The 55497-nt window shown below is 67.6% G+C and carries 59 protein-coding genes (1 of these 59 only partly in view); 33 read left to right on the forward strand and 26 right to left on the reverse strand.

The window, feature by feature from the left end; translation table 11 throughout:
* Positions 1 to 784 (forward strand): hypothetical protein (locus KIP79_RS34775; protein ID WP_214109221.1); only part of this gene is annotated, 784 nt, incomplete at its 5' end.
* Positions 785 to 839: 55 nt separating this feature from the next.
* On the opposite strand, the gene KIP79_RS34780 is transcribed toward KIP79_RS34775, so the two are convergent.
* Positions 840 to 1493 (reverse strand): hypothetical protein, encoded by a 654-nt coding sequence (locus tag KIP79_RS34780; RefSeq protein ID WP_214109222.1) that lies wholly within the window; start codon positions 1491 to 1493, stop codon positions 840 to 842.
* A 265-nt stretch (positions 1494 to 1758) separates the two neighbouring features.
* Between KIP79_RS34780 and KIP79_RS34785 the strand changes: the two genes are divergently transcribed.
* The 7 genes from KIP79_RS34785 (at position 1759) to KIP79_RS34815 (ending at position 10532) form a co-directional block, all read left to right on the forward strand.
* Positions 1759 to 2283 (forward strand): hypothetical protein, encoded by a 525-nt coding sequence (locus tag KIP79_RS34785; RefSeq protein WP_214109223.1) that lies wholly within the window; start codon positions 1759 to 1761, stop codon positions 2281 to 2283.
* Positions 2284 to 2343: 60 nt separating this feature from the next.
* Positions 2344 to 3036: a response regulator transcription factor gene (locus KIP79_RS34790; protein ID WP_214109224.1), complete on the forward strand. Its 693-nt coding sequence runs from the start codon at positions 2344 to 2346 to the stop codon at positions 3034 to 3036.
* Entirely contained in the window at positions 3033 to 4454 is a 1422-nt protein-coding gene (locus tag KIP79_RS34795; RefSeq protein WP_214109225.1) for a sensor histidine kinase, read from the forward strand. The genes KIP79_RS34790 and KIP79_RS34795 overlap by 4 nt, the downstream gene beginning before the upstream one ends.
* 118 nt (positions 4455 to 4572) lie before the next feature.
* Entirely contained in the window at positions 4573 to 6615 is a 2043-nt protein-coding gene (locus tag KIP79_RS34800) for a cellulose binding domain-containing protein (RefSeq protein ID WP_214109226.1), read from the forward strand.
* Between the two features lie 61 nt (positions 6616 to 6676).
* Positions 6677 to 9112 (forward strand): hypothetical protein, encoded by a 2436-nt coding sequence (locus tag KIP79_RS34805; protein ID WP_214109227.1) that lies wholly within the window; start codon positions 6677 to 6679, stop codon positions 9110 to 9112.
* A 56-nt stretch (positions 9113 to 9168) separates the two neighbouring features.
* Entirely contained in the window at positions 9169 to 9477 is a 309-nt protein-coding gene (locus KIP79_RS34810; RefSeq protein ID WP_214109228.1) for a hypothetical protein, read from the forward strand.
* Positions 9478 to 9566: 89 nt separating this feature from the next.
* Entirely contained in the window at positions 9567 to 10532 is a 966-nt protein-coding gene (locus KIP79_RS34815; protein ID WP_214109229.1) for a trypsin-like serine peptidase, read from the forward strand.
* Between the two features lie 60 nt (positions 10533 to 10592).
* On the opposite strand, the gene KIP79_RS34820 is transcribed toward KIP79_RS34815, so the two are convergent.
* The 4 genes from KIP79_RS34820 to KIP79_RS34835 all read right to left on the reverse strand — a co-directional run bounded on the left by KIP79_RS34820 (position 10593) and on the right by KIP79_RS34835 (position 12775).
* On the reverse strand, positions 10593 to 10808 hold the full coding sequence (locus KIP79_RS34820) for a hypothetical protein (protein WP_214109230.1): 216 nt from the start codon (positions 10806 to 10808) through the stop codon (positions 10593 to 10595).
* Between the two features lie 148 nt (positions 10809 to 10956).
* Positions 10957 to 11244, reverse strand: coding sequence for a PASTA domain-containing protein (locus tag KIP79_RS50240; RefSeq protein WP_372453736.1), 288 nt, complete (start codon positions 11242 to 11244; stop codon positions 10957 to 10959).
* Positions 11245 to 11294: 50 nt separating this feature from the next.
* Positions 11295 to 12107, reverse strand: coding sequence for an ABC transporter ATP-binding protein (locus KIP79_RS34830; RefSeq protein WP_214109232.1), 813 nt, complete (start codon positions 12105 to 12107; stop codon positions 11295 to 11297).
* Entirely contained in the window at positions 12104 to 12775 is a 672-nt protein-coding gene (locus KIP79_RS34835; protein ID WP_214109233.1) for a FadR/GntR family transcriptional regulator, read from the reverse strand. The genes KIP79_RS34830 and KIP79_RS34835 overlap by 4 nt, the downstream gene beginning before the upstream one ends.
* A gap of 106 nt (positions 12776 to 12881) precedes the next feature.
* On the opposite strand from KIP79_RS34835, the gene KIP79_RS34840 reads away from it, so the two are divergent.
* Positions 12882 to 13769: a phosphorothioated DNA-binding restriction endonuclease gene (locus KIP79_RS34840; RefSeq protein ID WP_214109234.1), complete on the forward strand. Its 888-nt coding sequence runs from the start codon at positions 12882 to 12884 to the stop codon at positions 13767 to 13769.
* Between the two features lie 11 nt (positions 13770 to 13780).
* On the opposite strand, the gene KIP79_RS34845 is transcribed toward KIP79_RS34840, so the two are convergent.
* A complete protein-coding gene (locus tag KIP79_RS34845) occupies positions 13781 to 14398 on the reverse strand; it encodes a class I SAM-dependent methyltransferase (RefSeq protein ID WP_214109235.1) in 618 nt (205 codons plus the stop codon).
* Positions 14399 to 14586: 188 nt separating this feature from the next.
* Here KIP79_RS34845 and KIP79_RS34850 point away from each other — a divergent pair, with 188 nt between their 5' ends.
* The 3 genes from KIP79_RS34850 (at position 14587) to KIP79_RS34860 (ending at position 17238) form a co-directional block, all read left to right on the forward strand.
* A complete protein-coding gene (locus tag KIP79_RS34850; RefSeq protein WP_214109236.1) occupies positions 14587 to 15342 on the forward strand; it encodes a hypothetical protein in 756 nt (251 codons plus the stop codon).
* A 206-nt stretch (positions 15343 to 15548) separates the two neighbouring features.
* Positions 15549 to 16133, forward strand: coding sequence for a hypothetical protein (locus KIP79_RS34855; protein WP_214109237.1), 585 nt, complete (start codon positions 15549 to 15551; stop codon positions 16131 to 16133).
* 538 nt (positions 16134 to 16671) lie between these two features.
* Positions 16672 to 17238 carry a DUF1707 SHOCT-like domain-containing protein gene (locus tag KIP79_RS34860; protein WP_308170047.1) on the forward strand — a complete coding sequence of 189 codons (567 nt, stop codon included), beginning with the start codon at positions 16672 to 16674 and terminating at the stop codon, positions 17236 to 17238.
* Between the two features lie 152 nt (positions 17239 to 17390).
* Here KIP79_RS34860 and KIP79_RS34865 read toward each other — a convergent pair whose 3' ends face one another.
* The 3 genes from KIP79_RS34865 to KIP79_RS34875 form a co-directional block, all read right to left on the reverse strand.
* Positions 17391 to 18290, reverse strand: a complete 900-nt coding sequence (locus KIP79_RS34865) for an aminoglycoside phosphotransferase family protein (RefSeq protein ID WP_250214339.1) — start codon at positions 18288 to 18290, stop codon at positions 17391 to 17393.
* Between the two features lie 255 nt (positions 18291 to 18545).
* Positions 18546 to 18866 (reverse strand): hypothetical protein, encoded by a 321-nt coding sequence (locus tag KIP79_RS34870; RefSeq protein WP_214109239.1) that lies wholly within the window; start codon positions 18864 to 18866, stop codon positions 18546 to 18548.
* 151 nt (positions 18867 to 19017) lie between these two features.
* Positions 19018 to 19284, reverse strand: a complete 267-nt coding sequence (locus tag KIP79_RS34875) for a hypothetical protein (protein ID WP_214109240.1) — start codon at positions 19282 to 19284, stop codon at positions 19018 to 19020.
* 431 nt (positions 19285 to 19715) lie between these two features.
* Between KIP79_RS34875 and KIP79_RS34880 the strand changes: the two genes are divergently transcribed.
* The 6 genes from KIP79_RS34880 (at position 19716) to KIP79_RS34905 (ending at position 23926) form a co-directional block, all read left to right on the forward strand.
* Positions 19716 to 20156 (forward strand): NUDIX hydrolase, encoded by a 441-nt coding sequence (locus KIP79_RS34880; protein WP_214109241.1) that lies wholly within the window; start codon positions 19716 to 19718, stop codon positions 20154 to 20156.
* Positions 20157 to 20451: 295 nt separating this feature from the next.
* The gene (locus tag KIP79_RS34885) at positions 20452 to 21504 is read left to right on the forward strand and encodes a hypothetical protein (RefSeq protein WP_214109242.1); all 1053 of its coding nucleotides are present in this window, start codon (positions 20452 to 20454) and stop codon (positions 21502 to 21504) included.
* Between the two features lie 561 nt (positions 21505 to 22065).
* On the forward strand, positions 22066 to 22581 hold the full coding sequence (locus KIP79_RS34890; protein WP_214109243.1) for a molybdopterin-binding protein: 516 nt from the start codon (positions 22066 to 22068) through the stop codon (positions 22579 to 22581).
* Positions 22578 to 22787, forward strand: a complete 210-nt coding sequence (locus tag KIP79_RS34895) for a TOBE domain-containing protein (RefSeq protein WP_214109244.1) — start codon at positions 22578 to 22580, stop codon at positions 22785 to 22787. The genes KIP79_RS34890 and KIP79_RS34895 overlap by 4 nt, the downstream gene beginning before the upstream one ends.
* Before the next feature lie 2 nt (positions 22788 to 22789).
* Positions 22790 to 23131, forward strand: a complete 342-nt coding sequence (locus KIP79_RS34900; protein WP_214109245.1) for a gamma-glutamylcyclotransferase family protein — start codon at positions 22790 to 22792, stop codon at positions 23129 to 23131.
* Between the two features lie 129 nt (positions 23132 to 23260).
* A complete protein-coding gene (locus KIP79_RS34905; protein WP_214109246.1) occupies positions 23261 to 23926 on the forward strand; it encodes a pyridoxine/pyridoxamine 5'-phosphate oxidase in 666 nt (221 codons plus the stop codon).
* 294 nt (positions 23927 to 24220) lie between these two features.
* Here the strand turns inward: KIP79_RS34905 and KIP79_RS34910 are convergent, their stop codons facing one another.
* The 7 genes from KIP79_RS34910 to KIP79_RS34940 form a co-directional block, all read right to left on the reverse strand.
* Complete coding sequence (locus KIP79_RS34910; RefSeq protein WP_214109247.1) at positions 24221 to 24532, reverse strand: hypothetical protein; 312 nt, start codon at positions 24530 to 24532, stop codon at positions 24221 to 24223.
* A 197-nt stretch (positions 24533 to 24729) separates the two neighbouring features.
* Complete coding sequence (locus KIP79_RS34915; protein ID WP_214109248.1) at positions 24730 to 26064, reverse strand: serine hydrolase domain-containing protein; 1335 nt, start codon at positions 26062 to 26064, stop codon at positions 24730 to 24732.
* 409 nt (positions 26065 to 26473) lie between these two features.
* On the reverse strand, positions 26474 to 27472 hold the full coding sequence (locus KIP79_RS34920; protein WP_308170048.1) for an ABC transporter ATP-binding protein: 999 nt from the start codon (positions 27470 to 27472) through the stop codon (positions 26474 to 26476).
* On the reverse strand, positions 27469 to 28461 hold the full coding sequence (locus KIP79_RS34925) for an ABC transporter ATP-binding protein (protein ID WP_214109250.1): 993 nt from the start codon (positions 28459 to 28461) through the stop codon (positions 27469 to 27471). The genes KIP79_RS34920 and KIP79_RS34925 overlap by 4 nt, the downstream gene beginning before the upstream one ends.
* Positions 28458 to 29336: an ABC transporter permease gene (locus KIP79_RS34930; RefSeq protein WP_214109251.1), complete on the reverse strand. Its 879-nt coding sequence runs from the start codon at positions 29334 to 29336 to the stop codon at positions 28458 to 28460. Before KIP79_RS34930 ends, KIP79_RS34925 begins: the two co-directional genes overlap by 4 nt.
* Positions 29333 to 30301, reverse strand: a complete 969-nt coding sequence (locus KIP79_RS34935) for an ABC transporter permease (RefSeq protein WP_214109252.1) — start codon at positions 30299 to 30301, stop codon at positions 29333 to 29335. The genes KIP79_RS34930 and KIP79_RS34935 overlap by 4 nt, the downstream gene beginning before the upstream one ends.
* 28 nt (positions 30302 to 30329) lie before the next feature.
* Positions 30330 to 30803: a hypothetical protein gene (locus tag KIP79_RS34940; protein WP_214109253.1), complete on the reverse strand. Its 474-nt coding sequence runs from the start codon at positions 30801 to 30803 to the stop codon at positions 30330 to 30332.
* 228 nt (positions 30804 to 31031) lie between these two features.
* On the opposite strand from KIP79_RS34940, the gene KIP79_RS49790 reads away from it, so the two are divergent.
* Positions 31032 to 31793 carry a TetR/AcrR family transcriptional regulator gene (locus KIP79_RS49790; RefSeq protein ID WP_214109254.1) on the forward strand — a complete coding sequence of 254 codons (762 nt, stop codon included), beginning with the start codon at positions 31032 to 31034 and terminating at the stop codon, positions 31791 to 31793.
* Here the strand turns inward: KIP79_RS49790 and KIP79_RS34950 are convergent.
* From KIP79_RS34950 to KIP79_RS34960, 3 genes are read right to left on the reverse strand one after another with little or no spacing between them, the layout of a single operon-like run.
* Positions 31768 to 32865: a M20 family metallopeptidase gene (locus KIP79_RS34950; protein WP_214109255.1), complete on the reverse strand. Its 1098-nt coding sequence runs from the start codon at positions 32863 to 32865 to the stop codon at positions 31768 to 31770. The two genes, KIP79_RS49790 and KIP79_RS34950, sit on opposite strands and share 26 nt — an antisense overlap.
* Positions 32865 to 33767, reverse strand: coding sequence for an alpha/beta fold hydrolase (locus tag KIP79_RS34955; protein ID WP_214109256.1), 903 nt, complete (start codon positions 33765 to 33767; stop codon positions 32865 to 32867). Before KIP79_RS34955 ends, KIP79_RS34950 begins: the two co-directional genes overlap by 1 nt.
* Positions 33764 to 34831 carry a tartrate dehydrogenase gene (locus KIP79_RS34960; RefSeq protein WP_214109257.1) on the reverse strand — a complete coding sequence of 356 codons (1068 nt, stop codon included), beginning with the start codon at positions 34829 to 34831 and terminating at the stop codon, positions 33764 to 33766. The genes KIP79_RS34955 and KIP79_RS34960 overlap by 4 nt, the downstream gene beginning before the upstream one ends.
* Positions 34832 to 35016: 185 nt before the next feature.
* Between KIP79_RS34960 and KIP79_RS34965 the strand changes: the two genes are divergently transcribed.
* A complete protein-coding gene (locus KIP79_RS34965) occupies positions 35017 to 35517 on the forward strand; it encodes a DUF2199 domain-containing protein (RefSeq protein WP_214109258.1) in 501 nt (166 codons plus the stop codon).
* Positions 35518 to 35928: 411 nt separating this feature from the next.
* Here the strand turns inward: KIP79_RS34965 and KIP79_RS34970 are convergent, their stop codons facing one another.
* Positions 35929 to 36261 carry a hypothetical protein gene (locus tag KIP79_RS34970; protein WP_214109259.1) on the reverse strand — a complete coding sequence of 111 codons (333 nt, stop codon included), beginning with the start codon at positions 36259 to 36261 and terminating at the stop codon, positions 35929 to 35931.
* 86 nt (positions 36262 to 36347) lie between these two features.
* Between KIP79_RS34970 and KIP79_RS34975 the strand changes: the two genes are divergently transcribed.
* Entirely contained in the window at positions 36348 to 36932 is a 585-nt protein-coding gene (locus tag KIP79_RS34975; protein WP_214109260.1) for a hypothetical protein, read from the forward strand.
* A 733-nt stretch (positions 36933 to 37665) separates the two neighbouring features.
* Positions 37666 to 38484: a hypothetical protein gene (locus KIP79_RS34980; RefSeq protein ID WP_214109261.1), complete on the forward strand. Its 819-nt coding sequence runs from the start codon at positions 37666 to 37668 to the stop codon at positions 38482 to 38484.
* A gap of 187 nt (positions 38485 to 38671) precedes the next feature.
* Here KIP79_RS34980 and KIP79_RS34985 read toward each other — a convergent pair whose 3' ends face one another.
* The 3 genes from KIP79_RS34985 to KIP79_RS34995 all read right to left on the reverse strand — a co-directional run bounded on the left by KIP79_RS34985 (position 38672) and on the right by KIP79_RS34995 (position 41457).
* Positions 38672 to 39469 (reverse strand): protein phosphatase 2C domain-containing protein, encoded by a 798-nt coding sequence (locus KIP79_RS34985; RefSeq protein WP_214109262.1) that lies wholly within the window; start codon positions 39467 to 39469, stop codon positions 38672 to 38674.
* Positions 39470 to 39841: 372 nt separating this feature from the next.
* Positions 39842 to 40972, reverse strand: coding sequence for a TolB-like translocation protein (locus KIP79_RS34990; RefSeq protein ID WP_214109263.1), 1131 nt, complete (start codon positions 40970 to 40972; stop codon positions 39842 to 39844).
* Positions 40972 to 41457 carry a SigE family RNA polymerase sigma factor gene (locus KIP79_RS34995; protein ID WP_214109264.1) on the reverse strand — a complete coding sequence of 162 codons (486 nt, stop codon included), beginning with the start codon at positions 41455 to 41457 and terminating at the stop codon, positions 40972 to 40974. Before KIP79_RS34995 ends, KIP79_RS34990 begins: the two co-directional genes overlap by 1 nt.
* A 220-nt stretch (positions 41458 to 41677) precedes the next feature.
* On the opposite strand from KIP79_RS34995, the gene KIP79_RS35000 reads away from it, so the two are divergent.
* The 3 genes from KIP79_RS35000 to KIP79_RS35010 all read left to right on the forward strand — a co-directional run bounded on the left by KIP79_RS35000 (position 41678) and on the right by KIP79_RS35010 (position 45096).
* Entirely contained in the window at positions 41678 to 42649 is a 972-nt protein-coding gene (locus tag KIP79_RS35000) for an SPFH domain-containing protein (protein ID WP_214109265.1), read from the forward strand.
* Positions 42650 to 42690: 41 nt separating this feature from the next.
* The gene (locus KIP79_RS35005) at positions 42691 to 43383 is read left to right on the forward strand and encodes a GntR family transcriptional regulator (protein WP_214109266.1); all 693 of its coding nucleotides are present in this window, start codon (positions 42691 to 42693) and stop codon (positions 43381 to 43383) included.
* 240 nt (positions 43384 to 43623) lie between these two features.
* A complete protein-coding gene (locus KIP79_RS35010; RefSeq protein WP_250214336.1) occupies positions 43624 to 45096 on the forward strand; it encodes an AAA family ATPase in 1473 nt (490 codons plus the stop codon).
* A gap of 126 nt (positions 45097 to 45222) precedes the next feature.
* Here KIP79_RS35010 and KIP79_RS35015 read toward each other — a convergent pair whose 3' ends face one another.
* Positions 45223 to 45651: a CPCC family cysteine-rich protein gene (locus KIP79_RS35015; protein WP_214109267.1), complete on the reverse strand. Its 429-nt coding sequence runs from the start codon at positions 45649 to 45651 to the stop codon at positions 45223 to 45225.
* Positions 45652 to 46050: 399 nt separating this feature from the next.
* Positions 46051 to 46593, reverse strand: coding sequence for a sigma-70 family RNA polymerase sigma factor (locus KIP79_RS35020; protein ID WP_308170049.1), 543 nt, complete (start codon positions 46591 to 46593; stop codon positions 46051 to 46053).
* A gap of 474 nt (positions 46594 to 47067) precedes the next feature.
* On the opposite strand from KIP79_RS35020, the gene KIP79_RS35025 reads away from it, so the two are divergent.
* The 7 genes from KIP79_RS35025 to KIP79_RS35055 all read left to right on the forward strand — a co-directional run bounded on the left by KIP79_RS35025 (position 47068) and on the right by KIP79_RS35055 (position 54013).
* Positions 47068 to 48348, forward strand: coding sequence for an ammonium transporter (locus KIP79_RS35025; protein WP_214109268.1), 1281 nt, complete (start codon positions 47068 to 47070; stop codon positions 48346 to 48348).
* On the forward strand, positions 48341 to 49504 hold the full coding sequence (locus KIP79_RS35030; RefSeq protein ID WP_214109269.1) for a hypothetical protein: 1164 nt from the start codon (positions 48341 to 48343) through the stop codon (positions 49502 to 49504). The genes KIP79_RS35025 and KIP79_RS35030 overlap by 8 nt, the downstream gene beginning before the upstream one ends.
* Positions 49494 to 51824: a sensor histidine kinase gene (locus KIP79_RS35035; protein ID WP_214109270.1), complete on the forward strand. Its 2331-nt coding sequence runs from the start codon at positions 49494 to 49496 to the stop codon at positions 51822 to 51824. Before KIP79_RS35030 ends, KIP79_RS35035 begins: the two co-directional genes overlap by 11 nt.
* Positions 51821 to 52255, forward strand: coding sequence for a roadblock/LC7 domain-containing protein (locus tag KIP79_RS35040; protein ID WP_214109271.1), 435 nt, complete (start codon positions 51821 to 51823; stop codon positions 52253 to 52255). Before KIP79_RS35035 ends, KIP79_RS35040 begins: the two co-directional genes overlap by 4 nt.
* A 5-nt stretch (positions 52256 to 52260) precedes the next feature.
* The gene (locus tag KIP79_RS35045; RefSeq protein WP_214109272.1) at positions 52261 to 52647 is read left to right on the forward strand and encodes a DUF742 domain-containing protein; all 387 of its coding nucleotides are present in this window, start codon (positions 52261 to 52263) and stop codon (positions 52645 to 52647) included.
* Complete coding sequence (locus KIP79_RS35050) at positions 52625 to 53206, forward strand: GTP-binding protein (RefSeq protein WP_308170050.1); 582 nt, start codon at positions 52625 to 52627, stop codon at positions 53204 to 53206. The genes KIP79_RS35045 and KIP79_RS35050 overlap by 23 nt, the downstream gene beginning before the upstream one ends.
* Positions 53207 to 53464: 258 nt before the next feature.
* Complete coding sequence (locus tag KIP79_RS35055; RefSeq protein ID WP_214109273.1) at positions 53465 to 54013, forward strand: YciI family protein; 549 nt, start codon at positions 53465 to 53467, stop codon at positions 54011 to 54013.
* A 99-nt stretch (positions 54014 to 54112) separates the two neighbouring features.
* Here KIP79_RS35055 and KIP79_RS35060 read toward each other — a convergent pair whose 3' ends face one another.
* Positions 54113 to 54835, reverse strand: a complete 723-nt coding sequence (locus KIP79_RS35060) for an SDR family oxidoreductase (RefSeq protein ID WP_214109291.1) — start codon at positions 54833 to 54835, stop codon at positions 54113 to 54115.
* A 94-nt stretch (positions 54836 to 54929) separates the two neighbouring features.
* On the opposite strand from KIP79_RS35060, the gene KIP79_RS48725 reads away from it, so the two are divergent.
* Positions 54930 to 55497: the 5' portion of a LysR family transcriptional regulator gene (locus tag KIP79_RS48725; protein WP_214109274.1), read on the forward strand. 272 nt of this gene lie beyond the right edge of the window; 568 of the gene's 840 nt are visible here — the first part of the coding sequence; the start codon lies at positions 54930 to 54932; its stop codon lies off the right edge, out of view.

Raw genomic sequence — 55497 nt, forward strand, 5'->3', positions numbered from 1 at the left:
CACCCGGACTCCGACCCCGACACCCACCCCGACCCCCACGGGGAACGCGTGGAACCCCCCGAGCAACCTGGTCCAGCCGCTCAACGAGGTGTGGAACCACGTCGAGTCCACCTACCCGAACCTCTACGGCTTCCGGAACTACATCTGGGACCAGATCATGGCCGGTAGGGGCAACATCAACTACTGCGTCCGATGGGACTCCTCCGCGACGGTCACCGCGGCGCTGCGGGACCAGATCCACGCCAACCTGATCCGCATGTTCCAGAAGTGGGTCGACCAGCTCGCCGGCTGGAACGGCTGGCCGTACCCGACGGTCAACGTGAAGGTCGTGGGCTGGGCGGTACGGAACAGGGCGCAGCTCCAGTGGACCGACAACTCCGTCGACATCTACGTCAACGACATCAACGAGAACGCCCCGCAGTGCGCGCCGCCCTGCGCGCGCTTCTACCACCAGGACGGCAACTACTCGGGCTGCCCGGGCGGAGCGGCCCGCCACTACGACATGTCGCTCTGGCTGACGGCCGGGATGACCGGCGGCGCGGGCGGCGACTGGGGCCAGCGGATCGGCAGCGAGTACTACGTCAACGCGCTCGGCTCGGCCAACATCCACATCCTGTTACATGAGATAGGACACGGCTACGGGCTCGACGACTTCTACGACTGGACCCCGACCGGGGCGGGCGGCTTCATCATGAAGGCGGGCTCGGCCTCCCAGATCACCGAGTTCGACAAGTGGATGCTGCGCGACTGGTGGCGGCACCTCAAGAGCCGCTACGGGTACTAGCGGAACACGCCAGGACGTTCCTTGCGATCAAGGAACGTCCTGGTCACCCGTGTGATCAGTCGGTGATGGCCACGATCTGCACGGAGCCGCGGCCCTTCTCCAGCAGCCAGCCCTGGCCGACCCGGGACACCGCCGCCGCCCGGCCGGCCTGCTGGAACGGGGAGAACCGGTCGTAGCCCGAGATGTCGACCGCGGAAATGATCACGGTCTGCCGGGCCCCGTCGGAGAACCGGACCTGGATCACGCACCCGGGAGAGACCAGATCGCATTCGCTCGGGCGGGTGCCGAACGCGGGCCAGGTGAGCATGGCCTGGAGCTGGGTGGCGCGATAGGCCAGCCGTTCCATCAGCTCCAAGCCGCCGTCGGCCGCCAAATCGGGCAGTGACCTGCCACGGTGCCGCTTCTCCTCGATGACGGAGAGCTCCGCCTGAATTCGCTGGATGGAGTTGCGGGTGACGAACGCCCCGAGGAGGCGTGCGGCGGTCCGGCCGAAGGTGAGCTGGTGCCGGATGGCGAACTCACGGAGGTTGTGGCACACCTCCGGCGATCTGGCCGCCGCCACTCCGAGCCGGTAGGCCCGCGCACCCCAGTCGAACCTGAGGTCCGTCGCCCTGGTGAGCCGGCGCAGTTCCCGGTTGAACTCGTGGTTCCTTTCGAAGTGGACGAGCAGATCGCCGTCGTGCAGCTCGATGGACCTCCGGAGCGGCATCCAGGACCTTTCCCTGAGTGGTGACCTGAGCCGGCGCCCGGAACCTGTCTTCTGAAGTGGCGATTCACACCAGCGGCAGCGCGTTTTCCCGATGATCGGTAGCTCCCTTTCTTTCCGTCGGAACGGTCTATCTACCGATCCATACGCAGGGCTCAGCTCCCGCGGCTCAGCCGAACCGGACATCTTCCGAAATCTCAGGTTCTTGCCAAGAAGGATCCCTATCGTCCTGGGCGCCACATCGGCTCACACACGAAAGGGTTCACCCATGCGGCGACGCACCCTCATCCCCGCTGCGCTGGGCGCGGCTCTGGTCGGCGCGACGCTGATCAGCACTTCTCCGGCCTCCGCCACCACCAACGGCACCTGCGAAAAGGCCGGCTGGATCGGCCAGGTCCAGGGCAGACCGGCCGGTCTCAGCCCCCACTCCCGCAGCGGCGACTACTTCTGGCACGACCGGAACGGTTTCCACCTGCGCGTCACCCAGAAGCGCAGCAAGGCCCAGTCCTACTCGGGCAAGATCACCTCGAACACCCCGATCGTCGGCTTCAGGTGGGTCAAGCTGGAGAAGCAGGACAAGGTGGAGCTGTCGGAAGACAAGCTCACGATCACCTTCACCGTGGTGAACCACGGCCTGATCGACGGCTTCGACTTCAAGACCTCCTGCGCCGACACCCTCACCGTCTCCGACCTGACGATCAACGGCAACCCGCTGCCGACCGGCAAGGTCTACCTGGGCAAGCACCGCAGGCACCCGGCCTCGATCCCGTTCACGGTGCACCGTAGGGCCTAAACTGCCAGGTCCGGCCGTGGCCCCCGTACTATGCCGGGCCACGGCTGGAGGAGGAAGCAGATGGGCGCACACCGGATTCTGGTGGTGGACGACGACCCGGCGATCCTGCGAGTGCTCCGGCGCGGGCTTACCTTGGAGGGTTTCTCCGTGGAGGCCGCCGGCAGCGGCCATACCGCAGTGGATATCGCCGGTCGGGTCGATGCCATCGTCCTGGACGTCTCGATGCCCGGCATGTCGGGCATCGAGGTGTGCGCCGAACTGCGCCGCCGCGGTTCCGAGGTGCCGATCCTGATGTTGTCGGCCCTGGACGAGGTGGCCGACCGCGTGGCCGGCCTGACGGCGGGGGCCGACGACTACATGGTCAAGCCTTTCGACCTGACCGAGCTGGCGCTGCGGCTGCGGGCCCTGCTGCGCAGGTCCGGCGCCACCGCCGCGGGGGCCGTCGGCTCGGCCATCAGGGTCGGCGACCTGGTCCTGGACGTAGACGGCCGCGACGCGGTCTTCGGCGGCAGGACGCTGGTCCTGACCAGGCGCGAGTTCGACCTGCTCGAGGTGCTGGCCAGGAACGCCGGCATCGTCCTGTCCCGCGAGGTGCTGCTGGAACGGGTCTGGGGTTACGACTTCGCGGTCACCCACAACGCGGTCGAGACGTTCATCGGCTACCTGCGCCGCAAGCTGGAGGCCGCCGGCGAGCCGCGCATCCTGGAGACGGTCAGGGGCGTGGGCTACGTCCTGCGGGGCCGTCCGTCATGAGGCTGTCGACCCGGTTCGCCCTGTGCGTGGCCATCGTGGTCCCGTTGCTGGTCGGCCTGTCGGGCCTGCTGGTCGTCCGCCTGTCGGCCGACGATCTGCGCGCTGGGCGTGATTTGCGGCTGGTCCAGCGCGTACAGGCCCTCAAACCGCTCGCCCTGACGTACGCCCAGCGCGAGGGCGCCCCCGCCCGCGCGGCCAGGACTCGCATCACGGCGACCACCGGCCAGACGGCGGAGGGCGTCTACGTGGCCCCCGCCAGGGGCGAAGCGCTGATCATGGGTACCGTCCCGGCGTCCCTGCCCCCGCCGGAGCCCGGCCCCGCGACCTCGCCGGACGGCGCCTGGCGTTACGCGAGCACCACCCTGGGCGTCAACGGCAGGCGGGGCCGCCTCTGGGTCTTCGAACAGGAGGCCCCGCTGGCCGACCAGATCTCCCACCTGTACCGCAGGCACCTGATCGTGACGCTGATCGCCCTGGTGGTCGGCGCCGCGGCGGGCCTGGCCCTCGGCCGTTTCGCGCTGCGCCCGCTCACCCGCCTGACGAAGGACGCGGCGGCCGTGGACGTACGCAACGGGGAGGGCCGCCTCACCCGCCACTCGCGTGTGCCGGAGATCGACGAGCTGGCCGGCCTGGTGAACGGCATCCTGGACCGCCGCGACGAGGCCGTGCACCGGACCGCGGAGGCCCTGGACACGGCCAGCGCCTTCGCCGCGACCGCCGCCCACGAACTGCGCACCCCGTTGACGAGCATGGGCGCCAACATCGCCCTGCTGAAATATCCCAACCTGCCGCCGGAGGACCGCGAGGAGGTCATCCGCGACCTGGCCGGCGAGCAGGCCCGCGTGGAACGCCTGATCACCATGCTGCGGCAGCTGGCCAGGGGCGAGCTGATGGAACCCGAGTCGCTGACCGAGGTCGATCTGGCGGGCCTGAGCGGAGTGGCCGTGAAGGAGGCCACCCGCCGCCACCCGCACGCGCGGATCGTCGCCCACCTGCCCGACGAGGCGATGGTCCGCGGCTGGCCCGAGGGCCTGCGCATGATCGTCGACAACCTCCTGGACAACGCGGCCGTGCACGGCGTCGGCCCGCTGGGCACCGTACGCATCGACCTGACGGTGCGGGTGGAGGGCACCTTCGCCCTCCTGCGGGTCGCCGACGACGGTCCCGGCATGCCCCCGGAGATCCACCAGGAGGCCTTCAACCGCTTCAGCCGCCGGGCCGGCAGCCCCGGCTCCGGCCTGGGCCTCACCCTGATCCACCAGCAGGTCGTCCTGCACGGCGGCAAGGTGGAGATCGAGCCCCGGTCCCAGGCCCGCCCCGGCACGGGTCTGTCGGTGTTGGTGCAGCTGCCCGTCTCCTGGCGCCCGGACGGCCCCAGCGACGGCCTGTCCTGGTTGTCGGCGCACCGGAAACCCTAGATCGTTTGAAACTTTCACCCCCAGTTGACGGGGGGCGCGGTGGCCCCGCAGGATCATGGTGCCTCTTGGTCAGGAGGGGGCGTCGAGTCAATGCCGCAACCCCTGGTGAGGTGTGCCGATGCCGAAAGTCCCGTTACGTGCCGCGTCCGCCGTTGTGCTGACGCTGGCCGTCCTGAATGTTCCCGTGGCGTACGCCGACGAGGTCACCCCGATTCCGGTGACCGTCAACGCGCGCGCCGCCCTCGCCGCCGTCCCGGAAACCGGAATCGGCACCAACCACGCGATCTGGGACACCCATCTGGGGAGTAACGACACCGCGGACCGGCTCAAGGACGCGGGCGTCAAGCTGCTGCGTTACCCGGGCGGCTCGTACTCCGACATCTACCACTGGGCCGACCACACCGCCCCCGGCGGGTACGTCGCCCCCAACACCGATTTCGACACCTTCATCCGCGGCGCCCAGCGAACCGGAGCGCAGGCGATGGTGACCGCCAACTACGGCACCGGCACGGCCGCGGAGGCCGCCGCCTGGGTCCGCTACGCCAACGTCACCAAGGGCTACGGCGTCAAGTACTGGGAGATCGGCAACGAGAACTACGGCAACGGCCACTACGGGGCCGACTGGGAGGCCGACAACCACGCCGACAAGAGCCCCGCGGAGTACGCGCGCAACCTCGTCGCGTACGCCGACGCGATGAAGGCCGTGGACCCGACCATCAAGATCGGCGCCGTGCTGACCACCTCCGCCAACTGGCCTGACGGCCTGGTCGGGGGCGGCGACGCCGGCACCTGGAACAAGGTCGTGCTCTCGGCGGCCGGATCGAAGATCGACTTCGTGATCCTGCACTGGTACCCGGGCGCCTTCGACAAGGCCAACCAGATCTCCGACATGATCTACCTCACCCGCAGGCAGATCGCCGCGTACGCCGGACCCGGCGCCGACCGGATCGGGATCGCGATGACCGAGTTCAACACCGGGACCAGCAGCGGTGGCACCAACACCCAGCCCGGTGCGCTGGCCGCCGCCGACGCGTACGCGACGCTGCTGGCCAACGGCGTGTTCTCGGTCGACTGGTGGAACGTGCGCAACGGCATCGGCAACGTCACGCAAGTCGCCGGATACACCGACTACGGCGACTTCGGCCTGCTGTCGAGCGGGACGTGCACCTCCGACGGCAGCGTCTGCGAGCCCGCGCTGAACACCCCCTTCGCGCCGTACTACGCGCTCCAGATGATGAGCAAGTTCGCCCGCCCCGGCGACCAGTTCATCCGCGCCGCCGCCACCGGCCAGCCCAACATCGCCACGCACGCCGTCCGCCGTGCCAACGGGGACCTGGCGGTCCTGCTGATCAACACCTCGGCCGACACGTCCTACCCGGTCACGATCGGCTACTCCGGCTTCAGCCCGGCCGCGGGGGCGCCCACCGTACTGACCCACACCAACGGCGCCGCCGGCATCACCAGCACGACCGCGGGAAGCGCCACCAGCAGGACGCTGCCGCCGCTCTCGATGACCACCGTCATCGTGCGCCCCGCCACCGTACCCACCGGGCTGCCGGGCGCGCCGGGCCAGCCGACGGTCTCCAACGTGACGGACAAGACCGCCACGATCTCCTGGCCGGCCGCCACCGCCGGCACCCGCCCGATCGCGAAGTACGAGGTGCACCGCCAGAACGGGGCCATCAACGAGCAACTCGGTGAGACCACCGGCACCTCGTTCACCGTGAGCAACCTCAACCCGGGCACCCGCTACACCGTCAACGTGATCGCCCGCGACAGCGGCGGCGGCGCGTCACCCGCCTCCCTGCCGCTCACCTTCACCACCGGCACCCCCGCCGCCAGTTCCTGCACGGTACGCCTGACCAACCAGGCCGACTGGGGCAACGGATACGTCGGCGGGATCGACATCACCAACAACGGCGCCCCCATGAACGGCTGGACTCTGAACTTCGCCTGGCCCCGGTCCTGGCAGAGCCTGGGCAGCGGCTGGAGCGCCGTCTGGACCGAAACCGGCTCGAACGTCAAGGTCGTCAACGAACCCAGCAACCCCTCACTCGCCACCGGCGCGACCGCCACGATCGGTTACGTCGGCAACTACAACGGCCCGAACGTGCTCCCTGCCGTCTTCACCCTGAACGGCACCGTCTGCACGACGCTGTAAAACCCCTTCCGGGGACGTCCTGTGCGGACGTCCCCGGAAAGTCCGCTGTATTCTTCGGCGAATGCGGGCTTTATCACCCCCGAATGATTGGACCCCGTCTGAGCGGCGGCTCTGGAGCGCATTCCGCCAAGGCACGCAACTCGACCTGGAAGGACCGAATCCGGTATCGGGTGAACCCGGCGACGAGTACTGGGGGCCGGAACGAATCATCCGCGCGGAAGCCATCTGCCACCTGCTCCTGCACGGCCCCGAGCAACTCCCCGGCAAACCCGCCCGGCTCATCCTCAAGGGCACCCGGATATCCGGCTGGCTCGACGCCGGATGCGCCGAACTGGATTCGTTCCTCTTCATCGAGTGTGTCTTCGACCGGACACCCTTTCTGAACGACGCGAGGGCACAGTTCATCGGCTTCACCAACTGCCGGCTGCCGGGCCTGGACGCGGAACGGATCAGGTCGGGCCCGGTGTGGCTGAGTGACAACCGGCTTCTCGGACCCATCCACATGGAGGACGCCGAGATAGGCGGGGATCTCCGTATCAATGGATCGACGATCGACGCGGGGCAGGGTAACTCGGCCGTCACGCTCAATGGCGCGCACCTCGCCGGTGATCTCGACATCCGCGGTGCTCGTATCACCGGGCAGCTCAGCATGGCCACCGTACGGATCGACGGCGATCTGCTGCTGACCAACGCCGGCATCGCCAAACCGGGTGACTGGGCACTCTATGCGCCCAAGCTCACCGTCGGCGCCTCCATCATCGGAAACTCGGGCGTGCAGGTGACGGGCGGCCTGTTCCTGGAAGGCGCCACCGCCGGCGGAGCCGTGCTGCTGGACCGCATAGAGGTGTCACGGCCCCTGGAGACCGCGCTCCATCTCGACCACTGCCGGTTCGCGCTGGATTTCAAGTGCGACGACGCCCGTATCCACGGCACGGTGCAACTCCACCAGTTGGTGTCCGGCTGTCAGGTCAGCCTGCAGCGCACCAGGGTCAGCGACGTGAAGAAGAACGAGAACGCCGTCAACGCCGACCATCTTGAAGTCGGTGGATCCGCGTACTTCGCCGACGTCGACCTGGCCGGGCCCCTTTCCCTGCATGGCGCCAGGATCGACTGCAGTCTCTCCATCGCGGGCGCCAAGCTGTCCGCCCCCGCCACGGCGGCGGCATTCAACGCCGACGGCGCGCGCGTCGGCAACCATTTCATCGCCAAGAACTGCACCTCGGACGGCGCGGTCATCCTGACCGCCATCCAGATCGACGGCAACGCGAACTTCATCGACGCCACCATCACCAACGGCTCGGCCACCGCCCTGGACCTGCGTCGCTCCGTCATCAAAGGATCCCTGGCGGTCACCGGCTCCTTCGCCGCCACCGGCTCGGTCAAGCTCGTCGACGCCACCCTCGGCGTCGACATCAGGCTGACCGACGCCACACTGAACAACCCGCGCGGCAGAGCCCTGGCCGCCTCCGGTATGCGCGTCGCCGGCGACTTCATCGCGGACCGTTGCACCGTGCAAGGGCTGGTCGATCTGCCGAGCAGCGTGGTCGACGGCGACCTCCGGTTCGTGGACGCCACCCTGGCGGGTGTCAGCGCCGACGAGTCGTCCCGCGGCTTCGCGGTGGACGTCAAGGGTGAATGGCGCGGCCTGGCGCTGCGCTGCACGGGCTCACGGATAGCCGGCGACCTCGACTTACGCGGCGCCCGGCTGGAGCGCGAGCTGGTGATGGACAGTGCGAGCGTGAGCCGTACCGTCCGCCTCGAAGGCACTCATCTCGCCACCGAGGGCCGGTCCGTGCTGCGGGCCGACGGGCTGACCGCCGAGACGCTGGTGTTGCGGCCCGCCGCCCTGCCCGTCCGCGCTGTCTCGCTGGCGTCGGCGAACGTTCAGGAGTTGGCCGATGGAGCCACCTCCTGGCCTGTGGCGGCGCCCATCAACATCTCGGGTTTCCACTACGAACGGCTCGACTCCGACCTTCCCGTGGCCGAGCGCCTGGTGTGGCTCGAACGCGCCACGCCGACCTACGCGGCCGGGCCGTACGAGAAGCTGGCCGCCTGCCTGGAACTGGCCGGCCAGAACGCTGACGCCCGGGTGGTACGCCTGGCTTCGATCCGGCGGTCGCACCAGTCCAAGAACCTGATGATCCGGCTGTGGGGCGGCCTGCAGGACGCGGTCATCGGGTACGGCTACGCGCCCGGCCGTGCCCTCGCCATCTTCGCGTTGTTGCTGGTGGGAGCGGGCATCTGGTTCTCCCTCGGGATAGCCGACTGCCTGCCCGCGAGCCCCGGGTTGTGCCCGGTCAAGGCCGACGAACACCCCACCTGGGATCCGTGGCTGTACTCCCTCGACCTGCTGATACCGCTGATCGATCTCGGGCACGAGAAAGCCTGGGACCCGCTCGGCGCGTCCAAGGTGGTCACGATGGTGCTCGTCATGAGCGGCTGGGTGCTCACCACCACGATGATCGCCGCCGCTGGCCGTACGCTCCGCCGAACCTAGGCCAATCGCCTCCGCAAAGTATCCCAAGTGTGACGCTATCTCTTTAAAGTGATCACGTGCGGAAAATGATCATTACGGCCCTTGCCGCAACAGCGCTCCTGCTCATCCCCGGTGCTCCCGTCACCGCGGCCACCGACGCTCATTCGCACGCAACCGCGGCCGCCTGGTGCAAGAAGAAGCAGCCCTCAGGCAGGTACTACTACCAGCACAAAAAGCACTGGGACTGCATCTCGCCCGGCGCCTTCTGCTCCAAGGAGCAGCGCAACGACTACGGATACTCCATGCGGGCCGCCGCCCACGCCAAGCGCTACAAGTGCGTCCGGTACCCCAGCAACACCTGGCACTGGAAGCCCGCCAACGCCTAGCTGTCCGCCGCACAGTGGATCACCAGTGACCTGCAAGATCGTTTCTCTATATGTGAGAGCTCATCTGTCCCTCGAAGAGATGAGCAACCATGCGCAAACGATGGCATGCCGTCCTGGCCACGGCCTTGTCGGTCGCTGCTGCTCTGCCGTCCTCCGCCGCCGGGGCCACGTCGGCGGACGTCGCCGGCGGCAAAGTCGCCCACGTGAAACTGACCGTCGACGAACGGGAGGTGCGTGCCTTCTGGACACCCGAGCGGATGAGCCAAGCACGCCCGATCGACCTCCCAGCCGGCGCTGCGGAATTCGGCGCCGCCCAGCCCTCCACTGAGGCGTCCCATGCGCCGATTCTCGTGCCCGGACGAGAGCCCGCACGCAAGCCCGGACCTCCTACCGCCGCCGCGGATCTGGCCCAGCTCGCCACGCCCACGGTGGGCCGTCTCTTCCTGCAATGGAGCGACGGCAGCACCGGATCGTGCTCCGCCTCGACCGTCCCCTCGCCCCACCGCAATCTCATCCTCACGGCCGGCCACTGCGTCTACAAGCACAGTAAGCGCATCTGGATCAAACACGGGTTCTACGACCCCTACTTCCGGTACGGCGCGGACCCGTACTACGGTTCCTGGGTACTGGACCGGGCGTTCGTCTCGGCCGACTGGCTGAACGCCGCGGAGTTCACCCGGACGAACGACGTCGCATTCGCGACCATCAGGGGGAGGACCAACGGCACCGAAGTGGAGGACCTGGCGGGATCCAACGGCATGGGCTTCTTCCCGCCGCCCTTTTACCAGGGGACCGTGTTCGGCTACCCGGCTGAGCCTCCCTACGACGGCAACCTGCAGATGAACTGCACCGGTTCCGTCTCTCTAACCATCATCAAGTGCCCCTTCACGGGAGGCTCCAGCGGAGGCCCGTGGCTGCGGGACTACCAGAACGAGCGCCGCTGGGGCTACGTCACCGGCCTGACCTCCACAGGAGTCACGGACGTCGACCTCCGGTCTCCGCAGTTCGGGTACCCCGCGTACCTGGTGTGGGAGGAGGCCAAGATCTACGACTGACCTGGGCCTGAAAGGAGTGGCCAGAACGGTCCCCCGGTCTGGCCACTCGCCGGGTTCAGGCTAGAAGCCGGGAACCCAGAGGGCCCAGGAGTTGCCTGATTGGTAGCAGCTGTACCAGGGCCAAGCGGTTCCGAGACCGCGCTGTCCGAAGGCCTCGCAGGAGGTGCTGCTGGGGTAGTACCCGACGACGCCGGCGTGGGCGGGGGTGGCGGCGATGCCGCTGACGGCCGTCAGGCTGAGGGCGATGACCACCAGCCGAAGAGCATGTCTTTTCATGAGACTCCTTCTACCTGCGGACATACGACTGACTTTAAGTAAAGTTTACTAATAATTCTCGCCCATTCAAGAGCTTGCCAGAGCCCCTGGATTGTGCCGCCCAGCAGACAGCAGGGAAGGGATCAACGCCCTCGCTGATCAGCAGGGGCTACCGGAATGTCAGCCAGACGGTGACTGTGCTGTCGCGCCGCATTCGGGTTCCCGGGCCGGGACTTTGCTGGGTCACGATCCCTTGCACAGGGGGCGGGTTGGGCTGCGTCCGTACAAGCGACAGGTGTACGCCCGCGCGCATGGCCTGAAGCCGTGCCTCGCTGATCGGGAGATCGGTGAGATCGGGAACTCGTACGTGCCGTGGTCGTCGTGGTGCGGGCTCTGCGCGCCTCACGAATCCGACAAGCCACTCGATGGCATCGAAAACAAACGCTAACAGTCCCATGTTTTCCCTCCCTCTTAATGCTGCCAGGTCGGCAGCGGGGAAGTCGTAGCTCAACTGCTCAGCCGGGCTGGTGTGCGGCGTGCACGCGCGGTCCAGCGCCCGTCATGGCGGTTCACCTCGATCGGGAGGTCGAAGGCGGTGGAGACGTTCTCGGTGGTGATGACCGTGTCGGCGGGACCGGCCGCGACCACGCGGCCCTCGGACAGCAGGACGGCATGGGTGGTCGTACTGGGCAGTTCTTCGAGATGGTGGGTCACCAGGACCGAGGTGATCTCCGGGTGGGTCTCGTCGAGCAGGTCGATGGTTTCGAGAAGGTGTTCGCGGGCGGCGACGTCCAGGCCGGTGGAAGGCTCGTCCAGGAGCAGCAGCCGCGGGCCGCAGACGAGCGCGCGGGCGATGAGGGTGCGGCCGCGTTCGCCCTGGGAGAGGGTGGGCCAGCGTTCCTCGGCCTTCCCGAGGAGACCGAGGGCGGCGAGGAGGGCGTCGACCCGCGCGAGTTCCTCCGCGTGGGGCTGCCAGCGGAGCGGCGTTTCGATGGTGCCGGTGATCCCGGTGAGGACGATGTCCCGAATGGTCAGCGGTGAGGTCAGCGGATGACGCGGGTTGACGTGCCCGATCATGCGGCGCAGCGCCTGGAGCTCGACCCGTCCGAGTTGCTTGCCGAGCACGTGGACGGTGCCCGAGGTGGGATGGGTGACCGCGCCGCAGAAGCCCAGGATGGTGCTCTTGCCGGAGCCGTTCGGACCGAGCAACGCCCAGTGCTCGCCCTGGCGCACGGTGAAGGTGATGCCGTGCAGGATCTCCTTGCGCTCCCGGCGGTAGGTCACATCCCTCAGTTCCAGTACCGTCGCCGGCGCGCTCATGCGAAGGCTCGCTTCAGGGCCGTCAGGTGGGAACGGCTGAACTCGGCGGCGGCACGCAGGTCGCGGTCCGCGATCGCCGTCACCAGATCCGCGTGCGCGGCGTGGTCGGCCTCCGGCGAGGCGAGCGGGCGAATCCTGAGCATGTCGACCATCGCCCGGCGAACCCGGGGCACGAAGCTGTCGAACATCTCGACGAGCACGTCGTTGTGCGCCGCGACGATCACCGTACGGTGGAAGGCCATGTCCGCGTCGACGTGCTCCTCGACAGCCCGCCCGGTTCCCTCGCGTCCCGCCAGCGCCCGCCTGATCGCCCGCAGGTCGGCGGGCGTACGTCGCTCGGCCGCCAGCGCCGCCGCCTCCGCCTCGATGGCGATCCTGGCCTCAAGGACGGAGACCACGGAGGCGCGCCGGAGGATCGTGTCCCAGTCCTCGGTGACGTCGACCGCGGTGACGAAGACCCCCGCCCCCTGCCGGGAGTCGAGCACGCCCTTCCCGACGAGCTCACGAACGGCCTCCCGCAGCGTCGACCGCCCCACTCCCAACCAGGCTGCCAACGTGGTCTCACCGGGAAGCCTGTGCCCCAACGGCCACTCACCCGAACGGATCCGCTCCAGCAGCACATCCGCCGTCTGCGCCGCCAGCGGGTGCCGCTGCACAGATGAGGCCATCCGCCACCTCCTACTCATCAGGTTGTCTGAGGAGTTCGCCCACCCTACCGCGACCCCGAGATCGGCCCCTGCCGTACCCGGCGAGATCGCCCTAAACTCGCGGTCTGTGGACTGGGTGGAGCGGATCGCCGGCATCAAGCGGTGGCGGCGCGGTGACGAGCGGGCACCGCACAAGCCATTGCTGCTCCTGTACGCGCTGGGCCGGTTCCAGCACGACGGCGGCCAGCCGATCCCCTTCAGCGTGGCCGAGAAGGATCTGAGGCGCCTGCTGGTGGAGTTCGGCCCCGCCCGTTCCACCAGCCCCGGCTACCCCTTCCACCATCTGACCACCGACGGGCTCTGGCTGGTCGACACGGCCGACGGCGCGGGCAGCCCCGGCCCGGGGGTGACCGGGCTGCGGAACGCCCAGGCGGCCGGACGCCTCCACCCCGACCTGGTACGCGCGCTACGCGAGGACTCCCTGCTGGCCGCCCGGCTGGCCCGGCTCCTGCTGGAAACCAACTTCGAGCCGTCTCTGCACCGCGACATCTGCCAGCTCACCGGCCTCGACCTGGACGACTCCGTCCCCACGCCGACCTCCGCGCACAACCCGCCGCGTGACCCCCGCTTCCGGGAGCGTGTGATGATCGCGTACGAGTACCGGTGCGCGTTCTGCGCGTACAGCGGCTGGATCGACGGAATGGCCGTCGGCCTGGACGCGGCGCATGTCCGCTGGTGGGCCTTCCAGGGCCCGGACGACCTGGGCAACGGCCTGTGCCTGTGCTCCATCCACCACAAGCTGTTCGACAAGGGCGTCCTGGGGCTCACCCAGGACCGGACGATCACCGTCTCGCAGAAGTTCGTCGCGCACACGCCCACCGCACAGCAGTGGGTGCTCTCGCTGGTCGGCCGCCCCGCGCTGACTCCCCAACCCGGGCTGACCCCCGTCGAGATCGCACACATCGACTGGCACACCAGCCAGGTCTTCCGCGCCCCGGCCCGCCTGGCAGCCTGAAGCGGCCGCTGCTACTGGAGGCGTCGAACTTTGAGCGTGTTGTTCGTACGGCTGAACTCCTGGCCGTCCGGACCCTTCTGGATCTGCTGAAACTCCTCGTTGACCAGGACCTCCCACTGTCCGTCCGGGAGTTCCAGGGCCTTGAGCACCTCGTCGGGTGTGGGAAGGCGCTGGCCAGGGTGGGTCTCGTGCCAGGGCGGGAAATCCGCGTGCCCCACGACCAGCAGCACCCCGCCCGGCGCGACGGTCGCGGCGGCGGCGCGCAGAATCGCCTCACGCGGCAGATCGCCGTAGGAATGCAGGAAATGAGCGGATACGAGGTCGAAGCTGCCGCTGGGGACGGACACGCCGAGATCGTGCCACTGCCAGTCGATCCGATCGGCGACTCCCGCCGAAACCGCGTGCGCGGCCGCGCGTTCCAACGCCACCTGAGAGATATCGGCGGCGGTCACCTGCCAGCCCCGCTGCGCCAGCCAGATCGCGTCGCCACCCTCCCCGCAACCCAGATCGAGGGCGTGCCCCGGCTCAAGCTCCGCAGCCTCCCGGACCAGCGCGGCGTTCGCCTTCCCGCTCCACACCCGGTCGTGCCTGGCGTACATCGTGTCCCAGAATTCCTGTTCGGCGGACATCGTGCTCTCCTTTCGCTCATCGATGCGCCCGAGGATGCGCCCTCACCCGGCACGCTGACAAAGTTCTTTGCCAAGTCGGCAAAACGCCATCTTGTGACTGCGCCGAGATCTCCCAGTGCAAAGATCACCGCACAGCTTCCCGCCGGTGAGGAATTACCTTGAGATATCGCATGGCCACTGCTACGAGCATGCTGATTCTGCCGTTAGGGGTCACTGCTCCGGCTCACGCCGCGTACGGCCCCGTTGAGGCACTCAAGCGGCAACTCGTCGAGCACCGGGGCGTGACGGTGTCGGACCGCTGGACCCTGAAGTACAAGTTGAGCGAGACCAAGTACGTGTACTTGTACAAGAACATCGTCGAATTCGGTAAGGGCAAGGTCGTAGCCACCGACACCAGATACCGTCCAGGAAACAAGTACGCGGGAAGCGGCATTTTCCGGTATCTGACTTTCATCGGCCGCCAATATATGCAGGACAAGAACGATGACTTACCTGCGGGCAAGCGCTGGGTCCTGGACGAGGACAAGAGTTATGTCCCGGCGGCGTACCTGCCGATCAGGATCGCCGATCCGGCCACCTTGAAAGCGGTGCTTGCCACCACCCAGGTGAAGCGTCCCGCCGGCAGCTATGACGGCACCCGCACCACCCTCTACCAAGGAACGATCACCTTCGGCGACCTCTACAAGGCCGCACCGTGGCCTGGCGTCAAGAAGCCCACCGGCAAGGACGCGAAGGACAAAATCACCTGGCGGATCTGGTTCGGGCGGGACCAACTGCCGCGCCGGGTATGGAGTTCGTGGCGTACGCACTCGCGGGCTTCGGGCGGACTCGAAGAAGTGAGCGTCAAAGACGCGCTCCTGACCGGCTGGGGTGCCAAGACGCGTATCGCCCCGCCTCCCGACGACCATGTGGTCAGAGAGGAAGACCTGCGCGACGATGAGTGAACACGGACTCGCTCAATTGAAGGATTCACCGGCATAGCGCCTCGCTCACGCGCTCGACGGCATAGCTCTTGCCCGGTACTCGGGGAAGGAAGCCGGCGAGATCTTCGAAGTCCTCGCCGGGCTTGGAATCGAGGCCACCTTCGACCTCACTGGTATGAAAAGATCCCGAGAAATGATCTCGGGGTCCTACCCTTGTTGGGGAGTAGATGCGAGTGTGGCGTTGGTGGTCGGCGGCGTTGCTCGCGCTCTTTCCTTCCGTCATGGCCTGGGTCGGCGGCGAGCTCATCGCGAGCACAGGCCTCTTCTACTACGACATGCAGGTCATCGACGGGATCGGAATCCTTCCCCTTGCCCAGGGGCTTGGTATCGGCTACCTGGGCTCCGTCGGCATGGACATCATGAAGGCGCTGTGGAACGTCGAACTGGCCATGCTGGCCTTCGCGCTCCCCGTACTCATGGTGGGCTCCGCCGCCTTACTCCGCCGCCGCTGGCAAGATCGGACCACCTTCGTTGTGGCGGTGATCCTGTTCGTTTTCGCGGTGGTCAACCTCGCCGCGAACTTCGTTGGCTTCTGGTCGGACCTGACCCAGTGCCCACCGACCGATCTCACATCCCTCCCTGACGGGTACACCTGCTACCGGAACGGTTCGGGCGTCGGCATTCCGCCCTTCATCTACGGCCCCGCATACGCCCTCGCCGCGTACATCCTGATCACGCTCCACCGCACGGGCTCGGGGACGGGCGTCAACCCCGACAGCCCCCAGCTCAGCGACTCGCAGGCCGCGAACTAAAGCGCCGCAGAAGCATCCGGCCGGCTGCCTCGGCTTCGGACCCGTGTTGGCCGAGATCGCGGATCATAAATGAAACCAATGAATACGGCGGCATGTGGCGCACACGAAACAAGTAGCATCGCGGTTGGCCCAGTCAAGGTTCATGAATGTCATCCCCGTGGTCTGGAGCTTCCACCGATGATGTTCGAAGAGCTCGTTCTGGCACGTGTCGCAGCGCAGGTTGCCGCCATGGGCAAGAGTGACGATTTGAGGCTCTTTCATATTTGTGATGCTAATCGACGCTTCCTATTCACCGCGTGATCAGTACTGATCTGATCTTCGGTGAAGATGCGGTAAGCCCCAACTCTCCACATCGAGCCAGATCAGGTACGCCGTCGCGCCGGCGAAGAGTTCGCAACCTGCTCCCCGAGCCACCCAGATCTCGGCGAGCAGGTTGAGGAGTCTCGTGGGCAGGGCGCTGAGCCACCGGCATTGCTGCTACGCGGGGATATGGATTTGTTGATCGCCATCCCGGTGCAGGAACGAATACCCTGATGTTGTGACTGAGCGAAGCGCCGGCGAAACCTACGGGGCTCTGCGAGCTTCGGACGCGGACCGTGAAGCGGTTTCGGAGCGTCTACGTGTGGCCGCCGGCGAGGGCCGGATCACCCTGGACGAGTTAGAGGCCAGGCTGGAGAGCGCGTACGCCGCCAAAACCTATGCCGAGCTTGACGCGCTGGTTGTAGACTTCCCGCAGAGCCCGTCAGCGATGACCATTGGCCAGCCGCTGGTTCTTGAGACCCGTTCCGGGACGATCAAACAATTACGTCGCTGGGTGGTGCCCGAGCGAATCATAGCCAACGTGACGATGGGCAGAATCACGATCGACTTCACCGAGGCGGTGTGCCGCCACCGAGAGGTACGCCTTGAGGCCACCTGCGGCTCGGGCAGAATCCTCGTCATCGTGCCACGCAGATGGATCGCCGTGGTTGACGGCCTAGTCACGGGCATGGGCCACGTGATCAACAACGCGAACAGCGCAGCCGACCTGGACGTGGCGACGACGCTACTGGTAAGCGGCAAGGTCGGCATGGGCCGAATCAAGATCAAGTACCCGGCTCGCTGACAAGGACGGCGACCGCACCGGCAAGCCACATCCTTTCCATCTGGGCTTTCTCTGCCGTGCGGCACTGCATACGAGATGAGCGGCTGTGGCGGGCCTGCAGTCTCCGTTGATCACCGTTCGATCTGGCATACAGCCGGCACGGATGGCGCTTCTTACCGGTGCTGCGGGGTGTCCGCCAAGATGCGTTCCAGGGTGAGTTTGCCCATCCGGCTCATGACCGGATTGGTTTCGAGGTAATACCAGACAACCCCCATCGCCTGTATGAAGGCCCACGCTTTGCCTCGCTCCCATTCGAGGTCGTCGCACCCGAGGTCCAGGCGGAGCACCTCTCGCGGCCCGGCCTCGAGCAGATGCCAGGCACCCACGAGATCCACAGCAGGGTCGGCCGGCCCGAAGCCGCCAACGTCGAGAATCCCGGCCAGCCGCCCGGCGGACACAAGCACGTTGCCGGGAATCAGATCACCGTGGGTCATCACGTCGGCCGCTTTGCCCGGCAGACTCCGCAAGTCTTTCCACATTCGGCGAAGCCGTGGAACGTCCAGGAGTGCTTCACTGTGCTCGAAACAGGTTTCCATCCACCCGTCGTGGGTTTGAAGGTCGCCGCCTCGACCGTTGCCACCAAACGTGCGGCCACGCGTGTCGATTGTGCGCAGATCGTTGATGAGATCGGCCATGTCCTGCGCAAATGCGACTGATTCACCGGGGTCCTCGTCGGTGGCCACGACGCCGGCCAGCCAAGTCTGCACCGACCACGGCAGCGGATATCCCGCCCCCGGTTCACCGAGCGCGATCGGTTCCGGCGTGGGAAACCGCGTGCGACCCATCAGCTCGCGGGCTGCTTCCGCTTCGGCCTCCAGCCCTCGCCGCGTCGACTCGACAGGCCCAGGCAGTAGCGGAAACCGAGCTGCGAACCGGTCGCCTATGCGAAAGATGGCGTTGACCGTCCCCTGAGCGGCGATGCTCGTGACAGGCAGGCTCCGCCACTCCGGAAACTGCTCATCCACCAACATGCGCACTGTCTCAGGCGACACCGTCAGCTGGTCGGCATGCATCTTCACCCCAAGAGCGTTCCGCGTCCCAGCCTCCTGCCGCAACGCGTTTTCCGCCCGCCTGGTCTCCCGGCCGCTTGACTACCCAGCACGCATCCGCCGGGCCCCCCGCCCCACCGCAGAGCAGCAGCGGCCCGGCGACGAAGCACCTCTACGCTGCCAACGACGGCAGCCGGAGTTCTCGGAATGTTGTGGCACCGCAATTCCGAGAAACATTGTCGTAGTGCATGTCCGTTGACAGGCGATCGTGGAAACGGATCAGAAATTGGTGAGGGAGTAGAACCACCAGTAAGCGAGGAGCGCCATCAGGAGCAGGCTGGCGATAAAGATCCCCAATGTGATGCCGAAGAGTCTGCCGCCTGGACCCCGAAACCTCAAGAAGGCTCCCACGAGCGCCCCGAGCACGGGTAGCCCGATCAGAATGAGAACCGGAACGGAGAGCTGCCGCAGGCCGAACTCGCTGACCTCGATCACGATGCGGCGAACCGGCATGACCATAAGGACTGTGCTCAGCAAGATGAGGATGAAAGCGATGGGCTTGTAGTTCGGCCCGCTGGCATCTGACGGATCGGCGGTCATGGTGACTGGATGCTGGCACCGATAGGGCGCAGCGTCAAGACCGGTGATGGGGCGGCAATCACGGGACTTATGCCAGTAGTCCTGATGGAAAAGGCGAGACGAGGTCGGGGCCGCCGAGCGGCCTTCAAGGGTGCAACGGCTGCCCTAGCAGTCAGCCCTCCCGGCGGAAGACACAGGTGAATGCTTGGCGAAAGTGGAGCATTGTGGAGCCGCCAACGCTCTCCACCATGCGATCGAGCCGCCATCCTTCCTGTTCGATAATTTCGATCTCTTCGGCAAGGCTCCATGCCGTCGTGCTCTGGTCATGGTTCTTGACCTCGGCGACGATTCGGGCGATATAGATCTGGTGTCCCCGTTCCCTGGCACGTCGCGCGTCGAGCACAAGAGGCGGCTGGTCATCGTTGCCAAAGAGCACCACGGCTGACCTCTTTCAGCGAGACACCTTGGAAGATCGATCATGCAGTCAGACGACTATTCATGCCGAATCGTTCCGCAAAGCTCCTAACCAAGCAGGGAGTCCCAGCGCCTCCCGTGGCGAACGGAGAAGCCGACTACACGCACGATCGCCGGTCCCCCAGCCACCTTCGCGAGCCTGCGATGGGTGAGGTGAGCACGCTTCGCCGTGGTGACCTCGACCTGGACGCACGGGACCCGGGGCCTTCGTCGAGCGCTCGACGGGTGAGCTGGTTCTCGGCCCGCCCAAGTGGGCCCGGCACCGACGGGTAGAGAGTCCGGCGCGGGGCTCAAGACCTCATGGGCCAGATGGGACACGACAACGTCAGGGGGCGATCCCGCCTTTGGCCGACGGTCATCCGATCCGCCTTCATCCATACACGCACAGGAGGCTCGATGCCCGACAAGACCGTCCGAGATAAAGCCCTCTGCTACATCGTCCAAGACGGCCAACTCCTTGTATTCCGCCACTTGGACTACAGCTACGAAGAAGTCGGCATACAAGTACCCGCCGGTACGGTGAACCCTGGAGAGGACCCTGCGAGCGCCGCACTACGCGAAGCACAGGAGGAGACCGGCCTCACCCAGCTCACCATCGTGCGCAAGCTCGGGACAGTCGATTACGACATCACCCCATACCGTCCCGAGATACAACGCCGCCACATCTTCCAACTCGCCCTCCACCAGGACACCCCCCAACGGTGGACAAGCCAAGAAGACAATGACGGGACCAGCCAACAACCCATCCGTTTCGAATGCTTCTGGATCCCCCTCGAACACGGACACGTCCTGCAAGCCGGCCAAGGCGCCCTAGTCTCGCGCCTCTTCGACGAGTAGACCCGCCTCCGGCCGTGGGCGCTCCGGCTCCGGCTGATCGCGGTGCCGGACCTGGGGCCATGGCTGGCTGAGGTACGGCAGCAGCACACCCGTTCCGAGCGGGATCGGTCGCGTAGTCTCGGCGACGAAGCGCAGGCAATCGAGCGGATCGAAGTGCGGCAGCCACGGTGGGAAGTCAAAGTGGCGTGCCTTCGAGCTTGCTGGGCTCGACTGTGATCAGGTCGAGGTTCGTGTTGTTCCTCCGCGATGCTGCCAGGCATTTGTGTTCACCTCACTGCGCGGTCACGATTGCGAGATGGCGGATCTGGATTTCTTCATTGATGTGGTCGTCAGCGGCGCAGTGCTAGGGGTGGGTCTGAGTGAATCACCGCACGACGTGACTTGCACGCTGGGCAGCGACTACCTGGAGGATCGTAGCCACGGCAGGATGCGACGCGATTACGGCCTTGTTGAGTTCTTCTGGGAGCGGCGGTCCGAATCTGATCCCTGGCTTGCGACCGGCTTCACCGTGCAAACGCATCGCTTGGAGTCCGTCGAGGTGGCCGAGGAACTCATCCGCAGGTACGGGCTGCTAGATCGGCAGTTGAGGTTCGCTCAGCTAAACGCCGAATTGGAGCGCCTCGGCTATCGCCTGGAAGAGATCACTGGGAACACCGATTTGGATTACCGGCAGTACTGGCTTGCCGAGTCTCGGATATCCGTCGTCACCACAGGCTCGTGTGGGGAGTCAATGGATACTGGCAGTGTCTGGTCGATCAGTGCGCCCCACCCGCCCGAAGCCGTAGTCGCCGTACGCTTGGGTGCCAAGCGTCAGGCGATCAAGGATGGGCTGGCCCACCTCCTGCGACTCGGCGATCACGAGCGCCAACGCTGGTTGGATCGCCGTCAGCCGGAACCGAGCGGCCGAGTCAATTGGTGGCTGTATCTGCTCCTGGTCGTTGACTCGTACCTTAGTGACCGACCACGGAGGCGACCCGACTGGGTGGAGCTAAGGCTCTGGTTGCTTGATCAGGGACGTGTTCGACGTGTTTTCACCCAAGCGGAGTTCGCTGAGAAGCTGGCGTACTTCGTGGTCGGCATGCGCAGCAAGGGGGTCGAGTTGGCGCTGCTGCCTTCCGCCGATGACGTCGTCCGTGCTTGCCTTGACGCCATCCCGGTCGGTCTGGACCGGATCGTGATGCTCGACGACCGTCGAGACCTGCGCAAACTCGATATCACGCAGATGCGCCAGTCCAGTAAGGCAAAACAATTGGTCCGCGCTGCCCAATTGCATCTGGACGGCGTCCAGGATGAGCGCCTTGCCGGCGAGCTACGCAAGTGGATCGATGTCAAGCCGAGACTGGTCTAGTACTTGTTCATCGGTGTGAGCGTCCACTTATGCGTGTGTTAAGAGGATCTCTTCCTATCGGGACCATTCCGGGCGTGATAGCTGCTCTGTCGAGGGCGAAGACGAAGAGAAGCAGAGTCTCTGTTTGCGTGCGGGAGCCCGTCCGGAGCTCCTTCAGGTTCCTGAGGTTGCTGTGCTCGTCTGATCGCGCACGGCCTTGATCCCCAGCGCGGCTGGAATGAGATGCCCCGGACACCACTGGGACGTGTGGGCGCGAACCTCATGTGGGAGGTCGCCCACGAACCGCTCTGCCGGGCCACAGCGCGGGCGATCAGGTGATCGTCGCGGATGGGGTCGCCGTCCGGCCAAGGCGGCTGTGAGATGGCGACGGTCCGCCAGATGTTCGGTCGGCGGATCGCCATCCGCTCCAGGACGCGTTACCGTGCCCAACATCCACGTGAATGCAAGGATAAACGCCTATATTTCCTTGCATTTGCGAGGATATTCTGCCTTTTCCTTGGTCAAGTGCGTAAGGGGCAGGCTGGCCGGGCATCCTCTTGGGCGGTCGATGAGGAGGCAGGCATGCTGCCTGGGACAGTGCGTTTGGACGGGGACGTACGGGTGCGAAGCTCGATCAGCGTCGCGGATCTTCGTTCGTTGCCCCAGCATGACGTAGAAGTCTCGTTCCTGTGCCGTACGTCGGGGGTGCGGCGGCATCGTTTCACCGGGCCGCTGCTGGTGGAGGTGGTCCGGGCGGCCGAACCCGACTTCGATCCCGCTGACCGGCTGCGGTTCCTGGTCTCGGTCCTGGGCCGGGACGGGCACCATGCTGTGCTGTCGTGGGGTGAGATCGACCCGGAGTTCGCGGGGGTAGCGGCTGTGCTCGGCACCACGATGGACGGCAGCGTGCTGGACGAGCAGGGTCCGCACCTGGTGGTTCCCGGCGACCGCTGCGGCGGCCGGCATATCAGCCGTGTCACCGAGATCCGCGTCTGGTCCGACGATCTGCTGTGGGCCCGCTCACCCTGCCTCACCATGGATCACGGCTGGCCGGACGGGGAAGGGAAGGAGCAACCGATCGGGGGAGTCCAGCCATGAAACTCAGCGCACGCAACAAGATCCCCGCCCGCGTCACGGCCATCACCGCGGGCGAGGCCACCGCCAACGTAGAACTCGACGCCGACGGCGTCCGCCTGGTCGCGTCGATCACCGTGGAAGCGGCCGAAGACCTGGGCCTTCATGTGGGCTCCGAGGTGCTGGCCGTGGTGAAGTCATCAGACGTGATCCTGGCCGTGACGGACTGAAGATGGCCTATTTGTTCTCGTACGGCACACTTCAGCTGGACAGGGTCCAGCTCACCCAGTTCGGAAGGCTCTTGGACGGGCGGCCTGACGCGCTGCCGGGATACCGGATGACGATGATCCAGATCACCGATCCGGTGGTCGTCGAGGCCAGTGGGTCGGACCTGCATCCGCTGGTCAGGTCGGCGGACACCGATGCCGAGGTGGTCGGCACCGTGTTCGAGGTCACCGACGCCGAACTCACCGCCGCCGACGCGTACGAGGTCGACGACTACGCACGCGCCGAGGTCACGCTTCGATCCGGGACGCGCGCCTGGGTCTATCTATGCCGTGATGAGGTGTATTGATCCCAGGAAATCCTGGTCGGACCCGGGCGGCGTCATACTCGGTGGGCGCAATGGCGGGGGGAGCCGCTGATGCGAGCGTACCGAAGTGGCAGGTGACACGATCATGGGGACCGCCGGAGGTGTGAACACATGGTTGACGATCAGATGATTCGGCATCTCCTGCGAGGGTTGCCGGTGTTCGCGGACGAGTTGCCCATCTTCGATGTCGATGACGCGCCCGCCTCTCCGGTCGCGCTCTTCATGGTGTGGCTGAAAGCCGCGATCGAGGCCGGGGTGCCTGAGCCGCACGCGATGACCCTATCGACCGCCGACGTCGCCGGACGACCGTCCTCGCGCGTGCTGATCTGCAAGGACGTCGATGCGGACGGCCGTTGGTATTTCGCCACCAACAGCGCCAGCCGCAAGGGCCGGGAACTGTCGGCCAACGGTCACGCGGCGTTGAACTTCTACTGGCCGCGCCAGGGCCGTCAGATCCGTGTCCGGGGACCGGTACAGACGACCGGCCCAGAACGCAGTGGCGCCGACTTTCTGGCCCGATCCCCCAGCTCACGCGCGGAGGCGCTGGTGGGCCGGCAGTCCGAGATCCTGGCCGACCCGGGGGAGCTTGCCACCGCCGTAGCGGAGGCCCAGGCAAGGCTCGCCGACGCCCCCGGCCTGGTCGCCAAGGACTGGACACTGTACGCAGTGAGCGCCGAAGAGGTGGAGTTCTGGCAAGCCGACCGCGAGCGTTGCCACATCCGACTGCAGTACGTACGCGCCGACGCCTCCTGGGCCCGCCACCGGCTCTGGCCTTAGGCCAATGCGCAACGCGAGGCCATCTGGTCCTTCAAACCACCGCGTCGTCTGGGACGAAACATTCCCGCGTTGCCGCTACCGGGCTACACCGGGGCCGCTCGGCTCGGGGCGAAGCGAAGGGCCGGTCTGCCCAGCATTGACTCGTCACCTCGATTAATGGCAGCCGATCTTCGAGGATTGTGACCTGCTGTAAAATTGCGTCGTTTTGATCACCCCCAGGGCTACCGTGGCCGCGTGACTCAAGGCGACGAACGTGGACACGGTCCTGTCGAGCCAGTGGTCCGGCAGGAATTCTCAGTTGTGCTCATCGGCAAGACGGGCGATCTCGTCTACGGTTTCAATCGGCAGGCTGATGCCGATGTCCCACGTCTCGTCATCGCGACCGATGAGGATGGCCGCCTGGTCCTCCTGCACTGTCCAGAAGACTGGAGAGCCAGCGCAGATGCCAACTGCGAGTGACCGTCGCGAGTCCCAGTCCGCCCTCCTGATATCGCGGAGACGAACCAAGTCCGCCACAGGCGCCCAGATGTTGAGTTCCCATGTCTCGGTCTGGAGCTTCACCACAACCGCGGAGCCGCCGGAATCGTTCAGCATCACGCCAACCACGCGGCCATGATCGCACTGGACGTCTTCTGATGGCACGCGAAGGCCGAACAGCCCCGAAACAATCAAGGCCCGGGTCTGAATTGACGTCCTGACCTGAGCGTTCGCGCATTGAGCGGATGACGGGAACCCAATCCGCCTTGTCCGTCGGCGTTGGTCACATGGATGGGCGGATCGGTGGGGGGACTCGAACCGTTCGCCTATCTGCTTGAGCCGGTGGAACTGGACTGAACATCGTCTTCGCTGGGCTGCAATGGAGGAACGGACTCTTGGAGCGTGGATCGCTCCCAGCCTGCTATGGCGGCCGGCCACCACTCGCGATCGTCAGCACTCGCAGACTTGAGGGCCAGTGTGGCGAGATGGCGGGCGATGCCGTTGGTGTCGGTGTCTTCCACGTTGCTGAGGACGACTACCTCGATGTCATCATCGGGCAGGTACATGTTGCTCGCCGCGTAGCCCTGGAGAAGACCTGGGTGGTACCGGAGCCGGTGTCCGTGGAGCCGGTCGACGAGCCAGCCGAAGGCGTACGCGCTCGACGGCAGGTTGAGGCAGCCGTTGGCGGGGCACGGTGCCTGTGGCGTGAAGGCCAGTTTGACGGTGCCGGGTGGCGCGACCCGGTGCGAGCCGAACGCCCGGTCCCAGCGGGCGATGTCGTCGGCGGTGGCATAGATGCCGGTCGCGGAGAACGCCTGGGAGCCGTTGATGGGCGGGGCCGGTGATCCGACTGTGAAGTAGCCCTTCGCGTACCCGGCGGGCGGATTTCCCCTGCTGTAGCCGGTGTGCCGAAGGCCCAGCGGGCCGGTGATCTCTTCGTGCAGTACGGTGCCGTACGGCTTGCGCGTCACCGACTGGATGATCGCCCCGGCCAGGACGTAGCCGCCATTGCTGTACTTCCAGCTGGTGCCGGGCTTGAAGTCCAGCGGCCTGTTCACGAACCGATGGATGATCTCCCGGGTCGTGGTCGGTTGCGAGAGCTTGAAATAGAAGCCGGGTAGCTGCTGGATGTCGGGGATGCCGGAGGTGTGCGTCAGGATCTCGCGGATCGTGATGGGCCGCCACGCGTGCGGGCAGCTCCTGATGTATCCCGGGATGAGATACGGACAGATCCGGTCGTCCAGACCAAGCAGCCCACGGTCGCGCAGCTTCAGCATGATCATCGAGGTGAACTGTTTGGTGACCGAGGCGATCCGGAAGACCGTGTCCGGCCGGTTGGGGATGTGCCTTTTCGCGTCGGCCGGACCGGCGGCGAAACGCACCAGCACCTCCCCGCGCCGTACTACCAGCGCCGTGCCGGTGAACTGCTTCTTCGCGGCCAGATCCCGCAGGTAAGCCCGCATCGCCGCAGTGGTCCGATCACTTGGCGGGTCCGATTTCTGGTTGGGATGGCTCATGTCGGCGGATATGGCGATGGCGGGAGTGCCCATGGGCATGGCCACACCAGTTAGCGCGGCGCCGACCGCAAGAAACCAGACAATATTAGGGCGCTTGGGCATTCTCTCCCCCTGGAACGTGCCGCTGTCCCGAAATTTGGACATGTCCCGAATTGGGCGAGTGTCGTTCGAGAACGTCGGCGAGCCATTCTTCTGGAGACTTGCTTACCGTTCGCCAGAGCCAGAAACGACGATAGACGCCTTTTTCCTTCTGCATACCTCTTTGTTGGTGCTACTCGATAGTCGCTGGCCAGCTCACCAAAATGTCAGCTATTTCCTGAATCAATCCCCATCCGCTGACCGGGCCATATCCAGTGCATGGGGCGGCGGGCACACCCGGCTTGCCGACCCTGCGGGCCGTCGGACAGCGTGACCAGCACCTTCCCGGTCGCGGCGTCGATCACGGTCGCGGCGAATCGAGGTCGTGGTGGAGGCCGCGGCCGCGCCGCAGCGACAGGCACTGCCGCGCGGTCGAAGAATCGGTGCCAGCCTGGGACCGTCTCTCGGCCTCCTTTCAACTCTGGGGGAAGTGACAGGCCACCTGGTGTCCGTCGCCGGTGTCGGTCAGCGCGGGTACGTCGGTGGCGCACACGTCACGGGCCTTCCAGCAGCGGGTGCGGAAGCGGCAGCCCGAGGGCGGGGACACCGGGCTGGGCGGGTCGCCGCCCAGCACGATGCGGGTACGGGCGCGCTCGGCCCGGGGGTCGGGGATCGGCACCGCGGACAGCAGCGCGTGGGTGTAGGGGTGAAGCGGCGCGGCGTACAGGGCGTCGGCCGGTGCCTGCTCGACGATCCGGCCGAGGTACATCACCGCGACCTCGTCGCTGATGTGCCGCACCACCGACAGGTCGTGGGCGATGAAGACGTAGGTCAGGCCGAACTCGTCCTGCAGGTCCCGCAGCAGGTTGAGCACTCCTGCCTGCACGCTGACGTCCAGTGCGCTGACCGGCTCGTCCAGCACCAGGATGCCGGGCTCGACGGCGAGGGCGCGGGCGATCCCGATCCGCTGCCGCTGCCCGCCGGAGAACTCTCCGGGGAAGCGTCCCGCGTGCGCGGGGTGGAGGCCGACCAGGTCGAGCAGTTCGCGCGCTCGCTCCTCCCGGCGTCCGGCGTGCAGGCCGTGGATGGCCAGCGGTTCGGTGAGCGCGGATCGCACGCTCAGGCGGGGGTTCAGCGAGGCGTAGGGGTCCTGGAAGACGAGCTGGATCTGGCGGCGCAGTTCCCGCAGTTCCCGGCCGCGTGCGGTGGCGATGTCCGCGCCGTTGACCAGGACCCGCCCGTGAGCGGGGGTCATCAGCCTGACCAGGCACCGTGCCAGGGTGCTCTTGCCGCACCCGCTCTCGCCCACCAGGCCGAGCGTGCGTGCGCGCGGCACCGTGAAGCCGACCCCGGACACCGCCTGGACCGTGGGGGCCTGGGCGGGGGTACGGCGAGACCAGGGGCGGGGTCCGCTCCGGCCGCCGAGACGGTACTCCGCCACCAGTCCGGTGACGTCGACGGCGGGCGCGCTCACCGGGCCATTCCTTCGATCTCGTGGACACGTACGCATGCCGTGGCGTGCCCTTCGCCCACCTCCAGGTAGCGCGGCTCGCCCACGCCGCACGCGGCCGGTTCGCCGTGCTCGCAACGGGGCAGGAACCGGCATCCGGCCATGCGCGCGGCGGGCGAGGGAGGCTGCCCCGGGATGTACGGAAGCCGGGCCACCCGCCGGTCGACGCGGGGCAGGGAGCCGAGGAGCCCGGCCGTGTAGGGGTGCGAGGGCCGGTAGAAGATCGACTCGACCGGCCCCTCCTCCACCTTGCGGCCGGCGTACATCACCATCACCCGGTCGGCCAGCCCGGCGACGACGCCGAGGTCGTGGGTGATCAGCACCACCGAGGTCCGGGTGCGGTCCTGTACGCGCCGGATGGTGTCCAGGACCTGGGCCTGCACGGTCACGTCCAGGGCGGTGGTGGGCTCGTCGGCGATCAGCACGTCCGGTTCGTTGGCGATGCCCATCGCGATCAGCACGCGCTGCCGCATCCCGCCGGAGAACTCGTGCGGGTACTGGCCCAGCCGCGTGGCAGGGGAGGGGATGCCGACCAGGTCCAGCAGCTCGGCCGCCCGCTCGCGCAGCGCCCTGGCGGGCGCGGCCCGGTCGTGTACGTCCATCGCCTCGACCAGTTGCGCGCCGATCGTCATCATCGGGTTCAGCGCGGCGAGCGCGTCCTGGAAGATGATCGCGATGTCCCGCCCGCGTACCTCGCGCAGCTCGCGTTCGCGCAGCCCGAGCAGTTCCCTGCCGTTGAGCCGGACCGAGCCGGTGACCCGCGCCGATCCGGGCAGCAGCCCCATGATCGCCGTCGAGGCGGCGCTCTTGCCCGAGCCCGACTCGCCCACGATGCCGAGCGTCTGCCCGGCGCCGAGGGTGAAGGTCAGCCCCTCGACGGCCGTGACGAAGCCGGCGTCGGCCTGGTAGCGGACGGTCAGGTCGTGGACGGTGAGTACGTCGCCCGCCGTCATCGTCGCCTCCTTTGTACGTCGAAGGCGTCGCGGAGCCCGTCGCCCACGAAGTTCACCGCGAGCACGGTGAGCAGGATCGCCACCCCCGGCGCGTACAGCAGGTAAACCTTGGTGGTGCCGATGAGGCCCGCGGCCTGGCTGAGCATGTTGCCCCAGCTCGACTCGGGCGGCTGGACGCCGAAACCGAGGAAGCTGAGCGTCGATTCGAGGATGATGGCGGCCGCGACCGCCAGGGACATGTTGACCACGATCACGCCGACCAGGTTCGGCAGCAGGTGCCGGACGATGATCCTCAGGTCGGAGGCGCCGAGGACCCGGGCGGCCTCGATGAACTCCTTCTCCCGCAGGCTGAGCACCTGCGAGCGGACGACGCGGGCGATCGTGGTCCAGCCGATGCCGGTCAGCACCAGGATGATCGTGAGCGGGGAGGAGCCGAGCCCCTGCAGCGCCATGGCCAGGACGGCGATGGCCGGCACGATCAGGAACAGGTCGGTCACCCGCATGATCACCTCATCCGCCCAGCCGCGGGCGTATCCGGCGATCGCGCCGAGCAGCGTACCGATGGCGGTGGACAGCACGGCCACGGAAAGGCCGATCGCCAGGGAGAGCCGGCCGGCGTAAAGGATCTCGCTCAGGTAGTCGCGGCCCAGGTCGTCGGTGCCGAGCCAGTGCTCCGGCGCGGGAGGCGTGGCCCCGAGCAGCAGGTCCTGGGCGTTGCGCGGATGGGGCGCGACCCACTCGGCGCCGAAACAGGCCACCAGCAGGGTCAGCAGCACGAGCAGCCCGAGCACGGCGATCCGGTGCCGGAAGAACCGGCCGGCGGTGCGGCGGGCCAGGCTCGGGTCGGTGGGCACGGCCGGGGGAGGAAGGGTCATCGCAGCGCCACCCGGGGGTCGAGCGCGGCGTACCCGACGTCGGCGAGCAGGTTGAGCAGGATCATGGCCAGGGCGGTGACGAGCATCCACGGGAGCAGGACGAACACGTCGCCCGCGATCAAGGAGTCCAGGAACAGCCGTCCCATGCCGGGGATGGAGTAGATCTGCTCGGTCACCACCAGCCCGCCGACCAGGATCGCCGAGTCCAGGGCCACGACCGTGACGAACGGCGCCAGCGAGTTGCGCAGCGCGTGGCGGATGAACACCTGCCTGCGCGGCACCCCTTTCGCGCGGGCCGTGCGCACGTAGTCGCTGGACAGCGCCTCCAGCAGCGAGGCCCTGCTGAAGCGCGACCAGCTCGCGACCAGTCCCACGGTGAGCGTGAGGACCGGCAGGGCCAGGTGGCGGAAGTAGTCGGCGTTGATCCCGCTGTGCCCGGGGGAGTGCAGGCCGACGAAGTACAGCGGAGGCTCGGCCAGGCCGAACCGCAGGCGCGGCCACACCGACAGCGCCTGGATCAGGATGAGGCCACACCAGAACGGCGGCAGAGCGACGCCCAGGTAGGACAGGCCGGTGAACAGGTGGTCGCCCGGCGAGTACTGCCGCGCGGCGGAGTAGACGCCGATCGCCAGGGCCAGCAGCGCGGCGAACAGCACACCCCAGAGGATGAGCTGGAGCGTCGTGCCCAAGGCCGAGGCGATCATCGGCAGGACGGCGCCGCCGGTCCTGGTGCTCATCCCCCAGTCGCCGGTGAGGAACGCCTTCATCCACAGCCCGTACTGCTCGGCGATCGAGCGGTCAAGACCGAGGCGGGCCACCTGCTCCGCCACGACGGCCGGGTCCCGGCTCTGCCGCAGCTTGGCCAGGGGGTCGAACGTGGCGCGTACCGCGACGAACAGGATGAATGACGCGAGGACCACCACCGGCAGTGAGTACAGCAGGCGCCGCCCCGCGAAGGTCAGCACGCCGGGCCTCCGGACGCTCCCACGGGCCTCACTGCGCCAGGCCCCATTGCTCCAGGTTCCACCACGGTCCCTCAGCCGGGTTGATGCTGATCGGGCCGCCGACCTTGCCGCTCCACAGCAGGATGGTGGGCACGGCACTCATCGGGATCGAGGGCACCTCGGCGGCGATGAGCTCGTCGGCCTTGACCGATGCCGCCTTGCGCGCCTGCTCGTCGAGTTCCGTGGCCACCTGGTCGAGCAGGTCGTCCAGGCCGGTCACCTTTGTACGCATGAAGTTGATGCCGGGGATGGTCGTGGTGTGCATCATGTAGGTGCCCCAGATGGATCCGCCGCAGGTCGCGATCCAGTCAGTGCAGTCGGGTTCCTGTTCGGCTCCGATGACGATGCCGCCGCCCTTGCGGACCGGCTTGTCGGCAACCGGCTGGGTGGCGGGGGTGTTCTGCGCCGGTGTGGAGCACCCGGCCGCGAGGACGGACAGGACGGCCGGACCGGCCAGTGTCACCCCCGGAGATGACGGCTTCGAGGGGGATACGTGCGATTGCTTCATGCGCCGGGCCTTCCGTAACACACCGCCGAATGGGCGGAAGGTGTCCCATATGGTAAGGAGCGCGTGTTTCGATAGCAATATGCTTAGGCAAAGTCATAGTCAATGACGATGACTTGCACTTAGGCCGGTGTTTGGGCATCGTCAGGACGAGTAGGCACGTGGTAGTGACGAGGAAGGAACCAAGTGGGGACCAGCTCGCGCCGCGAACCCGAGAGCACCTCCAAGAGCGCCTCGACGGGGCGTACGCGCAGGGCGCGCGACAGCCTCAGCCGGCAGATCATCGTGGCGGCGGCGGAGAAGGTCGCGACGCGTGACGGGCTGGACGGCCTGACCTTCCAGGCCCTGGGCAAGGAGCTCGACGCGCATCCGACCTCGATCTACCGGCACTTCCGTGACAAGGACGAGCTCGTGCTCGAGCTCATCGACAACCTGCGGGCGCGCTCGTACGGCGGCACGCTGAAGAAGACCGACTCCTGGCGCGACGACCTGCGGACGATCGCGCAACGCGTCCACGAGCACTTCATGCGCTACCCCGAGTTCGCCCTCCAGATGGCCGCGCGCACGACCCGCAGGCCCACCGAGTTCGCCAACGTCGAGTTCGCCCTGGACGCGCTGCTGCGCGCCGGCCTGCCCCCGGAGGAGGCGGCGCTGCACCTGCGGGTCTTCGGCAACGTCGTACGGTCGCTGTCGGCCATGGAGGCCGGCCTGATGGCGCTGGACCCGGAGAGCCGGGTCCGCGACGAACTGGCCTGGCAGGTGGAATACCGCCAGCTCCCGGCCGAGGAGTTCCCGGTCATCTCCTCGATGGCCGAGCACCTCGCCCGCATCGGCGACCCGCGCATCTTCGACCTGGCGGTCGAGCTCTACCTCGACGCGATCGAACTGCGCGCCAACCGCGCGCGCGCCGAGCGCGACGCGGTCAGCCCGGCGGAACCAGAGCGCTGATCACGCCCGCCACCAGCGCGACGCGCTCGCCGATCGCGGCCGCGTCGACCCACTCGTTCCGTGCGTGCGCTCCCCCGCCCAGGGGGCCCAGACCGTCCAGGGTGGGGACGCCGAGGGCCGCGGTGAAGTTGCCGTCGGAGGCCCCGCCGACCCACGCCTCGGCCGGTGGCGGCAGTCCCGCGGCGCGTGCCACCCGCCTGGCCGTCTCCAGCAGGCCGGCCGACAGATCGCGTTCCAGCGGCGGCCGGTTGATGCCGCCGGTGCGCAGGATCGCGGCCTCGGGCAGGCGCGGCCGGAGCTCTGCCATCGCCCGGTCCACCCGGCGCAGTTCCTCCAGATGCCAGGACCGTACGTCCACGTCGATGCGCGCGCTCTCGGGGACGCTGTTCACGGTCGTTCCCGCCATGGCGACGGTCGGGGTGACCGTGGTGCCGCGCTCGGGGTCGCCCAGATTCGCGATGGCCAGCACCTGATGGGCGAGCTCCACCAGGGCGTTGACGCCGCTCTCGGGCTCCAGGCCCGCGTGGGCCGCGCGCCCCTCGATCGTGATCTGGTACATCGCGCACCCCTTGCGGGCCGTCTTGACCGCGCCGTCGGCGCTCGGCTCCAGCACCAGCACCGCCGAGCACCCGCGCACCACCTCCTCCAGCAGCTCCCGGGAGGTGGGCGAGCCGACCTCCTCATCCCCGGTCACCAGCATCCGTACGCCGCCGGTCACCCCCGCCGCGGCCAGCGACTCCATCGCCAGCACAAGTCCGGCCTTCATGTCGAACACCCCGGGCCCGGTGACCCGCCCGTCCCGCACCACGCACGGCCATCCGGCCAGCGTTCCGCGCGGCCACACGGTGTCGGCGTGTCCCAGGAGCAGCACCGGCTTCCCGGCGGCGGGGCGTCCCTCCCAGTACAGATGGGGTACGCCGTTGCGGAGGACGCGCACGGGCGTCCCCAGGCCGGGCGGCGCCCACTCGGTGAGCAGTTCGTAGCACGCCTCAAGCCCGGCACGGTCCCGGGAGGGCGACTCGATCGCAACCAGTTCGGCGAGCCGGCGTACCGGCCGGTCGGTGGACGTCATCACGAATCGCTCCCGTCGCGCGGCCGGCAGAAGCCGGACAGCGCCTCGATCACCTCTGCCGGCGCCTCCTCGCAGACGTAGTGGTCCGCTGGCACGGCGACGCCTTCGACCTGCTCCGCGTACTCCCGCCAGACGGCGGTCACGTCGAAGTTGCGGCCCACGTAGCTGTGCGCGCCCCACAGCGCGAGCACGGGCACCCGTACCAGGTCGCGGTCCGCGCGGTCGGCGCGGTCGTGGTCCAGGTCGATCCCGGCGGCGGCGCGGTAGTCGGCGCACGACGCCCGGATCGCGGCCTCGTCGAAGCAGCGCTCGTACTCGGCCATGGCGCGCTCGTCGAAGGGCCAGGCGCCCGCGTGCCGTCCCGCGAACCGGCTGCGCAGCCAGGCCTGGTGGTCGGCCAGGATCATCCGCTCCGGCAGGCCGGACCCCTGGGACAGGAAGAACCAGTGGAAGTAGCTCGACGCCATCGCCCGGTCCACGTTCTCGAACATGTGCAGCGTCGGCACGATGTCCAGCACCGCGAGCGCGTGCACGCGCTCGGGGAAGTCGAGCGCCATCCGGTGCGCCACCCGCCCGCCCCGGTCGTGGCCGGCGACCGCGAAACGCGTGAAACCGAGCGAGCGCATCAGGATCACCTGGTCGGCGGCCATGGCTCGCTTGGCGTACGTCCCGGCTCCTGGCGTGTCTTCCGGCTTGTCGCTGTCACCGTATCCGCGCAGGTCGGCGACGATCACGGTGTGGTCCCGGGCGAGCGACGGCGCCACCCGGTGCCACATCGCCCGCGTCTGCGGGTAGCCGTGCAGGAGCAGGACGGGCGGCCCCGACCCGCCCGCGAGGGCCCGGACGCGTACGCCGCCGTCATCGGACTCAACCGGCTCGAAGCCGGGGAACAGCGCCGTCACGCAGGCACCGCCGCGTGCCGCAGCCGCTCGACGATCGCGTCGCACACCTCATCGGTGGACAGAGCGCCGCCCAGGTCGGGCGTCACATCCCCCGCGAGCACGGTCTGCTCGAGCACCTCGGTGAGCTGCGCCGCGGCGGCGGTCTCGCCCAGATGCTCCAGCATCAGCGCGGCGGACCAGATCTGCCCGATCGGGTTGGCGATCCCGGTGCCGGCGATGTCCGGGGCCGACCCGTGGATCGGTTCGAACATGGACGGATGCCGCCGGGTCGGGTCGATGTTGCCGCAAGGCGCGATCCCGATGCCGCCGGCGAGCGCGGCGGTGAGGTCGCTGAGGATGTCGCCGAGCAGGTTCGAGGCGAGGATGACGTCGAAGCGCCGGGGGTCCAGGACGAGCAGCGCGGCCAGGGCGTCGACGTGGTAGCGGGTCAACTCGACGCCGGGGTGGTCCCGCGCGACCTCCTCCACCACCTCGTCCCAGAACGGCATGGTGTGCACGATGCCGTTGGACTTGGTCGCCGAGGCCACCTTGCCCGAGCGACGCTCGGCCAACTCGAACGCGTGCCTCGCGATGCGTTCCACGCCCCGGCGGGTGAAGACGGCTTCCTGCACCGCGAACTCCTCCGGCGTGCCGGTGAACATCCTGCCGCCGACCTGGCTGTACTCGCCCTCGGTGTTCTCACGCACCACCACGAGGTCGAAGGGCCGGTCATCGCGCAGCGGCAGGCGCGTGCCCGGCAGGGGACGCACCGGCCGCAGCGCGACGTACTGATCAAAGCGCCGCCTGATCGGCACGAGGAGCCCCCACAGCGAGACGTGGTCCGGCACGTCCGGCGCACCGACGGCACCGAGCAGGATGGCGTCCGCCCCCGCCAGGAGCTCCAAACCGTCCTCCGGCATCATCCGGCCGGTCTCGCCGAAGTACGCGCACCCCCAGGGGTAGTCGGTCCAGCGCAGCCGGAAGCCATGCGGGCCAGCCAGAGCATCAAGCACCCGCCGGGCGGCAGGGACGGTCTCCTGGCCAATGCCGTCGCCCGGAATGGCCGCGATGTCATATTCGCGCATGCGTTCTCCTGTCCCGCTTAGCAAGGCGGTTAGTCTACGTCATTGACTATGGAATGACCAGAGTACGGCGGGCACGCATCGATCGCCCTGACTAGAAGCAGTTACGCGCGGGAAGTCGCTCGCGCGCTACCCCGACTGGGACACCTGGTTACGCCGGTGGTCCTGACATGAGTAGGGTCGCGGCCATGAGTTTGGAAGGTCACCCGATCGTCGGTGATGTCTGTGCGGAATGTGGTGAGCCCCGGGATCGGCATGATCGGCATGTCCGATTCCGCCTCCCGGATCCTGTGCTGGGACTTGATGAGGCTGAGCGCGAGGCTCTCACGTGGAGCACTGACGACATGATGCAGGTGCAGGGCTATGGCGCGTTCATCCGCTGCCTCCTGCCGGTGTCGTTGACCGGAGGCTACAGCGTGACCTTCGCTGTCTGGCTGGGCGTGCATCCGGATGTGTTGCAGAAGGCGTATGCGGTCTGGTGGGAACCGGAGTACGCGACCTTGAAGCTGTCCGGGGTGCTGGCTAATGCGATCCCTCCGTGGGGAGACCAAGTCATGGCGGCCCCAGCAGAGGCAGTCGTTCGAGACCGCGAGCAACTGCCGTATATCACGCGTAGCCCGCATGCAGTCCTGTCAGATGTCCTTCGCCGCGAGTGGCCGCATGCCGATGTGCTGCGCATGGTGCCGTAGAGAAAAGGAGAAGACGGAGAGCGGTCCCCAGGTCGCACGCGCAGAGGCCCGGATCTCATCGCCTCGAAAGCGATAAAGGCAGGTTTGGTGCATGGCAGGCCTGAGCCGCTATGCGATCCCTCCGTACTCAAATCTACGAATTCATACTTCCTACACTGGCTGAACTCTGAACGATCCGGTTAGGCCGTTGGGCACACGGATGATCAAGACGGCTGAAGCCATTGCCGGTGCACGTTGAGCAGGCCGGTCTTTTCCAGAGGGAGCATTCCGTCTCCGTACTGGCGGAGCCGCGCATAAGCCTGGCGGAGATCGGTGAGTGCGGGGAAATGGCCGAGTTGGATGGCGAGGGTGAGGACATTTTCGATTCACCGCGTCGAGGACGCAGATCTCGTCGCGGGGATCGGGCACGCGTCAGGCATCCTCGGGGGTCGCGCGGGCTCGGGTGAGGAGGCGTGCGAGATCGGCGTGGCGGACCGACTCGGGGCGCGGGGTGATACCGGCGTCAGCAAGGCCGATCTCGAGATCGGTTGGGTCGTGGCCTTCCAGCGTGGCCAGTGCCCGGATACCGAGCCGTCCGGTGCGGTAGGCGGTGGTGGCGCGTTCGAGGACGCGGCGGGGTGGACGCGGGGTGCGGGCGATCTCCTGCTCGCGTTCGTACTGGCGGCCCCAGCCGTAGCGGCGGGCGAGCTGGGCCCCGGTCGGTCCGCGCAGTTCGTTGACACGGGCGAGGCTGAGCAGGCCCATGTGCTGTACCTGGATAAGGATCACCGTGAGGCTGACACCGAAGTGTCATCTGCGGCTGGTGCTGGGCCGTGCTCCGCGGGTCTGGCGTGGTCGAGCGGGAGAATCGTCAGGTGTTCGACTTCGGGGTGCCCGGCTACAGGCCGCAGTGGATGACCGGTCTGTCGGTGGTGATGGCAGCTCAGGGGATTAGGTTGGCTGGGCTTGTGGGGCGGCGGCTGTCGCGCGTGCTGGTGGTTTGGGACCCGGACGAGGATGAGTGGTTCGCGGACGGGTTGGTGCTGCTGGACTTCGACGGTGAGCAGGTCGAGATCGTTCATCAGAGGTTTCACGATGTGTCGATCACCTGGAACACGGTTGATCCGGCTCAGCCCATGGACTGGGCGGGGGAGGGTTTCCGGCTTGTGTGGCGCGACGATGCCTTTCGGGAGGTGGCCGCGTTGGAAGGACAGGAACTGAGGGCTGTAGAGCTTCTTGACTGGGTGGGCGATGACATAGCCAAAGGGACGGTGGCGCTCAGCTTCGTGTTTCCACAGGGTCGGATCACGGTGTACAACGCACTGGATGAGAACGGTATCGAGTTCGATCCTCCTGACCTTCGATACGACCGCCACGTAGTTGGAGAAGCGGAAGAGCCAAAAGGCGATATGGCTCGCGACAGGGAGCAAGCCTGAGGGCTGGTCTGTTTGTTTGAAAACGAACGCGCGCTGTCATCTCGGGAGCATGTGGATCACGGCCCGTAGAGGCGCTGACCAGCTACCGGGGCCGGCGGATGCCCACGAGCATTCCGAGGCTCAACACCATTCCTCGATGTAGAGTAGACGCTGCCCAGCTTCATCGCCGAACTCGTGGCCCATGTACACGATGTCAGAGGCCGCAGACTCAGCCGTGAATGCATAATTCCGGCGTACCAGCTCCGACAGAGCACCCCGCTCCCCGTCTATGACCCACCGCAAGTCAAAGCCGCCGGATTCGCCTAGCAATACCGGAATATCGCGACGGCGCATCAGGCTCCGGACAGTCCTGGGGTCAAGCTTGCGCCTCCGCACTTGCCAGGCGCGACCGTCGGGATCGGTCAGTTCCCCCGAAGAGCCGGGGCTCAGTCTAGCCACGTCACGAGTTTCGCCTACTTTATGCTCGGCATACATTCCGCCGCGGCCCGAGCTGCGGGCGCGCGTGAGAACGGCCCCTGGGCCCCACGCGCAGCGTGCGGCCCCGCAAGCTCGGGCCACGTGGCGGCGCGGAGCGTCACGGTACGCAACGGGCACGGCCAAGGGCCGCGATCGAAGCACTTTCATGCCGTCGGCGCCCCGGCTCTGCGACTCGATTAGTTCACGCCAGGTGAAGGCTATCGACGATAGGTGAACTGAGTGGCGGACGAACTGTCACGAGCGGATCATGTCTGGCATGTGGGCTTCGCTCCGGTTCTGGGGGACGGCGCTGCTTGGAGTGGCTGCTCTCCCCGTCATGGTCGCGCTGATCGCCGATGGTCCCATTCCCCGCGACGCGCCCGTCTGGGAGGCCGTCTGCGCGGGCGTGATGCTGCTGGCGGGGGCGTGGGCGGGGAGCCGGGCCCAAAGCCGGGGTATCGGGCGAATCTTCCTGTTCAGTGGGCTGCTGGGCGTGGTTCGGCTGGTGTGCGAGCTTCCGGACCTCGTCATCGCGTCCGACGGAGTGGGCGCGAGCTGGGAGGCGTGGCTGCACTACTGGATCTGGGTACCGCAGGTCATGGCGCCGCTGCTGCTCGCGACCGCGATCTTCCCGGACGGGCGCCCGGTGCTGCCGATCGCCGTGAAGCTCTCGGTTCTCGCCATCGCGGCGACCTCGGTCACCGTCGCGACCTACAACTGGCCGCGTAGCGACGGTGGCGCCGGCTACAACCCGGCGTTGTTGCCGCCGCTCCTTGACGGACTGCCGGAAGCGATCGCATTCGCCAGCGTCCCGGTGGCGGTCGCCTCCGTGCTCGCCTCCCTGGTCATCCGGTGGAACGCGGGTGAGGCGGCTGTGCGGCGGTCCCTGCGCTATCCTCCCGCCGCGTTGCTCCTCGGCATCGTGTACGCACTACTGCGCCCCGTGTTGCCCGAAGCGGCCGGCGACCCGTGGGAGGTGCTCCCCTCGATCTACTGCGCCGTCTTGGCCCTCGCCGTACGCCCTCTCCGCCGCAGCTTCACGAAGGTCTGGGAAGGCGATCAAGCAAGCCGGTCTTCCGGCAATTCACATTCATGATCCCCTTATGGTTTTGCTCGTGAGAGAGTTGACCGCAGTTGCTTGCCGGGTGTGACCGCGCCCCTGTTCCGGTGAAGTCGTTGTTCGTGAGTTTCGACCGCACGACGTGGCACCGACTCCTACCGCCTCGCCCAGACCCGCGCAGCCCAGCAGAACTGACCACCGGCCCAGGCTCCGCCGGCGACGGTCAGGCCTCGCCGAGGTCGGTGCAGTGTGCGATCGTCGCATCGTCGGCCGCCACCGCGTGGCGCGCCTCCGCCTGACGGACACGATGGATGATTTCGGCGGGTCCGCTCGTCGCTAAGACGGTCATGACCTCTGGCCAGTCGGCGAGCTGGAACCGGTCCACGATGCGGCTGGCTCCATTGCTGAGCAGGACGGCACCGGCTAGTTCGGAGATCGGGCAGCTTCCGGTGATCGCCTCGTCTGCCGCCCGCGGGTCGTCCTTGGCCACCCAGAAGCCGTCCGGCCGGTTCCGGTTGGCGCGCAAGTCTCGCAGAAGCCGCTGGTATTCGTCGCTACCCGCGGCGGCGGCCTCGATCGCGGGCTGGTATGACCGACTGATGATCACCTCCCGCAGATCGGAGACGACGAGCGGCGCATCGTCTGCTCTGTCCAGGACGAGAACCGAGTCGCCGAGCACCAGGTACTCGATGAGGCCGTCGGACAGGCGCAGGATGGCGACCGTCGCCGACGGACTGATGGGGTTGGCGACGTCGCAGGTGTCCCGATGATCGTCTGTCACCCGCTCGATGGCCTCGGCGAGCAACTCCGAAAGACTGCGGTCCCGCACGAGTGATAAGAGGCTCAGGAGGCTGCCTCCCAGGCGGCTGGCGTGCCAGGCCACACCATGCCGGCAGATCGATTCACTGCCGGGGATGCCGGCGCCGTCGATCAGCACAGCTGCCATCGGCACGGCGCCGGTGAAGTCCTCGTTAACGCGGCCGGCCCGTCCCGCGGCCACGCTCGTCATCGCCACCCGCATGCTCTGCCGCCGCCCTCCCGCCGATCAAGGCGTCGACCATACAACCGCCTACCCTCTTTGGAAGCACACATCTGCCGCCGCGCAGACGCGTCGGGCCCACAGTCTGGTCCTTGATCAGTATCCGGATTCGCCGCGAGCCCCGCGATCCAGGATGAGCGACTCGTCATCATCCTTAGTACCGGCAACACTCGTACGGTCGCTGGCGGCGTCCGCGCCAGCCGTCCGTCGGGAGCGCTAGCGGGAGGCGGCGGCGTGCCGAAGCCGGTGGAGGATCCAGCCGTCGAGGAGGCGAGTTCTGCTGAATCGGTGACGTGGGGGGTTAGCCAGGGCGCGAGTGTCTCCACCCAAGAGACCCGCGTATCGCCCTGATCGTCAGTCGATCGCCGTGAGGTCGACGATCACCATGCGGTCGCCCTTGCGGTAGGTCAGCGTGGTCGCGCGGTAGTCGAGCGTGGGGGAGTCATCGGGGTGCAGTTCGGTGGTCACCCCCGTGGCCAGGTCCGACAGCAGGTGAAAACGGTCTGACTTGGGTGTCATGAACAGCAGGAAGCGGTCCAGGGCGGGCGGGTCGTGCTGCCAGCCCGTCGACATGGTGCGCACTGAGGTGCCGTCCCGGCGCCCGACCTGATCGCGGCTGACGCACCAGGTGACCGAGCAGGAGGCAGGCGCCCGCCAGGTCGGCGCGGTGCGTCGTTCGCCGGTCAGCGCGTTGACGATCTCGGCGTGCTGGACGCTCGGCTCCTCGGTACGGAACGAGGGCCGGCCGAGCCACGGCCAGCGCACCATGTGCAGGCCCTTCGTGCCTTCGATCGGCCTCGGCGTGCCGCCGTTGAGCGGCACCTCGTACGCGCCGCCGGTGCCCGACCGGGTCCAGACCAGGCGCCCGTCGTCGATCACCAGGTCCAGCGGGTAGCCGGGGGTTTCGGCGATGGGGCGCTGCTCGCCGCCGGTGACGGGGGCCGTGAAGAAGGTGGTGGTCATCTTCCCCATGACACGGCGGGCCGTCCACCAGACCAGGCGCCCCTCGCCGACCGCGGCGGACCAGAAGCTGATGACGGTGCCCTTGGGCACGCTCACCTTCACCAGCCGGGTCGCCGAGCCCGTCGCCAGGTCGAGCGACCACAGCCCGTCGGTCCGGTCGGCGTGGCGGTCGCGGACCGTGCGCAGCAGCGCGTGCCCTCGGTCGATCATCGCCACCACATCGTACGTACGGCCGTCCGGCAGCCTGGCTGGAACCTCGTGCACCGCGTCCGGGTAAACCTGCTCGATGGGACGGATCGTCGCCGGGGGCGGCACGACACGTTCGACAGAGTGGCCCGCCGTGACGATCGCGCCGGTCCCGGCGACGGCCCCCGTCGTGAGCGCGGCGGCGAGCAGGCGCCACCACCACGCCCGGGCACGCCGGGCCCGGATCCGGGTCGTAAGGTCGGGAGGGGCCGCCGGGGCACGTTCGGCGAGGAGATGCAGGCCGGACTCCAGGTTCCGCTCGAATTCGTCGCGCATCAACGTCTCCTGACCACGTCGGCCGTCAGTTCCCCACGCAGTCGCGCCAACCCGCGGAACGCCTGGCTGCGCACTGTGCCCTGCGAGACGCCCAGCGTGGCGGCGATCTCCTCGTCCGGCAGGCCGGTGTAGTAGCGCAGCACGATCACCGCGCGCTGGCGGCGCGGCAGCCGGGCCAGCGCGTCGCTCAGATCGGAGGTCTCGTCGTAGACGTCCGGCCCGCCGTAATCGGGCGGCTCGGCCGTCGGCCGTTCCCGGGCGCGCAGCCGCCAGGCGCGTACGTGCAGGCGCGTCATCGTGGTGCGGACGTAACTCTCCGGGTCGTCCTTGCGCTGGACGCGCGCCCATGAGCCGCGTAATCGGGCCAGCGCCTCCTGGACGAGGTCGGCGGCATCGTGCGGGTCACCGGACAGCACGTACCCGAAGCGCAGCAGCGCATCGGCGCGTCCAGCCACGAACTTCTCGAACTGTTCCTCATCCCGCATGTCCTCTTAGAGCATGAGAGGGCCGCGTCCGTTGCACAACGCGGGGCTCGCACGTAGAGCAGGACGCTCACGCGAGCCGAGCTCAGCGGCTTCTACCTTCACGATCTGCGGCACAAGACGGACAACCTGCGGGGCGAAAGGTGGCGGACAACGTGGGCGCCCGTGCCGGTCTTTCAAATCTCCTCTTATCAAATTGTTCAACAATCCTTACATTGAACATATGGCCAAATCCTTGATCGGTGTCTTACTCGCTGCCCTGACCGGGCTCGCGCTGATCACGTACGCGACCGGGTTCACCCACACGGACGCGGGAGTCATCGCCATCATCCGCGACGGCGGTCCCTTGGACGAGAGCGGCATCCGCCAGGTCCTCAACCCGGCCACCGGACCCACCTGGACCGGGTTCTGGTCCACCGCGCACACCTACCCCGCCCAGCAGCGCATCTACACGATCACCTCAGACCCCAAACGGGCCACCACGCTCGGCGTGGACGAGGTCATCGTGCCCAGTGGCGACGGCGTCAACGTGGGCGTGGAGGGCACGTTCTACTTCACGCTCAACCTTGATCACGAGACCCTCAAAGCCTTCGACGACCGGTACGGAACCCGCACCTACATCGGCGACGACGATGACATGCTCTACGCCTGGGACGGCGACGAAGGCTGGAGCGCCTTCTTCGGCCAGGCGGTCCGCCCGGTCATCTACAACACGCTGCGCGTGCAGATCGGGGGCATGCGCTGCGAGGAACTGGTGCCCACCTGCGCTTTTCTCAACGGCGCCGACATCCCCGAGCCGAGCACCGGCCTGGCGAACCTGGCCCGGGTGCAGTCCGGAGTCAACGCCAGCCTGGAGCGGGAGATCCAGACCATGCTGGGCGGGCCGTACCTCACCGGATTCCGGTTCAACCTGGTCCGGATCACCCTGCCCGCCGAGGTCCAGCAGAGCATCACCAACGCCCAGGGCGCACACGCGGACATCCGCCAGGCCGAGGCCAAGGCCGAGCAGGCCAAGATCGACGGCCGGGCCCTGGTGACCAGCGCCGAGGCCGAGGCGGACGCCAACCGGGCCCGCCAGAAGGGCTACGAGGCCTGCCCCGCCTGCGTGGAGGTCGACAAGATCAAGGCGCTGCCGGACGGCATCACGGTCTACGCCCCCGGCAATCCCGAGGGCGTGAACGCCGCCGGCAAATAGGGATTCGACAATGAGAACGAACTAGTGATTGTCTGCAAACCGTGAGTGAACCAGGCTCCTCAGACGCCTATGGGGAGACCCGCCCGTTCCGGGTCCGCAGCAGCACGGCCGAGTGGGCCGCGGCGATCCTACGGCAGCGGGTCACCCAGGGCGGCCTGCTGCCCGGCAGCCGTCTGGTTGAGGAGGAGTTGACCGCCGAGCTGGAGGTCTCCCGCAACACCCTGCGGGAGGCGTTCCGCCTGCTCGGCCACGAGCGGCTGCTGGAACACAAGCTGAACCGGGGCGTCTACGTGCGCGTCCTGTCCCCGGCCGACGTCGCCGACATCTACCAGGCCCGGCGCATGATCGAGGGCGCCGCCGTCCGTCGGCCGGACAAGGACCCCATCTCCCTGACCGCTCTGCGGGACGCGGTCTCCGACGCCGAGAGGGCCGCCGCCGAGGGCCGCTGGCTCGACGTCGGCACCGCCGACCTGCGCTACCACCAGATCATCGCCTCCCTCAACGGCAGCCGGCGGCTGAACGCGATGATGGCCCAACTCCTGGCCGAACTCCGCCTGGTATTCCACGCCATGGATCCCCGTACGCTGCACGCGCCCTTCCTGCCGCGCAACCGCGAACTGCTGGCCCTGTTGGAGTCCGGCCGAAACCCCGAGGCCGAAGTCCTGCTCGCAACCTACCTGGACGAGGCCGAACGCCTACTGCTTGCCGCGTGCACCCAGGCCAGAACTTACTGAGTGGAGTGACCCAGAGCGCGCGCTTCGGCGCCGGGATGCTCGGCGGCGTGCGGCCAGCCTGACGGCCCAGCAATGGACTCCGACTCACGTTCGGTCAGCTTGGCTATGGAGGGGCGGCTGAGATGCGCTGTGAGACAGGCGGCATGGGAGGTGATGCCGGCTGGGTTCGCCGCACCCGCTCGGCCGCCACTCTTAGGAGTACACTTTTAAGGACTGTACTCCTAAAAGTAGAAGGTCAAGATGTCGTTGCCGCGGCCATCGGACATGTTCGACCGTGAATGGGAGTGGGAACAGCTCTCGCGGTTCGTCGCCAACGACTCCCAGGGCGCCACGCTCGGCGTGGTCTCCGGACGGCGTCGGCAGGGCAAGACGTTTCTGCTGGAAGCCGTCTGCGAGGCGACCGGCGGCTTCTACTACGCCGCCACCGAGGCCGTGCCCAGAGCGGAGGCACTGCGCCAACTCGGGGAGGCCGTCTCCGCCTTCGCCGGGACGCCGGGCCGGGTCAGGTTCGAAAACTGGGAGGAGGCGATCGACGGCCTGCTCTCCCTGGGGGCCGAGCGGACGGTCCCCGTCGTCCTGGACGAGTTCCCCTACCTGGTACGCGACGCCAAGGACCTGCCGTCGGTCATCCAGAAGGCACTGTCACCACGCCGCGAGCAGCGAGGGGCGTCCAGATCACGCCTGCTGTTGTGCGGGTCGTCGATCTCCTTCATGGGCGGCCTGCTCTCCGGTCAGGCGCCGCTGCGTGGGCGGGCCGGGCTGGAACTGGTCGTGCCCACCTTCAACTTCCGCCAGGCCGCCGAGTTCTGGGGGCTGGCTGCCGAGCATCGGTTGGCGGCCCTGGTCTACTTCATCGTCGGCGGCACCCCCGCGTATCGCACCGAGTATCTGGCCGGGGCCGCTCCGGCGGGTCTGGCCGACTTCGACCGCTGGGTTGTCGAGTACGTTCTCAACCCGGCCAGTCCTCTCTTTCGCGAGGTGCGTTTCCTGCTGGCCGAGGACCCGGCGCTGCGCGACACCGGCATGTATCACACGGTCCTGGCCGCGGTCGCCGAGGGCAACGCCACCCGCAGCGGCATCGCGGGCAGAATCGAACGCAAAGCCGTCGACATCTCCCACCACCTGACCGTGCTGGAGGACGCCGGCCTCCTGGTGGCCGACCCCGACGCCTTCCGCAGGAACCGCTCCGAGTACCGGATAACCGAGCCGCTTGTCCGCTTCTATCACGCGATCATGCGCCCCTACTGGGCGCAGCTGGAACGGGTACGGCAGGGGCGTACCGAGCGGATCTGGCGTGCCGCCCAGCCCCGCTTCCGCAGCAACGTGGCAGGCCCGGTGTACGAGCGAGTGTGCCGGGTGTGGTGTGAGGACTTCGCGTCGGAGGAGACGCTGGGTGATATGGCCGGAAGCGTCCAGTCCGGAGTCGTTCGCGATGCCACCACCCGCGCGAGTCACGGGGTGGACGTCGCTGTCCGTGGCCCCGACGGGTCACTGCTGGCCATTGGGGAGGCCAAGTGGGGGGATGTAGTGGGGCTCGGGCACTTGGAGCGGCTGGAGCGGGTGGCGGCGCTACTCGCGGCCAGGGGTGAGGCGCCGGGGCGACTGCTGCTGTTCAGCGGGATGGGGTTCATGCCTGCGTTGCAGGAGGCGGCGGCGCGCAGCGACGGGCGAGTGCAGTTGGTGGGACTGGATCGGTTGTACACAGGTTCGTGACCGCGATCGGGCCGGTTGGGATCCGTCGAATCAGGGTGGAGTAACGGAGACTCGCGCGAGTGCCTGATTTCCTGTCGCCGCTGGCGCTCCGTGCCGAACGAGCTCAGGACCGTGCTGCCGCGCATGTCAGCTGTGGTCGATCGATCGCGGTTCTTCCTGGAGTGGATGTTCTTCTGGGTGTGGATCACGTACGTGGGGAAGGTCGCGTTCACGATTGGCTCCGAAGGCGGTGAAGTTCCGGCGTGCCTGGCTGAGGCTCAGGTTGCCGTTGGGTCCGCCGCGGACGACATGCGCGTCGTGGTCGTCCTGACCGTCGTCCTCCCAGAAACAGACCGGACAGATCTCATAGCCTCCCCGCTCGCGGAGAGTGAGGTAGCCGCAGCAGGGGCAGGTGTACGCCCGATCGCGCGGTGGGCGGCGGATGCTGTTGTGCGATGCGATGTCGACGTACCACTCGAACCATTGGCGTCGCCGCTCGAGCTCGTCGGGACCGGGGATATCCGACTGACCTGTCATGTCCCTAGTTTCCGCGCGGGAGGACATCCTGCGCGCCACGTCGCAGGATCCCGGATATGACATGGTGCCGCGATTCGCTAGAGGACTTTCAGCTACGGGCAGGAGCGCTCGCCTTCTGGAATGGATCTCGTACGAGCTGCTGGCGTGCCACCACGTCCCGCCGCCAAAGTCCACGTGTACATCGGCAACGATCCGGATCTGGTGCCTCCCGAAGACGTTAAGGGTGCCCATCCCGGCTGCGGCGGAACCGAAACGCACGCCAAGGTCCCCGCGTGAGTGGCTCTGGACACCCGGTTGTCTCGGCGGTTCTCAACATTTCGCAGCTGATCACGGTGTCGTGTGCCCTCCCTTCCTCGACACTTAAGCGTCAACGAGGGAGATCGGTCTCCGGCGACGACGCCGGAGACCGGGCCGAGCAGGACGGCGGGCCGGTGATGGTCAGCCGTCGAGCCCGAGGGCCGCGCGAAGCGCCCGCAAGGCATAGTGCGCCCGCGATCTGACGGTTCCTTCGGGAATGCCGAGCCGCTGCGCCGCTTCGGCGCTCGACCGTCCGAAGTAGTACATCTCGATGAGCACCTGGCGGTGGGCGTCACTCACCTTCGGCAACGCCTCGCGCATTGTGTGGATGATGACCAGTCGTTCGATCGCGTCGTCCGCTTCGGGTAACCGGACGAGGTCTGTGGCGCCGGTCTCGGTCGGCCGGGCCTGCCGAGCCCGCGCCGCGTCGATCGCGATCCGGCGGGCGGCGGTGAACAGCCACCGCCGCTCCGGTTCGTAGCCGTGTGGCACGTCCTCGATGTTCCGCCACGCCCGCAGCATGGTCTCCTGCAGAAGATCTTCGGCGAGATATGGCTCGCCCAGGGTCAGTCGTAACAGGAATCGGTACAACGAAGGCGCGTGATGTGCATGCAGTGCGGCCATGCGGATGGCGGCAGGCGACGCGCCACGCGTCGCGGCGCACTCATTGACGACCACGGTCACCGGGACGCTCCGCCACGCCGGAACAGTGGAATCTGCAAGAATCGTTGACTGTTTCCTGACATCGGACTCCAGCATTGCAAGTTCGGGGGTGCCGGACACGGCACCCGTTGAGCAGCACGCAGCACGGGTGCACCGCACCTTACGCGTGAATATGTGAAAAAACCGTGGTCTTTTCCCGGTTCTGAGGACGCTGACGCCCGAGTCGTGCTACTGGCCGTGTTATCCCGGTTCCAGACCGACTTGTATGACTGCCTGCCCGCCGGGGCCGATGTGCTGTTCGAACTCACCGACGCGCTGCTGTGCGCGCCGACCAGCGCGGACCGTCTGTTCTGCCACGTCTATGGCCGTGCTGATCGGAGAAGCCGGATGCGGCCGCATAACAGTTTGTCTTCGTGTTGAACGACAAGACCTTGGGCTGCGTCGTGTGGGCCACGCCTGGTCGCGTCGGACTGGCAGGCGGGAAAGGCAATCGCGGTGGACCAACCTCAGTTGGATGTCGGATCGACGGCATGGCTGCTCATCTCCGCAGCGCTGGTGCTGCTCATGGTACCCGGCATCGCGTTCTTCTACGGCGGCATGATCCGTTCGTCCAATGTCCTCAGCATGATCATGCAGAGCCTGATGACGATCGGGACGGTGACCGTCCTGTGGGTACTCGTGGGCTTCTCGCTGGTGTTCAGCACGGGTAACGGCTTCGTGGGCGGGTTCGACCTTGTCGGCCTGAGTGACCTCGCCCAGACGGTGCCCGGTGTGCACCTCGACGGTGTGCCGATGCTGGCCTTCGCCGTTTTTCAGCTGATGTTCGCGGTGGTCACCCCGGCGCTCATCACCGGCGCGGGCGCGGAACGTTGGAGGTTCAGCGCCTACACCGCGTTCGTCGCGCTGTGGTCGCTGCTGGTCTACGCACCCATCGCGCATTGGTTCTTCTCGCCGCTGGGCTGGGGGAGCAGGCTCGGCGCGCTCGACTTCGCCGGCGGCACGGTCGTGCACGCCAACGCCGGCGTCGCGGCACTCGTCGTCGCAGCGGTCCTCGGCCGGCGGACCGGCTGGCCCACCGTCCAGCATCGGGGACACAACCTGCCGCTGATGCTGCTCGGCACAGTCATGCTGTGGTTCGGCTGGTTCGGGTTCAACGGCGGCTCCGCGCTGACCGCGAACGGGATCGGCGCGCTCGCCGTGACGAATACGCAGATCTCCGCAGCCGTCGGCTTGATGGCGTGGGCCTGTGCCGAACAGATCCGGTTCCGCAAGCCGACGACGGTCGGCGCGACGTCGGGCGCGATCGCCGGACTCGTCGCCATCACCCCGGCCGCCGGCTATGTGACGCCGCTCAGCGCGCTTGCCATCGGTGCGGCCGCCGGCATCATCTGCCATTTCGCGGTGAGCCTGAAGGCCCTGCTTGGGCTGGACGACGCGCTCGACGTCGCAGCCGTGCATCTCGGCGGCGGCGTGGTCGGTTCGCTGTCCGTGGGGTTGCTCGCGACGACCTCGGTGAACCCGGAGGCGAGCGACGGGCTCTTCTACGGCGGCGGCTACAGTCTGCTCGGCGCCCAGGCGTTGACCCTCGGCGCGGCGGTCGTCTACTCGGCGGTCGTCACGCTGCTCATCGCGGTACTGGCCGACCGTTTGTTCAGCAACCGGGTGAGCCCACGGGGCGAGGCCATCGGGCTGGATCTCTTCCAGCACGGCGAGGCCGCGTACGCCATCCAGACGCCCAGGGAGACGGCCGCGGCGCGGGTGCCGAGCCATGGCTGAGCAGGTAGCGCACCCAGCCGACCGCCGCCGCCCGCGGCGCGGCTCGCGGATTGTCGCGAACGTCATCCTGCTGGCCGTGCTCGCGACGCTGTTCGGATTGCTGCTGGACGAGGCCCGCAGTACCACCTCTGATCACCTGGCGGCCACGCAGAGCGCGCGGCAGGCGGTACCGCTGCTGCGGTCGACGACGCAACTCCTCACCGCACTGGTCCAGGCCAGGACGGCAGCCGCGCACGCAGCATCCGTCGACGTCGATGCCATCGCCCGCGCCGCGGCCGCGATGTCGGCCGCCGGGCAGACCGCGGACGTCAGAGTCTGGCAGCGGTCGGTGAACCTGCGCGTGGTCGCCGACGCGCTGGGGGCCGGCCCAGCTTCAGTGCAGCGCTACGACGATGCGATAGTGCTGGCGACCGACCTGCTGCGCACGACGGGTGCGACCGCGCGGCTGGGCGCCGATCCGGACCCGTACCACCGTTACCTGGCCGAACTTGTCGTCGAGCGGCTCCCGGCCGTCGTCGTCGGCGCCGGGCAGATCGCCGACCGCCTGGCATTGGACGCCAAGGCGACCGGCGCTGCCAGGGAGCGGGGGTCGCTCGCGGTCGCCGTCGCCCGGTCGAAGGTCGCGTCGGCGGTCGAGGCCCTCGACGCCGGGGTCGCGCTGCTCGTGGCCACGCCGGAGGGCGCCGTCGGGCGCGACGTCGCCGGGCCGCTCGACGCGTTCCGCGAGGACGCGGGCCGGCTCGCCGCGCCCGCGGTCATCGAACAGACCCGTTCATCGACCGGCGCGGCCGACGCCGCGAGGCTCGCCGAACGGGTCAGCGGATCGGCCGCGGAGCTGGCGAAGGCGGCGTTCATCGCGCTGGATCAGTCGTTGCTGCGGTACCAGCAGGACCTCGACTGGCAGCACCAGCGGCAACTGGCGATCATGATCGCCGGTGTGGTGCTGGGCGGGCTGCTGCTGTACCGGTCGATCCCGCCCAGGTACCGCGACGACGAAGTCGACGACGTCGCCGGTACCACAACTGCGGATGTCGCGTCGGTCTCGATCAACCTGCCGGAGATCGATCCGCGGGATCTGCTGGCACTGGAGGAACTCGTGCACATCGGTCGCGGGGTGCGGGTCCGGCCGTCGGATGGGCCCGGCGATGCTCCTTAACCTGCGGATCACCCAGCGGCTCGGGCTGCTGCTGCTCGTCGCGCTCGCCGCCATGATGACGGCGAGCGTCCCGGGCATCGTCGATCGGGTCGACGACGCCCGGGCGGCCCAAGCCGCGCAACGCAGCGCGGAGCGGGTCCACACCGTCGCGGTCGCCGTCGCCGAACTGCAGCGCGAACGGATCCTGTCGCTGGCCTATGTCCTCTCCGACCGGGCCAGCCGGACCGCGCTCGTCAGCCAGGTGCACGCCGCGGATGAGGCGGCAGCGGCGGCTCCAGAGGGCCGGGCCTCCGTCGCCGCGCTGAGCGAGGTACGCCAGGCGGTCCTGCGCCGTGACGCGGAGCCGTCCCAGGTCGCTCGGGTGTACCACGACACGGTTGTCACGCTCCTGAACCAGTTGCGGCTGACCGACCAGCCGGACGCCGACGTGGTAGGGCAGCGGCAACTGTCCTCCCTCGACACGCTGATGCGGCTCGGTGAGGAGGCCAGCGTCGGCGTGGCGGCGTTGCTGGTGGCGGTTGGCGACAAGACTGTGGCCGGCCTCCTCGCGAGGGACTCTGCCACGCTCGTGCAGAGCTACTGGGAACGCTTTCAGCGGCAGGCGACCCCGAGTCACGTCACCATCCTGGCCGCGACCCAGACGGGTCCGTCTGCGTTGCGAAGCGGTACGGCGATCGCCGCACTGACGTACAACGAAACCCCAGGCAGGTCGGGCCCACCGGCCGGTGTGGAGCAGGCGCTGTCGATCGCCCAGGGTGATGCCGTGGTGCGGTACAGCGCGCAGATGGCCGTCGTGTCCGATATCGGCCGGCTGGCCGCCGCACGCGCCCGCACCGCGACCGGCACGGCGGTCGGCGTCGCCGTCGGCGTCATCGCGCTCCTGGCCACGGTCGCCTGGCTGAGCTCGATGATCAGCCGCTCGGTCAACCGGCCGCTGCGCCGGGTGACGCTCGCGGCAACGGCAGTCGCCGACCTCGCCACCCGCGAACTGCGACGCGTGAACGACACCGACGTCGCCGACGCCGATGAGGGCCCGCCGCGGCTGGCGGCCGTCACCCTCCGCTCCGCGGACGAGATCGGTGAGCTCGCCTCGGCGTTCAACCGGGTGCAGGCCACCGCCGCGCTGCTGATGCAGCAGCAGGTGACGACCAGGCGCAACGTCGCCGTCATGTACAGCCACATCGCCAACCGCACGCGCAGCCTCGTCGAGCGGCAGCTGGCAAGCATCGACAAGCTCGAACGCGACGAATTCGACGAGCAGCGGCTGGCGCACCTGTACCGGCTGGACCATCTGACGACACGGCTGCGCCGCAGCGCGGAGAGCCTGCTCGTGATCGCCGGGCAGCGCGACGCCGGTTCGCTCGGCATGCCGACCCCGCTGCACGAGATCGTGCGGTCCGCCGTCGCACAGATCGAGCAGTACCGTCAGGTGGACCTCGGCACCATCGACAACGTGGTGTTGCAGGCCGGAGTGGTCGTCGACCTCACGCTCATGCTCGCCGAACTGCTTGAGAACGCGACCGTGTTCTCGCCACCGGACGTGCCGGTCGAGTTCTCGGCGAGGCTCGACGGCGATTGCCACCTGCGGATCGTCGACCATGGTGTCGGGATGTCGGCCGAGCGGCTCGAGGAGGAGAACCGTCGGCTCGTGTCGCGGGAGCGCCTCGACGTCACACCGACCAAGGTGCTCGGCCTCTTCGTGGTGGGCCGGCTGGCCCGGCGGCACGGGATGACTGTGCGGCTGCTGCCGTCCGTCCCGGTCGGCGTCACCGTCGAGATCGTGGTGCCCGCGACGCTGCTGCTCCGCGCGGGGGTCCCCGAACCGCTTGCGGCCGTGGGAGCCGTGCAGTATCGGCAGCGGGCCGCCGACGTGGTGGTCCCGGTCGCGGTGCCGCTGGAGCCGTCCACGGACTTTCGATGGTTCGACCCCGTGGGTGGGAGTACCGCTGGTCCTGTGCCTGGCGCCACAGGTGCGGAACCGGAGGGTAGCGGCCCGGCCGAGCCCGACCGGAACAGCCGGCCGAATCACGCGAGCGGGCCGGATCGTCCGACACAGGCGGGCTATCCGGAGCCGGCACCCGAAACGTCGGGCGAGCAGCGCGGCGGGCTGCGTCGGCGGATCCCGGGCCAGCATCTCGCCGAGTCGGTGCGTGGCACGCCGGAAGGTGCCGAGGCCTGGCGTGCCGGGCTGCGGACAGCGTCAACGCCCGCCCCCACACTGCGGCTCCGCGACCCGGAGGCGGAGCGTGCCGAACTGGAGGCGTTCCAACAGGGCCTTGCCAGAGCGGCGGGCACCGATCCGAACAGGAGGTCATCATGAATGTTCCCGCGTACCGGATCAGCAACGAGGCCCAGCAGTTCAACTGGCTGCTCGACCGGTTCGCCCGCGACACCGCGGGGGTAGCGGAGGCGATCGCCGTGTCCACCGACGGGTTGCTGGTGGCGATGTCAGACGACATGCGGCGGGTCGACGCGGATCGTCTCGCCGCCATCGTCTCGGCGTTGGCCAGCCTGGCACGTGGCGCGTCCGGGGTCTACAACCTGGGTGAAACCAACAAGATCATCATTGATCTCGACCGCGGGTACGTGCTCGTCAGCACCATCGGCCGGGGCTGTGTGCTGGGTGTGCTTGCCAGCAAGGAGGCCAATCTCGGCAACCTCGCCTTCGACATGGCGATGTTCGCCAACCAGGCCGGGCCGGTCCTGACGCCGCAGCTCATCGACGAGCTGAAGTCGACAGTCCGGGTCTGACCGATATGTCGACGGATCAGCCGCCCGGCCGCGAGGAGACCGTGCAACCGCCGGTGAGCGGGGTGCGGCCGTACGTGCTGACGGGCGGACGGGTCCGGCCCTTGCACGCGGCCCCGCTCAACATCGCGGCCCAGATCCGGTCCACACCGCAGGGCGTGGCGGAGATCGGACGCCTGACGTATGAGCATCGCGACATCGTCGAACTGTGCGATCACTGGATCTCGGTCGCGGAGGTCGCCTCGCACCTGCGGCTGCACCTCGGCGTCGTGCGGATCCTCGTCGCCGACCTCGCCGCGCTGGGCCTGCTCTACGTTCACGATGGAAACCTTGCCGGCGGCCGGCAGGGAGCAGTCATTGAAAGGGTGATCCGTGGACTCACCGCAATTCGCTGAGCACGCGGCCGGTCGACCGCCGCTGCCGGTGAAGATGGTCATTGCCGGCGGGTTCGGCGTGGGTAAGACGACCGCTGTCGCCCAGGTGTCCGAGATCCCGGTGCTGACGACCGAAGCCCCGATCACGGAGCTGGCCGCCGCGTTGGACAACGTCGACGAGGTGCCGGCGAAGACCACCACGACCGTCGCCCTGGACTTCGGCTGCGTCGCGATCGACGACGAGATCAAGATGTATCTTTTCGGTACGCCAGGGCAGGACCGGTTCGGGTTCATGTGGCGTGACCTGACCGAGGGTGCGCTGGGCGCGCTGGTCATCGTGGACAGCCGGAGGCTTGACGACGGCTACCCCGCGGTCGATTACTTCGAGCGGTCCGGAACGCCGTTCGGCGTCGGCATCAACCTGTTCGACGGTGTGCTCAGCCACGATCTGGCGGACGTGCGGTGGGCGTTGGCGATCAGCGAGGACACGCCCCTGGTCACCTTCGACGCGCGTGACCGCCGCTCGGTGATCGACGCATTGCTCGCGGTGCTCCGACACAGCCTCGGCCGATCTGGCTGAACGGTCGGCGGCCAGGTCGGGGATGGTATCCCATGCCTCGGGTGGCAGACCGAACAGGGTGATGGTGAGCACGGTCTGTGGACCGACGGAATGCGTGCAGATCTGCACAGGGCAGGAGATGAGTCGGCCGGGTTGGGACGCGGTGCAGGTGCGGATTGCCGGCGCGACGCGTGCGGCGAGGTCGGCGGGCAGGTAGCCGACGTGGCCGCCTTGGATATAGATGGCGACGCTGTTGGGGGTCGATGGTAGGTACTCTCCATGGAGTTCTTCTGTTACCACCGCGACCGGCCTGACTCCGCGGCGCTGCGCGACAAGCTGCGGGAAGACCACTGGTCCTACATGGACCGGTACGCGGCGAAAATGATCGCCCGTGGCCCGACCTTCGGCCGCGGCAGCGACACGGCCACCGGCAGCGTGCACATCGTCGACCTTCCAGATCCCGCCACTGCGCGTTCATTCGCCTTCGAAGAGCCCAACTACCAGGCCGGTGTGTACCGGGACGTGATGTTGCGCCGATGGCGCAACGTGCTGGGGCGCACCATGTGGGATTTCCCTGGCGGCCGAGACGGCGGCAACCGGTATCTGGTGCTTGGCTTCGGTTCCGGGCAGGCTGCCGATCTTGTCCCGCCGCCGGACCGGGACGAGCTGATCGCGTATGGGCCGCTGCTGTCCGACGACGGCACCACCTGGCTAGGTACCGCGCTGCTGGTCCGGGCGCCGGACCCGGATGCGGCACGCGCCGTTCTGACCCTGGACCGGTACGCCGACATCGAGGTCCACGACTGGGAGTTCGGCGGGCGGCGGTAGTGAGCACTTGACCGTCGCCCCGAACCCGCGCTGTCAGGCCGTGGGGGACGGCTGCTCACCAGGCGCTGGTGGGGCGCGTTGAGCCGCAGCGTCAGAACATCACCACGGCACCACTCCCTCGTCGTCGAATAGCTGACCGGTGGGCCCGTCGTCGGGCAGAGCCGCCAACCGGATGGCGATCACTGCGCCCTGCTCAGCGGTCTTGGTGCCCCTGAACCCATTGAGATCGGTAGCGACGTAGCCGGGGCAGGCGCTGTTGATCAAAATATTGGTGCCGCTCAGCTCCTTGGCGTACTGGATGGTGACGGCGTTGAGGTAGGTCTTCGTCGGTGCGTAAGCCCCGCTGATCCCTAGGTCGACACCGGGCGTGGTCTGCAGGGCCAGAGAGCCGATGTGGCTGGACTGGTTGACGATCCGCGGGTGCGCCGAGCGGCGCAGCAGCGGCAGCATCGCGTTGGTGACCCGGATGACGCCGATGACGTTGGTCTCCACCAGCCGCCGCACGGTCTCCAGGTCGATGGTTGTAGGTGGCTCTGGCCAGCCGCCTGCGACGCCGGCGTTATTGACCAGCACGTCAAGGCGTCCCGCTCGCTCCTCGATCAGCTGCGCCGCGGCGGTCACGCTCTCGTCGTCGGTGACGTCCAAGGGCACGCCGAACGCGTCGGCACCTGCCGCACGCAGTTTCGCCACGGCGTCCATCCTGCGCTGCTCGTCTCGAGCGCCGACACCGACGCTCCAGCCCATTGCGCCCAGCCCGGCCGCGATCTCGTACCCGATTCCCTTGTTCGCGCCGGTGACCAGCGCGATCGTCTTTTCACTCATGACAGCGAGCATGGCTGCGCTTTGATCAGGCACCAACACCGTCTCGGTAATGCGGCAATACCCGAGCGGTATCGATCGACCGTACTGTGCATGCATGGAGATACGCGAGCTGCGGTACTTCGTCGCCATCGCCGAGGAACTGCATTTCGGCAAGGCCGCCCAGCGTCTGGAGATAGCCCAGCCGCCCCTGTCCCGCGCCATCGCCCGGCTCGAACGACAACTCGGGGTCACGCTGCTGGAGCGCACCAGCCGCAAGGTCACGCTCACCGAGGCCGGGGCCGTGCTGCTGTCCGAGGGGCGCGCGATCCTCAGCGCGGTGGCCGCAGCTGAGCGGCGTACTCAGCAGGCTGCGCAAAGGCGCTCCCGACTCGTCCTCGCCGTCAAATCCGGCACCGGCGGCGAGTTGCTGGCCAAACTGCTCGATGCCTATCGCGCGGAGCCCGGCGCAGCCACCGTCGATCTGTTGCTCTGCGAGGCGCATCAGCAACAGAAATTGCTGCAGAATGGGCAAGCCGATGTGGCTCTGCTGCACTTGCCATTCGATTCGGCGGTCGGACTCGACACCGAAATTCTGTTTACCGAGGGACAGGTGGCGATCCTGCCCACCTCTCACGCACTTGCCGGCCGCTCTCAGATTCGGATGGCCGAGATCACCGCATTGT

The organism is Acrocarpospora catenulata, assembly GCF_018476525.1.
Lineage (GTDB): Bacteria > Actinomycetota > Actinomycetes > Streptosporangiales > Streptosporangiaceae > Acrocarpospora > Acrocarpospora catenulata.

What these genes read in the sequence shown, in the direction of transcription:
- KIP79_RS34980 (WP_214109261.1), top strand. Translation starts at nt 37,666, where the DNA reads ATGTGGGCTTCGCTCCGGTTCTGGGGGACGGCGCTGCTTGGAGTGGCT.
- KIP79_RS34845 (WP_214109235.1), bottom strand. Translation starts at nt 14,398, where the DNA reads ATGTCCGCCGAACAGGAATTCTGGGACACGATGTACGCCAGGCACGAC.
- KIP79_RS34780 (WP_214109222.1), bottom strand. Translation starts at nt 1,493, where the DNA reads ATGCCGCTCCGGAGGTCCATCGAGCTGCACGACGGCGATCTGCTCGTC.
- KIP79_RS35045 (WP_214109272.1), top strand. Translation starts at nt 52,261, where the DNA reads ATGTCGACGGATCAGCCGCCCGGCCGCGAGGAGACCGTGCAACCGCCG.
- KIP79_RS34880 (WP_214109241.1), top strand. Translation starts at nt 19,716, where the DNA reads ATGCCCGACAAGACCGTCCGAGATAAAGCCCTCTGCTACATCGTCCAA.
- KIP79_RS34985 (WP_214109262.1), bottom strand. Translation starts at nt 39,469, where the DNA reads ATGCGGGTGGCGATGACGAGCGTGGCCGCGGGACGGGCCGGCCGCGTT.
- KIP79_RS34895 (WP_214109244.1), top strand. Translation starts at nt 22,578, where the DNA reads ATGAAACTCAGCGCACGCAACAAGATCCCCGCCCGCGTCACGGCCATC.
- KIP79_RS50240 (WP_372453736.1), bottom strand. Translation starts at nt 11,244, where the DNA reads ATGGGACTGTTAGCGTTTGTTTTCGATGCCATCGAGTGGCTTGTCGGA.
- KIP79_RS34835 (WP_214109233.1), bottom strand. Translation starts at nt 12,775, where the DNA reads ATGGCCTCATCTGTGCAGCGGCACCCGCTGGCGGCGCAGACGGCGGAT.
- KIP79_RS34990 (WP_214109263.1), bottom strand. Translation starts at nt 40,972, where the DNA reads ATGCGCGACGAATTCGAGCGGAACCTGGAGTCCGGCCTGCATCTCCTC.
- KIP79_RS34795 (WP_214109225.1), top strand. Translation starts at nt 3,033, where the DNA reads ATGAGGCTGTCGACCCGGTTCGCCCTGTGCGTGGCCATCGTGGTCCCG.
- KIP79_RS34950 (WP_214109255.1), bottom strand. Translation starts at nt 32,865, where the DNA reads ATGACGTCCACCGACCGGCCGGTACGCCGGCTCGCCGAACTGGTTGCG.
- KIP79_RS34960 (WP_214109257.1), bottom strand. Translation starts at nt 34,831, where the DNA reads ATGCGCGAATATGACATCGCGGCCATTCCGGGCGACGGCATTGGCCAG.
- KIP79_RS35040 (WP_214109271.1), top strand. Translation starts at nt 51,821, where the DNA reads ATGAATGTTCCCGCGTACCGGATCAGCAACGAGGCCCAGCAGTTCAAC.
- KIP79_RS35010 (WP_250214336.1), top strand. Translation starts at nt 43,624, where the DNA reads ATGTCGTTGCCGCGGCCATCGGACATGTTCGACCGTGAATGGGAGTGG.
- KIP79_RS34820 (WP_214109230.1), bottom strand. Translation starts at nt 10,808, where the DNA reads ATGAAAAGACATGCTCTTCGGCTGGTGGTCATCGCCCTCAGCCTGACG.
- KIP79_RS34855 (WP_214109237.1), top strand. Translation starts at nt 15,549, where the DNA reads ATGCGAGTGTGGCGTTGGTGGTCGGCGGCGTTGCTCGCGCTCTTTCCT.
- KIP79_RS34785 (WP_214109223.1), top strand. Translation starts at nt 1,759, where the DNA reads ATGCGGCGACGCACCCTCATCCCCGCTGCGCTGGGCGCGGCTCTGGTC.
- KIP79_RS34995 (WP_214109264.1), bottom strand. Translation starts at nt 41,457, where the DNA reads ATGCGGGATGAGGAACAGTTCGAGAAGTTCGTGGCTGGACGCGCCGAT.
- KIP79_RS35055 (WP_214109273.1), top strand. Translation starts at nt 53,465, where the DNA reads ATGGAGTTCTTCTGTTACCACCGCGACCGGCCTGACTCCGCGGCGCTG.
- KIP79_RS34925 (WP_214109250.1), bottom strand. Translation starts at nt 28,461, where the DNA reads ATGACGGCGGGCGACGTACTCACCGTCCACGACCTGACCGTCCGCTAC.
- KIP79_RS34800 (WP_214109226.1), top strand. Translation starts at nt 4,573, where the DNA reads ATGCCGAAAGTCCCGTTACGTGCCGCGTCCGCCGTTGTGCTGACGCTG.
- KIP79_RS34790 (WP_214109224.1), top strand. Translation starts at nt 2,344, where the DNA reads ATGGGCGCACACCGGATTCTGGTGGTGGACGACGACCCGGCGATCCTG.
- KIP79_RS34815 (WP_214109229.1), top strand. Translation starts at nt 9,567, where the DNA reads ATGCGCAAACGATGGCATGCCGTCCTGGCCACGGCCTTGTCGGTCGCT.
- KIP79_RS34870 (WP_214109239.1), bottom strand. Translation starts at nt 18,866, where the DNA reads ATGACCGCCGATCCGTCAGATGCCAGCGGGCCGAACTACAAGCCCATC.
- KIP79_RS35035 (WP_214109270.1), top strand. Translation starts at nt 49,494, where the DNA reads ATGCTCCTTAACCTGCGGATCACCCAGCGGCTCGGGCTGCTGCTGCTC.
- KIP79_RS34930 (WP_214109251.1), bottom strand. Translation starts at nt 29,336, where the DNA reads ATGACCCTTCCTCCCCCGGCCGTGCCCACCGACCCGAGCCTGGCCCGC.
- KIP79_RS34850 (WP_214109236.1), top strand. Translation starts at nt 14,587, where the DNA reads ATGCTGATTCTGCCGTTAGGGGTCACTGCTCCGGCTCACGCCGCGTAC.
- KIP79_RS34900 (WP_214109245.1), top strand. Translation starts at nt 22,790, where the DNA reads ATGGCCTATTTGTTCTCGTACGGCACACTTCAGCTGGACAGGGTCCAG.
- KIP79_RS34805 (WP_214109227.1), top strand. Translation starts at nt 6,677, where the DNA reads ATGCGGGCTTTATCACCCCCGAATGATTGGACCCCGTCTGAGCGGCGG.
- KIP79_RS34830 (WP_214109232.1), bottom strand. Translation starts at nt 12,107, where the DNA reads ATGAGCGCGCCGGCGACGGTACTGGAACTGAGGGATGTGACCTACCGC.
- KIP79_RS34965 (WP_214109258.1), top strand. Translation starts at nt 35,017, where the DNA reads ATGAGTTTGGAAGGTCACCCGATCGTCGGTGATGTCTGTGCGGAATGT.
- KIP79_RS34970 (WP_214109259.1), bottom strand. Translation starts at nt 36,261, where the DNA reads ATGGGCCTGCTCAGCCTCGCCCGTGTCAACGAACTGCGCGGACCGACC.
- KIP79_RS34890 (WP_214109243.1), top strand. Translation starts at nt 22,066, where the DNA reads ATGCTGCCTGGGACAGTGCGTTTGGACGGGGACGTACGGGTGCGAAGC.
- KIP79_RS34905 (WP_214109246.1), top strand. Translation starts at nt 23,261, where the DNA reads ATGGTTGACGATCAGATGATTCGGCATCTCCTGCGAGGGTTGCCGGTG.
- KIP79_RS35030 (WP_214109269.1), top strand. Translation starts at nt 48,341, where the DNA reads ATGGCTGAGCAGGTAGCGCACCCAGCCGACCGCCGCCGCCCGCGGCGC.
- KIP79_RS35000 (WP_214109265.1), top strand. Translation starts at nt 41,678, where the DNA reads ATGGCCAAATCCTTGATCGGTGTCTTACTCGCTGCCCTGACCGGGCTC.
- KIP79_RS35060 (WP_214109291.1), bottom strand. Translation starts at nt 54,835, where the DNA reads ATGAGTGAAAAGACGATCGCGCTGGTCACCGGCGCGAACAAGGGAATC.
- KIP79_RS34865 (WP_250214339.1), bottom strand. Translation starts at nt 18,290, where the DNA reads ATGCATGCCGACCAGCTGACGGTGTCGCCTGAGACAGTGCGCATGTTG.
- KIP79_RS34885 (WP_214109242.1), top strand. Translation starts at nt 20,452, where the DNA reads ATGGCGGATCTGGATTTCTTCATTGATGTGGTCGTCAGCGGCGCAGTG.
- KIP79_RS34915 (WP_214109248.1), bottom strand. Translation starts at nt 26,064, where the DNA reads ATGTCCAAATTTCGGGACAGCGGCACGTTCCAGGGGGAGAGAATGCCC.